Source organism: Proteus sp. G4415 (assembly GCF_963896075.1).
In the GTDB taxonomy this organism is placed as follows: Bacteria; Pseudomonadota; Gammaproteobacteria; order Enterobacterales; family Enterobacteriaceae; genus Proteus; species Proteus mirabilis.
Genome location: NZ_CAWQOK010000021.1, coordinates 1 through 54,675, shown reverse-complemented (window position 1 = coordinate 54,675; position 54,675 = coordinate 1). Strand labels below are relative to the sequence as shown.

Below are 54,675 nucleotides of genomic sequence, written 5' to 3'. Positions count from 1 at the left end.
TTTTTTATTATAACGTGGTATATCCATCATTCTAAATGAAATTAATAAAATAATACCTATGGTAATTCTTTGATAGCAGGATACAGTAAAGAAAGTCAGCCTGTGTTAGGTCATTCTTTATTAACCGCTTACCAATAAAAAAGGAAAAAACGCCATGCAGGTCACAAGGAAACAAGAGCGTGTTATTCGTCAAGCACTTGATCATTGGCAACAATCTGGCGAGCTATCAGCACAACAGCATCAACAACTAGAAAGTACATTACAACGCCTTCCCTTTGATTGGAAAAGATTGAGTCGCTATGCTTTTTGGATAGCTATTGCCTGCTTAATTATTGCTGCCGTTAACCTTTTTAGTGATACTGCGTTAATTCATTATCTTATCGAATTATTTAGTGTCTCTGAGATTATGCGTGTGGTATTTCCTGCGCTTATTGCTGGTATGTTTTATTTTTGGGGATTTAAACGCCAACGCAAAGAAATACTATGGCATTACAGTACTGAGTTTATTCTCTTTTTAGGGATATTATTTACGGCGGTTTTTCTTTGGCAACTCGGTGAGTTGTTAGATGATGGTAGTGGTAATATTGCGCCACTTCTTTTAATGGGTTGCATTATTTATGCTGTGATTGGCTTTATCAGTCGCTCTTCATTAGTGTGGTTATTTTTCTTATTAATGTTGGGCAATTGGTTTGGTGCTAAAACGGGTTATATGTCCGGTTGGGGCGCTTATTGGCTAGGCATGAATTATCCTATTCGTTTTGTGTTATTTGGCTCTGCATTATTAGCGGGATGCTATTTTTTGCAAAATATTTTAATGCGCCGTCGCTTATTTTTTATGACAAAGATAATGGGATTGTCTTATCTCTTTATTGCGTTGTGGATCATGTCTATTTTTGGTAATTATGATCCGGATACGTGGTATTACATTTCAAGTGTGCAGTTATTACCTTGGGCTTTATTATTTGCTGTTGTTGCTGTCATTTGTATTTATATCAGTTTAAAAACCGATGATGGTATGTTGAGAGGCTTTGGACTAACATTCCTTGGTATCAATCTTTATACCCGCTTTTTTGAATATTTCTGGAATAGCTTACATAGTGCAATTTTCTTTTTTATTTTGGCTATTTCACTGATTTTTATTGGACGTAAAGCAGAAAAAATTTGGCATGCCATTGAAAATAGCCGCATGGTAAATAAGCAATAATGTCGTGAATAACAAGGTAACTCGCGAAAGTTAGCTATGGCTATGACTCTGGCTGATATTCTGAAATTGTGACATCAACATTTATTTCATTACCATCACGTAATAAGGTTACCGGTAAAACGGTACCAGGACGTGTTTCTGCAATATAGTCCATCATCTCCATAGCTGATTTGGCCGGAGCATGGTCGATACTTAAAATGATATCGCCAATTTTCATTCCCGCTTTATCAGCAGGACTATTGGGCGTAATGCGGAAGATACGTAATCCTTGGATCTGTTTAATATCGGTATTTGAAGAGCGAATTTTAGGTAGTTCTTTCGCGGTAATACCAATAAAACCACGAATAACTCGCCCATCACGGATAAGCTTATTCATAATTTTTACGGCTAATTGTGTTGGAATAGCAAAGCCAAGTCCTTCCGCACTGGGGCGATAGCCATTGTAGGTGCCTGAATCAAAGGTCATGGTATTAATACCCACTAACTCACCTTCAGTATTAATCAGTGCCCCCCCTGAATTTCCTTCATTAATTGACGCATCGGTTTGAAGGAAGTTTTGGTAACGTGTTGGGCTTAAGCCGACACGTCCTGTGGCACTAATAATACCTTGTGTGATCGTTTGCCCAATATTAAATGGGTTACCAATGGCTAAAACGACGTCCCCCACATGAGAAATGCGCTTACTATTGATGGGGATGGTAGGTAATTTTTCTGCATCAACTTTTAACACTGCAAGATCGGTTAAGGGATCTGAGCCAATCAATAACCCTTCATAGAGATCACCATTTTGCAAAGCCACAATAATTTGATCTGCATTATTAATAACGTGCTGATTGGTAAGAATATAGCCCCGCGGATCCATAATCACCCCCGCACCTAGCGAGGTCAGCTCGCGCCCTTCTTGAGAAAAGCTTCCCATTGTGCTGCTGTAGACATTAACTACCGCAGGTGCCGCACGGCGCACGGCTTTGTTATAGCTAAATGGGGCATTAAGAAAATCACCATTAATCAGGTGTTCAATAAAGATAGGGCGGATAGAAGGTACCGCAACCAAAAGAATGGCAGCTGTTAAAACACCAATCAAGGTAGATCGCAGTAGCTTGCTTAACATAAAAATCCTGTATTTATGTTTGAATAAGAGGATAGCGTCGTAAGTGTCATGAGAATAGCACAGTTTCGCTTTTGAAAGGATATGTCAGCGTAGAAAATCGTTTTTTAGTGATATGAAAGCAAGAAAAAAACCCTATTACCGAAGTAATAGGGCTGAAAGGAACAAATAAATTAGATACAAGTAAGTGGGGTTTAACGCGAGCTGTTACGTAACAGAAGATAAATTTCTTCGTTGCCACGTTTAATGTTTAATGCAAGAACCGGTGGTTTAGCATCGATGGTTTTACGTAAGTCACCTAAGGAGCCAATTGGCATATTGTTGATACCAATAATAAGGTCGCCTTTTTGTAACCCCGATGCTGCTGCCGCTGAGCCTTTCTCCACAGAATCTACAGCAACCGCTTTAACTTGTTTGTTAACATAGTTACTGAGCGTTGCCCCTTGAAGTGCGGGAGAGAAGTTATCCGCTCGCGTTGCATCTGCTGATTGTTTCTCTAGTGTAACTTTGACATCCATTGGTTTTCCTTGGCGGATCAAACCAATCAGGATCTCTTTACCTGGTGGTGTTGTACCAACTTTTGCTCTTAATTCAGCAAAGCTATTAATGCGTTTACCATCAATAGAAATAAGGACATCACCTGGTTTTATACCGGCTTTAGCTGCGGAAGAGTCCGCCAATACTTCACTGACAAAAGCACCGCGTTGGGCATCAATTTTAAAGGATTTCGCTAAATCAGCATTCATTTCAGTGCCGCGAATACCTAAAATACCGCGTTTTACTTCACCATGTGTAATCAGTTGTTGGCTGAGATCACGCGCCATATTACTTGGGATCGCGAAACCAATACCAATATTGCCACCACCTGGTGCTAAAATTGCGGTATTAATACCGATAAGTTCACCATTGAGATTAACTAAAGCACCACCAGAGTTACCACGGTTAATTGATGCATCAGTTTGAATAAAGTTTTCTAACCCTTCCAGATTTAAACCACTACGACCTAAGGCTGAAATAATACCGGAAGTCGCGGTTTGGCCTAAACCAAATGGATTACCCACAGCAACCGCAAAGTCACCAACACGTAATTTATCCGAGTCAGTCATTTTAATGGCGGTTAAGTTATTGGGTTTCTCAATTTGTAGTAGGGCGATATCTGTTTGTGGATCGCTACCAATTAATTTGGCGTCAAATTCACGGCCATCATTAATTTGGAGTTGAATTTTATCGGCTCCATCAACAACGTGATTATTGGTTAATACATAACCTTTTTCAGCATCAATAATCACCCCTGAACCTAAGCCTTCAAAAGGGCGGATGCTTTGTTGTTGTGAAGGAAAATTTGGACCAAAGAAAAATTTAAACTCTTTTGGAACCTGCTGGCTTTGCACTCGAGTTCCAGAAACATGCACACTGACCACAGCGGGCAAGACTTTTTCTAGCATCGGAGCCAAGCTAGGTAGTTGTTCTCCAGATGGCATTACCGAAGGCAGGGCGGCCATACTGGTTGCCGGGAGAGTAGAGAGTGATAAACCAACACTCATCGCTAATGCGCTAAGTAGTAATTTTCTTTTTTTAGTCAACATGAATATGAGTCTCTTGATCTTGATATTGTTATCAAAAATATTTATTGCTCAATATGAGCTCGATGTTACTAAGACATATAGAAATAAAGGAAAGTTCATTGGTAAGCTATCAGTAGGGCTTTCTTTTACATGGATTTACAAGACAATAGCTATCTTTAAACCGTCCCATTGAATCATTAACTTTTTACAAAATAATATAAAATAAACGCCACAATAGTTGTGGCGTTTGTGTGTTAATCATCTTTTTTATCGGTAGGTCTAAATAATCCAGATGCCCCTTCGGAATAATCACGTGGCGGCATTTTGATCGGGGATTGATCATTGGCTGCCTCTGATTCACTTAACCGATAATTAAATGGGTTATCTTGAACAGGCATGTCTGGCATTAACTCATTGGAGCTTTTTGCCATGTGTTGATAAAGTTGGCGGTAGTCTTTCGCCATATTGTCCAGTAGTTCAGCACTTCGAGCAAAGTGGCTGACAAGCTCGTTGCGATATGTATCAAGTTCTTCTTTTTTAGTATCTAATTCTGCTTTTATAGCATCTTGTTGGCGCATGGTTTTATTACCATAACGCATTGCCAGTGCGCCGATAATAAGACCAACAACTAATCCAATCAGTGCATAAACCCAAACCATGGCAACTCCTTTTCATCTAATAGTGAGGACGATGGATTCTTATAACATCATAACCGCTAAAAGGCATGGGTGGAATAATATCCTTAAGCTTAATATGAAAATTCCTGTGTTACATCGATGTTAAAACAATTCTTACTGCTTATAATAGAGGCATTCGCAAGGTATTTACTTATGTCAAAATTTTAAGGATAAGAGAGCATCCATGACCGTTAGCACGCCATTATCACTTTATGAAACCGCGTTACAGCAGGGGGATTATCAACCTGATGAGGTTCAGCGACAAACCGTTCTCCATCTGCAACAGTTATACCATGCATTATTAAACCGGACATCACCAGAAAAAAGTTCTATTACTCAGCGGTTGTTAGGAAAGTTTCGTGCGAAAAAAAGCACAATTGTCCCTGAGCGTGGTGTTTATATGTGGGGAGGGGTTGGGCGAGGTAAAACCTGGTTGATGGATATGTTCTATCAAAGCTTACCCACAGAACGAAAACTGCGTCTGCACTTTCACCGCTTTATGTTACGGGTGCAAGATGAATTAAAAGGCTTACAAGGGCAAGAAAATCCACTGGATATCATTGCTGACGGCTTTAAAGCGCAAACCGATGTACTCTGTTTTGATGAGTTCTTTGTTTCAGATATTACTGATGCGATGATTTTAGGAACATTACTTGAAGCGTTATTTGCCAGAGGTATTACTTTAGTGGCGACATCTAATATTCCCCCTGATGATCTCTATCGCAATGGACTACAACGCGCACGTTTTTTACCTGCTATAGAACAAATAAAAAACCATTGTGAAATTTTGAATGTTGATGCGGGGATTGATTATCGCTTAAGAACATTAACTCAAGCCCATCTATTTTTATCTCCATTAACAGAGCATAACCGCCAGCAGATGGATAAAATTTTTACTCAGCTTGCCAGCAGTAGTGAAGTTGTGTTCGCGCCGACATTAACCATTAATCATCGTCCAATGGTAATGAGAAAAGTGGCTAATGGTGTACTGGCGGTTAATTTTGATACGTTATGTGTACAAGCGCGGAGTCAACTTGATTATATTGAATTATCAAAGCACTATCATACAGTATTGCTTTATGAAATGGTGCAGATGGGGAGTAGAAATGAAGATGTTGCCCGTCGTTTCTTAGCATTGGTTGATGAGTTCTATGAGCGTAAGGTGAAACTAATTATTAATGCTGACGTTGAGATGAGCGAGATTTATCAAGGGCAATTTTTACGTTTTGAATACCAACGTTGTTTATCGCGTTTGCAAGAAATGCAAAGTGAAGAGTATCTTTCACAGCCTCATCTCGCTTAATTGTTAAAGAAACTCTGTTTTGATTATGGTAGGATGGCGCTCATTGTAACGCTTGATGCTATTGATTGTTATAAAAATGGCAAAACGGTACTTATTAAGTGATTACAATCGCTTTGGCAAGGGAGAATGCTTCTCTTCAGGTGGTAATAGTTGATGACAGAGATGGCGAGTAGGCTAACAAAAATAGCGCCATAAGGTATTTTTTGCTGAAATATTGAAAAAGAATCCAATTGTTTTTCAATTATGACTCGATTTTTTTTTCTGACTTCTCTATAATCTTGCGACCCCACGTTGCAGCAAGTTTTTTATTTCCCAAAAAACTCGCATTTTAGAGTCAGCAGTGCTACTCGAAGGGGTAGGTTTGCTGGACACAAGAGTCGTGTGAACCTCAATAGCATTTGAACCGAGTGTTCACCAACGTGTAACTAAACATTGGGTAATTTTCAATAATGAAAACTTTTACAGCTAAACCAGAAACCGTAAAACGCGACTGGTATGTTGTTGATGCAGACGGCAAAACTTTAGGTCGTTTAGCAACTGAAATCGCACGCCGTTTACGCGGTAAACATAAAGCGGAATACACTCCGCACGTTGATACTGGTGACTACATCATCGTTTTAAACGCTGAGAAAGTAGCGGTAACTGGTCATAAACGTACTGACAAAGTTTACTACCGTCATACTGGTCACGTAGGTGGTATCAAGCAAGCGACTTTCGAAGAGATGATCGCCCGTAGTCCTGAGCGTGTAATCGAAATCGCGGTAAAAGGCATGCTGCCAAAAGGGCCTCTGGGTCGTGCTATGTACCGTAAACTGAAAGTTTACGCAGGCGCTGAGCACAACCACGCGGCACAACAACCGCAAGTTCTGGACATTTAATCGGGATAATAGGCAATGGCTGATAATCAATACTACGGCACAGGTCGCCGCAAAAGTTCTTCCGCACGTGTCTTCATTAAGCCAGGTAGCGGTAATATCGTAATCAACAAACGTAGCCTTGAAGTTTACTTCGGCCGCGAAACAGCACGTATGGTTGTTCGTCAACCGCTGGAATTAGTTGATATGCTTGGTAAACTGGATTTATATATCACTGTTAAAGGTGGTGGTATCTCTGGTCAAGCAGGTGCGATTCGTCACGGTATCACTCGTGCACTGATGGAGTACGATGAGACTCTACGTTCTGATCTGCGTAAAGCTGGTTTCGTTACCCGTGATGCGCGTTCTGTTGAACGTAAAAAAGTGGGTCTGCGCAAAGCACGTCGTCGTCCACAGTTCTCAAAACGTTAATTTGTTATCTTTTAGATATCAATTTGATGTTGAAAAACCCGTCTTTACAGGCGGGTTTTTTTATTTTTAAAATTGTTTTGAAAATGTGGGGTTGTGGCCGAAAAAAGCATGGATTAAAAGCAGATCAAAAATACGTTTTTTTAGAGTTTAATCCTTAATATCTTTTTTTTATGATATTATAAACTTAGTTTTTGTGTATATTAGCAGAATGAATTGAATTATTCGCATTGTTCACCCTAAGTGACATGAAATCTGATAGAATAGCCTGCTTTAGTGTCTTTCTTTCGACGATTTCTTAATGCTGCATGCTGCCTATGGTCATTTTACTGTGGTTAATGTCCATAAAGAATTTGACAGTCATACCAAAACTATTATGACAAATTGATATTGTGATTGTTTTGGTATTGCTTGATTATGATATGTGCCGCAAAGACAAACGGTTTTTTGAACCTGTAAAATACAATTATCTTAGGATAAGACTATTATGCAGGTGGTACTCAATGTCGTACTCAATGAAGTTAAGTTATTTATAACTTTTTAAGTTAACGGCATGAGTGCGTTTGTCTTGTAGGAATGGGGGAATGGAAGATGCATAAGCATGTTTGTTCCTTTAATTGATTAACTTGGAGGTTTTCATGGCTGTCGCTGCCAACAAACGTTCGGTAATGACTTTGTTTTCCGGTCCGACTGATATTTTCAGCCATCAGGTCAGAATTGTCCTTGCGGAGAAAGGTGTCAGTGTTGAAATTGAACAGGTTGAAGCTGGTAATCTTCCACAAGATCTTATCGATCTTAACCCGTACCAGAGTGTGCCGACTTTGGTCGATCGTGAACTGACTTTATATGATTCACGTATTATTATGGAATATCTTGATGAACGCTTCCCTCATCCTCCTTTGATGCCAGTGTATCCTGTTGCTCGTGGTAGTAGCCGTTTAATGATGCATCGCATTGAACAAGATTGGTACTCTTTAATGAATGTTATTGAAAAGGGTAACGATCAACAAGCTAATGCAGCACGTAAACAACTCGCCGAAGAGCTATTGGCGGTATCTCCGGTATTTAAAGAATACCCTTATTTTATGAGTGAAGAGTTTAGCTTAGTGGATTGCTACCTAGCTCCTCTCTTATGGCGTTTACCTGTATTAGGCGTGGATTTAAGCGGTGCAGGTGCGAAAGATGTACAAATTTATATGCAACGTGTTTTTGAGCGGGATTCTTTCCTTGCGTCATTAACCGAAGCAGAGCGCGAAATGCGTTTACCTTCAAGAGGATAATAGAGCATGGAGATTAAGGATATGTCTCCGCGCCGTCCGCATTTATTGCGTGCGCATTATGATTGGATCCTTGAAAACGAGTTAACCCCCCACTTAGTGGTAGATGTTAATGTCGTGGGTGTTCAAGTCCCTATGGAATATGCGCACGATGGTCAAATCGTACTAAATATTTCTCCTTTTGCGGTAAGTCATCTTGAATTGATGCCGCATCAGGTACTATTTAGTGCAAGCTTTGGTGGTGTACCTCGTAAAGTGCGCGTACCTATGGCGGCTGTAATAGCAATATATGCGCGAGAAAATGGTGCGGGTATGATGTTTGAGCCAGAGCCAGCCTATGAGGAAGGTTATACACCATCATTGGTGGATGATGAGCAGCAAGACGGCAGTTCAGCTTCGGCCACTGAAGGACTGTCTTTAGTGAAAGATGAGACACAGGCTGAAAACCCATCTTCTCCAGATGATGATCCTGAGCCTCCTCGCCCAACAGGTCGCCCATCATTGCGTGTAGTGAAATAAATAACGTTTTTATTTTCATTGCATAAAGCCCAGTTAAATGCTGGGCTTTTTTATATCTATTTGATTTTTCAATTAACGCTATTTTTGCACTAGCAAACTAATAGCCGTAAATAAATATTGACCAATCTCAGGTGTCATCCATGTACCTTTAGCGATTTCATGATCAGTTTGATAAATGGTACGGATCTTGGCCTGAATATCACTATCACCCTGTGTAAACTGATTGAACATATTTAGCCACATCTTAGCGAGGTTTTGCACCTGCTCTGAATCTGCTTTTTCTCCGCAAGTGAGTGCATTATATAATCCAGAAATAAGCTCAGGCCAGACACTGCCAGCATCAAAATAGTGCTGATGTACTACGGCAAATTGTTCCGGAGTCAGATGAGGTTTAAAAACAGATAATTGATATTCGCTAAAGCCTTTAGCAACAAAATCTATCATCTGTTTAGTAATACCGGTAGCCGTCGCAAACTTATCATCAGAAATATGCATTTTATTTAAACGGACAAAAAAGTCGGGATTTCCCCCTGTATCTTGCTCTAAAGCTATCATCCACTCTCTTGAAACTTGCATCGCTTCATTTGAATCGGCAGATTTACCTTGTTTAATCAAATTATTGACGGTTGAAATACGCTGTTGCCATGCTTGGCTTTTTAGTGTGTGCGCAGTATAGAGGGGTAACTGCGCTAATTCAGAATAAGTAAAATATTTATCGTACATAGACATCATCTCCAATAAAGAAAACCAGTCATGTTGCGTAAATGGAGTGCCTGTTTGTATTTGTTGTTGAACATGCTCTAGCTGATAACGCAATTTGGCAATTTGTTGCATTTGCGTGGTTAATTGGCTAATGCGCTCTTCAATTAAACAAGCTATCTCTGCACTATGACCATTAAGAATATGACCGATGTCTTTCAGTTTGACGCCAATTTGACGTAGCATTTGAATTTGCGTTAATCGCTCTATGCTTTTCATATCATAGAGTCGATAACCTGCATCGGTTCTTGCAGTCGGTTGCAATAAACCTATCTCTTCATAATGATGGAGAGTACGGACTGTTAATCCCGTCTTTTTAGCGATCTCTCCTACTTGAAATAGCATATCTTCACCTCCTGTATGTCATGCAGGTTAAAACCTCACGTAACGTAAGGGTCAATAGGTTAATTTAAATTTTTTTGTACGATAAAACAGCATAAAAAAACGCCCTATAGTGATATAGAGCGTTTTAATGAGTCAATTAAATAAAAGAGATTATTTCAGTAATTCTTCTAAACAACCCGTGTAAAGATTTACCGCAGTCATCAGTTGTTGTTCATCAAAATCAAAGCCTGCTTGGTGATGTCCGGCTGTTCTATCGGCACCAACAATAAAGTAAAGAGATTTACCACCACAGCGTTGTACTCGTTTTGCTAACACCGTTGCATCTTCACTTCCGCCGAATGGACGGGTTGGGATCGCAGTGAGTTCTGGGTGTTTACCCACCACTTTGGCCATCACATCAATCAGTTCTTGGTCATTGGTTAAATCAACCGCTTCCCCCATCACTTCGCTTTCCATTTCTAATTGGAAGCTATGTGCGGCACCTTCTGCCATACGTACAGCATTGGCAGCCATAAAGCTATTGATCTCTTCATTCTCACCACGCACTTCGATTTGCATTTCGGCATTGGCAGGAGTGACGTTACGACCTTCACCAGCTTTTAATACCCCAATATTAATACGAGACATCCCCTTACCATGGCGAGAGATCCCCAGCATTTGTGTTGCAGCATGGCAAGCACCTGCTAATGCGTTACGACCTAGCTCTGGCTCTGCCCCCGCATGAGAAGGCGTACCTTTAAAACGGAAATCATATTTAGTGGTACATAAAAAATGTGTTGGATTAAGAACGATTTCACCACTATTGGCGATAAAGCCTAAGTGTGAGCCTAAGAAGTAATTTGCATCATCAGCAATGCCACTTTCTGCCATTGCTCTTGCACCACGAACGCCTTCTTCAGCGGGTTGGAATAAAATTTTTACTTTACCGCTCACTTTATCTTTATTGTCGACTAACCAGTGAGCAACCCCTAAACCAATAGTAATATGACCATCATGACCACAAGCATGCATTTCGCCTGGATGACAAGAGGCGAAATTTTCTACCTGTGGACGATGTTGAGTCTCTGTTGTTTCTGTTACCCCAACACAGTCAATATCAAAACGTAGTGCAACAGTAGGCCCTGGTTTGCCACTATCGAAAATAGCGACACAACCCGTAAGCTCTTGCATTTCATCAAGTAGTGCTTCGTCAACATGGTGTTTTCTTGCTACCGCCAATCCTTTTTCAACCACTTGACGACGGCGTCCAAAAGCAAAGTCTTGGTTAATAACTTCAGGGCCGACTTTAACTTCTAATCCTAAGCCACGTAGCACTTTGACGATTTTGGCAGTGGTTAAAAATTCAGACCAGCCAATTTCAGGGTATTGGTGAAATTCGCGACGCCATTTAATTAATTGTTCTAGTGAAACTGACATAATCATTTCTCCACTTATAACATGAATAACGCAACAGCGATGACGCCGATAATCATACCCGGTGCAGTACGTTTTGCGATTTCCATAGGGTTGATATTGGCAAGACCAGCACAAACAATGGCTGCCCCTGCTAATGGTGACATTGTACGACCTAATGCGCCTGATAATGCTGCTGCCATACCCATGTCAGGAATTTCATAACCAAATTGTGCAGCGTGTGGTGTGACGGTTTCGTTGAAAGCAAATGCTGCAGCATCACCAGAGCCAGTAATAATCCCCATTAAGAATGGCCCTAATGTACCACCCCAACGGGCAAATTCAGGTGAGTGAGTTAAGAAGTTGATAAAGGCATCAATCAGACCTGATGCTTTTAGACCGGCTGCAAATACGGCTGCTGCGATAATGATCCCCAGTACATCCCCATAAGCATTACCCATCCCTTTAAAGAACTCTTTAGTAATTTGAGCCGGATTGGTTAATGTGATGATCAGTGCATAAATGGCACCAATTAACATTGCTGCTGGCACAGATAGTTTAAAAGTACTAAATGTTTCGAAGAAAGGCAGTATTAATAGAATTAATGGGATAAAAGGCGCAGTTGCATATAAATAATTAGGGCGTACTGCTTCTGGTGTTGCTTGAGAAGATGAGTTGGCGACATCTGTGGCTACAGAAGAAACTTTAAACTCTTTTTTCACTAAAGCGACAACAGCGAGTGAAACTGCTGCTATTGCTCCTGCCATTAAACTATATGGGCTATGGCGAGCAATTAAATCGACGACTTCCATATTGGCCATATTCGCCACAAAAGCGTTATGTGACATACCAGGGCTTAACATGGAACCGATAGTACCACATAACACCGCACCACCTGCGATTGCGGGGTGAATACGTGCCGCGATTAATAACGGAATAAGTGTTGCACCAACGGCCGCTGCACATCCGGCTGCTGATGGGATCGCAATATTAATAAAATAAGTGACGATCACTGTTGCTGGAATAAGAAAGAAACCAAGACGAGTCAGGACTTTTGATAAAACATGGACTAAGTGCATATCGCACTTGGTGTATTTCATCACGTAGGCAAAACCCATACTTGAACAGATAGCTTGAATTAATGATGATGAAACCATGCGATCACTAAATGCAGTGAAAGCATCAAGCGGTGTCAGACTTAAAATACATAACAATAAGCCGGCACCGATCAATACCATACGGGTTTCATATTTTTTTATTAGCAAATAGACCGTTACGATAATAACGGCTACGGCTATAAGTTGCATCACCATGGTGATCCCCTAGTTAATTATGACAATGTGCTTAATGAATAAAATAACCCAATATCAATAAGTTATATTTTTCGGTAAAGTTATCAGGTAATTCCATTATGAAGTTGCTAGGCTGACAATATTTGATTGTTATCAAGTTTGCGCACTGAAATAAAATCTATTTTTTTAGACTGTGATGTTATTAACAATTGCAGTCAAATAATGATGGACAAAAATTAGCGTAAAAGTTAAATAAAAACAGATAAAGTAAAAATTAGGAAAATAAATTAAATTAACTATAGAGCATAGATGTTATTTTTATACAAAATAAAACAGCTATTTTTTGTAGAAAGGTGTTGGAGGAAATTATTATTAAACAATAATGAGAATAATTATTAAAATAGTTGTTTTTAGGAGGGGATAATTAATATTTATAATAGTTAAAAATAAATTACCCCATTTTAATAAAACAGGGTAATTTATAAATAAAATTGTATTGTTACTATTTTAGTATTAAAGATAAGTAATATTGAATATTGCTAACTTTAACAAGATAAATAACGCAAGATCCCTTCCGCTGCTTCTCTTCCTTGTGCTATCGCGGTGACCACCAGATCGGAGCCTCTTACAATATCACCTCCAGCAAACACCTTAGGATTGGTCGTTTGCAAAGGTAATAGTGGATCATCATTAATAATAATTCTACCCGATGATGCGTATTGAATATTATTTTCATCTAACCACGGATAGTGTGCAGGTTTAAAACCAAATGCAAGAATAACCGCATCTGCGGATAATATATGTTCGCTGCCTTCTATATATTTTAATTCCCCGTTGGTTTGTGTTTTTATTACACGAACACCGATGACGTTATTATTAGCATCTACTTCAATATCAAGGGGTTGGCGATTAAATAAAAATTCGCCACCTTCTTCTTTGGCATTTTTTACTTCACGTTTAGAGCCGGGCATATTATTTTCATCGCGACGATAAACACAAGTTACTTTAGTGGCACCTTGGCGGATCGCGGTTCGTACACAATCCATCGCCGTATCCCCACCCCCTAGCACCACCACGTGCTTTTTATTGAGGTCGATATAAGGTGATTGGGGATCTTCTGCATAACCCATTAAATGGCGAGTATTACCAATTAAATAAGGTAAGGCATTATAAACCCCCATTGCGTTCTCATGGGCAAAATGACCACTCAAACTTTGATAAGTACCCAAGCCAAGGAAAACAGCATCATATTGCTCCGTCAGTGTTTTTAGTGAGATATCTTTGCCTATTTCTGTATTAAGACAAAAGGTTATTCCCATTTCGCTAAATAACTCGCGTCGTCTTACCATAAGCGATTTTTCAAGTTTAAAAGAGGGAATACCGAAAGTGAGTAATCCACCGATTTCAGGGTGTTTATCATAGACTACGGGTTTTACTCCTTGGCGGATCAGCACATCAGCACAAGCCAATCCCGCAGGGCCTGCACCAATAATGGCGACTTTTTTATCTGTCATGGTGACTTGAGACAGGGAAGGGCGCCAGCCCAGCGCAAAGGCGGTATCATTGATATAGCGTTCTATATTACCAATAGTGACCGCACCAAATTCATCATTTAACGTACAAGCGCCTTCGCATAATCGGTCTTGTGGACAAACACGACCACAGATTTCCGGTAAGCTATTGGTTTGATGAGAAAGCTCTGCTGCTTCTATTATTCGTCCTTCATTGGCTAATTTTAGCCAATTAGGGATATAGTTATGCACCGGGCATTTCCATTCACAATAAGGATTACCACAGTCTAAACAGCGATCGGCTTGTGCAGAGGCTTGCTCAGCAGAAAATGCCTCATAAATCTCGACAAACTCAATTTTACGCACAGCTAACGGTTTTTTAGTCGGTTCAACGCGATTTAAGTCGATAAATTGATACACATTCTGACCCATCATTTTTCTCCTATTGTGCCTGAACGCGTAATTCAGCGACTGAACGGCGAGGATGACCTAATAAGGCATGAACATCACTCGATTTAGGTTTGACTAATTTAAAGTGTTGTGACCAATATTCCCATTGAGAAAGTAGTCTTTCTCCTTGTTGGGAGCCAGTTAGCCGTACATGCTCTGCGATCATACCGCGAAGATGCTCTGCCAAAATCGCATAATTAGCCACGGGAAGAAGCTCAATAGAGGCGTTATTGATCCGTTGTGATAGTGTGGTATCTTCATCTAACAGATAGGCAAAGCCCCCCGTCATCCCTGCACCAAAGTTAATCCCTGTTTTACCAAGAATACAGACAATACCGCCGGTCATATATTCGCAGCCATTATCCCCAACCCCTTCAATAACCGCAATGGCGCCAGAGTTTCTGACTGCAAAACGTTCACCCGCTAATCCAGATGCATAGAGTTTTCCACCTGTTGCGCCATATAAACAGGTATTTCCCATAATCGTGGTCTGATGGGCTTTAAAGGCAGAACCGACTGGCGGTGAAATAACAATGCGTCCACCCGCCATGCCTTTCCCGACATAATCATTGGCATCACCCACTAAGGTTAATTCCACCCCTTGCGCATTCCAAACGCCAAAACTTTGACCAGCAGTACCCGTAAAGTGAAGTTTTATTGGTGTAGCAGATAAACCACTTTCACCATAGGTTTTGGCAATGAGCCCGGATAACGTGGCTCCCACTGAACGGTCTGTGTTACGAATGGAAAAATAGTGGGTTTGGCTTATCTTTTGTTCGACGCCTGTGATGGTTTGCGCAACAATACGTTGATTTAATTCTCCTTTATCATAAGTATCATTGTGCTCCTGACAATAGAGCGCTTTACCTGTAGGAGAGGACGCGGTTTCTAATAATCCCGTGAGTGATAATTTTTGCTGCTTACTGGTTATCCCCTCTAAGCAAGAAAGCAAATCCGTTCTGCCGATTAAATCGGTTATTTTCCTTACGCCAAGTTGTGCCATAAGTTCACGGGTTTCTTGGGCAATAAAACGGAAATAGTTGATAACGCGCTCAGGTAAACCATGAAAATGTTGGCGGCGTAGGGTTTCATCTTGGGTCGCAACCCCCATAGCGCAATTATTTAAATGGCAAATTCGCAGATATTTACAGCCTAACGCCACCATTGGCCCGGTACCGAAACCAAAACTTTCAGCCCCTAAAATGGCCGCTTTGATAATATCAACCCCCGTTTTTAATCCACCATCAACTTGTAAGCGCACTTTATGACGCAGATTGTTGGCAACTAATGCTTGTTGCGCTTCTACTAGCCCTAATTCCCAAGGGCTACCTGCATATTTAACTGACGTTAATGGGCTGGCACCAGTACCGCCGTCATAACCTGCAATAGTAATTAAGTCTGCATAAGCTTTAGCGACTCCGGTGGCGATTGTACCAACGCCCGGCTCAGAGACCAGTTTGACAGAAATAAGCGCACGGGGATTAATCTGTTTTAAATCGAAAATCAGTTGTGCTAAATCTTCAATAGAGTAGATATCATGATGGGGAGGCGGGGAAATCAGTGTGACTCCCGGTACGGCATAACGCAGTTGCGCAATATAAGGCGTGACTTTATCACCGGGTAACTGGCCACCTTCACCGGGTTTTGCCCCTTGTGCCACTTTGATTTGTAATACATCGGCACTCATTAGATAAGATGGCGTGACACCGAAACGACCTGAAGCTATCTGTTTGATACGTGAAACTTTGTTGGTGTTGTAGCGTGCCGGATCTTCACCACCTTCTCCAGAGTTTGAAAATCCGCCTAAGGTATTCATTGCTTGCGCAAGGGCTTCATGGGCTTCTTTACTTAATGCACCAATTGACATCGCCGCAGTATCAAAGCGTTTAAACAGTTCACTTTCTGCTTCGACATCTTCAATTGCAATAGGGGTTGTGTCATTGAGAGCTAATAGATCACGTAAGGTGGTAATAGGGCGTTGTTGCACTAATTGGGAATAATGTTGGTAATCAGCGTAGTCACCACTATTTACCGCTTTTTGCAACGCTTGAACCACATCAGGATTATAGGCGTGATATTCACCTTGATGGGTATATTTTAATAACCCACCAGCGTCTAGAGGATAGCGAGTTAGCCAAGCACGTTTGGATAGATTAAATAAGTCTTGTTCAAAATCGCTAAAATCTGCACCGTTAATACGATTATCAACCCCATCGAAGCAACGTTTAACGACATTATCATGCAACCCTACGGCTTCAAATAGCTGTGAGCAACGGTAAGAGGCAACGGTGGAGATCCCCATTTTGGACATTATCTTATACAGACCTTTGTTGATCCCATTGCGATAATTGAGCATGACTTGCGCATAAGTACCCGACAATATTTTTTTATCGACTCGTTGCGCTAAGGATTCATAAGCCAGGTAAGGGTAAATAGCGGTTGCGCCAAAACCTAATAGTACAGCAAAGTGGTGGGGATCACGGGCGCTTGCGGTTTCAACAATAATATTGGCATCACAGCGTAAATTATTATCTACCAAGGCTTTTTGTACCGCGCCTACTGCCATAGGCGCAGGAATAGGTAATCGCGCTTGAGTGATATTTCTGTCGGATAAAACCAGTAATACTGCACCACGATTAACCGCTTGTTGCGCCGTTTCACATAAGATGTGTAGTGCGGTTTCTAAATTATTTTCAGTCGGTTGATAGGTGATATCTAGCGTGATGGATGAATAATAAGGGCTTTCTTGATTGAGTAATTGTTGAAAATCACTATAAAGCAAAATGGGTGATTTAAAACTGAGGCGATGGGCTTGTCCTTCCGCTTCACTAAAGACATTCATTTCGCGACCAATACAGGTTGCTAAAGACATCACATGCGCTTCTCTTAATGGATCAATCGGCGGATTGGTCACTTGCGCAAATTTTTGTCTAAAATAGTCATAAATTAAGCGTGGGCGCTGAGAAAGTACGGCAAAAGGCGTGTCATCTCCCATCGAGCCGGTGGCTTCCTGCCCATTTTCAGCCAGTACATGCAAAATCGTTTCCAGCTCTTCTTGGCTATAAGCGAACTGTTTTTGGTATGTCGCCAGTAAGCTATCATCAAAAGCGCGCTCACCTGTCGCTTGTGGCTCAGGCAATTGCTCAAAAGGGATCAGACGTTTAACGTTACGTTCTAACCAAAGTTTATACGGGTGTCGCCTTTTTAAATCTTCGTCAGTTTCAGCAGAATGTAAAATGCGACCTTGATAAGTATCTATTACCATTAGTTCGCCAGGGCCGACACGCCCTTTTTCTAGAACTTCATCAGGTTGATAATCCCAAATGCCAATTTCAGAAGCACAGGTAATAATATTATCGGTCGTGATAACATAGCGAGCTGGACGTAGCCCATTTCTATCTAGTGTACAGGCTGCATAGCGACCGTCAGATAACACGATCCCCGCAGGTCCATCCCAAGGCTCCATATGCATAGAGTTAAAATCAAAAAAAGCACGTAGATCATCATCCATTTGTGGATTATTTTGCCATGCGGGCGGCACTAATAGGCGCATAGCGCGGACAATATCCATCCCCCCATTAAGAAAGAGTTCGAGCATATTATCCAGTGAGCTTGAGTCTGAGCCACTCTCATTTACAAAAGGCGCCGCAGTTTGTAAATCGGGGATCAGCGGCGTATGAAATTTATAGGCTCTTGCTCTTGCCCATTGACGATTTCCGGTAATGGTATTGATTTCACCATTATGGGCAAGATAGCGAAAAGGTTGCGCAAGCGGCCATTTTGGGGTGGTATTGGTGGAAAAACGTTGATGAAAAAGACAGATGGACGATTCCATCCGTAAATCCGCTAAGTCAGTAAAAAAGCGAGGCAAATCAATTGCCATGCACAGCCCTTTATAGACAGTCACTAAATTAGAGAGGCTACAAATATAAAAATCATTATCGGTAATACGTTTTTCAATTCGGCGACGAGCGACAAATAAGCGGCGCTCAATATCATTAATACGCCATCCGGCAGGTGCATTGACAAAAATTTGTTCTATTGACGGTAAAGAAGAGAGGGCGATACTGCCTAAAATATCTGTGTTAGTTGGTACTTTACGCCAGCCAACGATAGAGAGTGTTTCTCGTTGCAATTCTTCTTCAACAATTTGACGGCACTGTGCAGCGATAGCATTATCTTGGCTTAGAAACAGCATGCCTACTGCGTAATTGTTCGCTAAATGCCAGCCATTTTCCTCGGCAATTAACTGAAAAAAACGCGTTGGTTTTTGTAATAATAACCCACAACCATCGCCGGTTTTTCCATCAGAAAGGATCGCGCCACGATGTTGCATACGGGCAAGGCCATGGATCGCATTTCTGACAATTTTATGGCTGGCTTTCCCCTCAATATGGGCTATTAACCCAAAACCACAATTCTCTTTTTCCGCTGTTTTTTGATAGAGCATAGTTTGCTTCCTACTCAGTTTATGGGCACCTCAAGAACGAGCGCAAAAGGAACGATTTTGTCTCAAGGGTGTAGGTAAATTTATGGGTGCTCATCGGGTGATGGTGTCTTTAGCTTTGCTATCTCGGTTTTTTATTTTGCTAAGCTACTAGTCAAATTATCGATAAATAAAAAACAGGTCAATCAGCAAGGATATTTGACTATAGCCAGCGTGATGCGTGTTTTTTTTCTTTAATTATTTGATAAATAAAAATATTATTTGAAAATTATTTCATTGGTTATGGGATAGTGAGTGTGAGCTATCTCACTTTTTTTACGGGGTTCTGCTTTATTGCATTCTTTGATGTTAGATAATGCCAGTGAATTTATCTTAATTATTAATCTATTTTAGTATTTTATTGTTTTTATACTTTTTATCTAAAAAAAGACAAATTGCATTTTTTAATTTCTCTCTTTGGTAAAGAATATAACTATTATTTATGTAATACCTCTATAAATTGTTTTTATAAATGCTCGCGGGGAAAAAGGAGGATCACTGATACAAAATAATGCAAAGGCAAGATACAAGGTGAAAAATCGTGTTTTGGCTACAATTTTCTGAATGTTCACCACTTCGTCAATGTATTTTTAAGGTATCATTCTCTAGATTCAATCTATTGGAGTTTTCAATGAAATTGCTCAAAGGGCTTGCCCAATATTATGTAGATTTAATGATGAGGCTAGGGTTAATCCGCTTCTCATTACTGTTAGCATCCGCATTGGTTGTATTAGCGATGGTCGTACAGATGGCCGTGACATTCCTACTTGCCGGTGATGTCACTAGTATCGATCTGGTACGCTCTATCTTCTTTGGTTTGATTATTACCCCTTGGGCTGTCTATTTTCTTTCCGTGGTGGTAGAGCAACTTGAAGAATCACGACGTCGTTTATCGCGGATGGTCGATAAATTAGGCGTAATGCGACAGCGAGACTTAGAGCTGAATTCACAATTAAAAGAGAATATTGAGCAATTAAATTTAGAGATCCAAGAGCGTGAAAAAGTAGAAAAAGCCCATCTTGAACTATTGGAAAAACTCAAAAGTGAAATGAAGCGTCGTGAATTGACGCAAATTGAACTAGAGCAACAATCTTCCTTGTTACGCTCCTTCTTAGATGCCTCGCCAGATCTGGTTTACTATCGCAACGAAGATAATGAGTTTTCTGGTTGTAACCGTGCTACAGAGCTATTGACCGGTAAAAGTGAAAAGCAATTAATTGGCTTAACACCACTGGATGTGTATGACGAAGATATCGCCGTCAAAGTGATGGAAACCGATGAGAAAGTCTTTCGCCATAATGTGTCACTCACTTATGAGCAGTGGTTGGTGTATCCGGATGGGCGTAAAGCGTGTTTTGAGTTACGCAAAGTACCCTTTTATGACCGAATTGGTAAGCGTCACGGCTTAATGGGCTTTGGACGTGACATTACAGAGCGTAAGCGCTATCAAGACGCGTTAGAAAATGCTAGCCGTGATAAGACCACCTTTATTTCTACAATCAGCCATGAGCTACGTACGCCGCTTAATGGGATTGTCGGGTTAAGTCGTATTTTATTGGATACCGAATTATCACCAGAACAGCTCAACTACTTAAAAACTATCCATGTCAGTGCCATAACGTTAGGTAATATTTTTAACGATGTGATTGAAATGGATAAAATTGAGCGCAGAAAGATCCAGCTTGATAACCAACCTATCGACTTTACTGAATTTATCTCTGATTTAGAAAACCTATCGGGATTATTAGTCCAGCCTAAAGGGTTAAAATTCACCTTAGAAGCGCAAGAAACGTTACCGCATAAAATTACCACCGATGGGACTCGTTTGCGTCAAATCTTATGGAACTTAATTGGTAATGCGGTGAAATTTACCCAAGAAGGGGAAATTAAAGTACGCATTTGGCAAGAAGCGCCTGATAAGTTGTTCTTTGAGGTGAAAGATAGTGGTATTGGTATCCCTCAAGGTGAACTTGAGAAAATCTTTGCCATGTACTATCAGGTCAACGACAGTCAAGGTGGACGTTCTGCAACGGGAACAGGTATTGGTCTTGCTGTCTCAAAACGCTTAGCACAGCATATGGGAGGCGATATTCATGTGGAGAGTGAGTTAGGGCATGGTTCTATCTTTACGCTTTCCATTGTCGCTCCTGCGATTAAAGAGCAAAGTGATTTTGAAGAGGATGATGAATTATTGCTTCCTGCCCTTAATATCTTACTGGTTGAGGATATTGAGCTAAATGTTATCGTAGCATGTTCAGTATTAGAAAAATTAGGCAACACGGTAGATGTGGCGATGACTGGGCAAGAGGCTTTGCAAATGTTTAAGCCGGGTGAATATGACTTAGTATTGTTAGACATTCAATTACCTGATATGACCGGATTTGATATTTCAAGAAAATTACGTCAAGAGTTTGATAGCAGTGAATTGCCGCCATTGATTGCCTTAACCGCCAATGTCTTAAAAGACAAAAAAGAGTATTTAGACGCTGGAATGAATGATGTGCTCAGTAAACCGCTTTCTGTGGATGCGTTGACAGCCATTATTAATAAATTCTGGGGAGATGAAGCGGTTTCCGTGACATCGAGTGAGTCACCTCAATTGTTGAGTAAAAATGAAGAGTTACTCGATATCGACATGCTGAATCAATACATCGAACTTGTCGGACCTCAATTAATCACGGATGGTTTAGATGTTTTTGAAAAGATGATGCCAAGTTACCTGTCTGTCCTTGAATCTAATCTGACGGCACGAGATCAAAAGGGCATCACTGAGGAAGGACATAAAATCAAAGGCGCGGCAGGCTCTATAGGTTTAAAACATTTACAGCAACTGGCAAAACAGATCCAATCTCCAGAATTACCTGCATGGTGGGATAATGTTCAGGAATGGGTAGATGAGTTAGAAAGAGATTGGAGAAAGGATGTAGAAAGTTTAAGAAACTGGTTGGCAGACGCTAGAAAAAAATAACCCCAACCGAAGGTTGGGGTGCGCGAATACTGCGCCAACACCAGGGAAACTTTTCTACTCGCTTTTTTGATTATCATTACATAGGCGAATAGGATGAAGCTATTCCATACATCATACAAGCAACAAAATAGCAAATATAAGTTTTTTTGTTACAAGAAACATTTAAATATGTGATGGCGATTGGTGTTTACACCTATAAATGGGTAACTAGTAATCTACTACAAATGGAGAAAGATATGAAATCAATTGCGGTAATTTTAAGTGGTTGTGGTGTCTTTGATGGCAGTGAAATTCACGAATCAGTGCTCACAATGCTTGCTTTAAGCCAAAATAAAGCTGAGGTTCATTATTTTTCACCTAATGATTTTCAACCTACTGTAATTAATCATATTACTGGAGAAGAAAAAGCAGAAAAAAGGAATATGATGGAGGAGGCTTCACGTATTTCTCGTGGGAAAATATCGCCTTTATCAGATGCTAAGGCTGAAAACTTTGATGCGGTAATTATCCCCGGAGGTTTTGGTGCAGCAAAGAACTTATGTAATTTCGCCACGAAAGGTGTTCAGTGTGAAATTAACCAACAGCTCTTAACTTTTGTTCAAAAGATGCATCAACAGAAAAAACCATTAGGTTTAATGTGTATCGCCCCCGTTATGTTACCAAAGATGTTAAATGCCCCAGTAAAATTAACCATTGGTAATGATGAAAAAACGGCAGAAATGATCACCGAAATGGGAGGGATACATATTAATTGTCCTGTCGACGAAATAGTGGTTGATGATGAGTATCGGGTTGTGACCACCCCCGCATATATGCTGGCAGAGTCGATAGCACAAGCTCAGGTGGGAATTGAGAAGCTGGTTAAAAAAGTACTAGAAATGGCATAACAATAGAGTGAATACAGCAGATGGTACTAGTGAGAAAGTTAAAGAAACTATTAATTATTCTAATTGCTTTATGGTTAGGGATAGTTGTCCTGTTTTCTTTTTTACCGGTGCCTTTTTCTGCTGTAATGCTACAAAGACAAATTTCTTCGTGGAGTAAGTTTGATTTTTCTTATGTATCCCATTCTACATGGGTTAATGAAAATGAAATATCTCCGCAGATCTATTTAGCGGTAATAGCCTCTGAAGATCAAAATTTTCCAAAACATTGGGGATTTGATTTCGATGCGATTGAAAAAGTTTTCCAAAACAGCCTGCAAAGCTCAAAAACGATACGAGGTGCCTCTACTATTTCACAACAAACGGTCAAAAACTTATTTTTGTGGGATGGGCGCAGTTGGATAAGAAAAGGACTTGAAGCCGGAATGACGCCAGTGGTGGAGCTGATTTGGTCTAAAAAACGTATTTTAACCGTTTATCTGAATATCGTAGAGTTTGGCGACGGTATTTTTGGGGTTGAGCAGGCTTCTCAGCACTATTTTCGCAAGCCTGCTAAACAACTCACCGCCCATGAGGCGGCTTTATTAGCCGCTGTTTTACCTAATCCACATATTCTTCATGTTAATAAGCCTTCCGCGTATTTGCTAAAACGACAGCAGTGGATCTTAAATCAAATGCGATTAATGGGAGGAACTTCGTTTTTAAGCAACAATGCGTTGTTATAACCATTAAAATACTTTTTTTATTGACTCGTCATTTTGTGACGCCATTGTTGCTATTGCATTCGGATCGTTTGCTTGGCGAGATTGGGTGCGAAATTGCGATGGTGTCATACCATATTTACGTTTAAATGCGTCACAAAAATAAGCATTACTACCAAAACCACAGCGATGACTAATTTGAAACACAGAATAGTTAGAAAAGGTGAGGTAATTTAATGCGATCCCCATTCTGACATCCAACAGTAATTGACAAAACGAAACGCCCTCTTTACTTAAATGACGACGTAATGTTGATGGCGTAGTATAGAGCGTTTTTGCTACATCCTCTAAATGCCATTTACGTTGCGGATCTTGTGTTATTAGATGAGTAATCGCCTGATTTTTTGGCTCATCATAATTAAAACGAAAAATATTAAGAATATCGACCCCTTCGTGATAAACCGCCAGCAAAATAAAAAAGAGGCTCTGTTGCATAAACAGGGTCTCTTGAGAGGGGGTGCCATGTTCAAGCGGTAGACATTGCTGAAGTAACGTAAAATTAGTTTTAACCACCTCAGGTGTTGATAGATGATAATCAGGAAGATGACGAGTAATCGGCGCCCCTGATTTTATTAATGGTTTAAGTAAAGAGAACACAGATTGTAATTCAGTTTCAGACAGTACTAAGGTATGTAATTCAATCGGTTTGGTCGGGAAAAAATTTGTCACATCACAAGAAACTTGACTATATTTAGGAATAATCAACGTGAGATTAGTGGTGACTGTGATAGTTTGCCCATTAATACAAATCTCACCTTTTGCACCATATACCATCGCGATCATCGGGTTTTCGATGTAAAACGTTTTTAAGGATATTTGGTTAGAAGAAAGTATGTGTTTGTATTCCATTGTCTTAGATATACCACAGGCAAGTTCAAAATGAACATGGGTTAAAATAAACAAAGCTTAAAGTTAACCACTTAATTTGTGAACTTATAAGCAGTAAGCATGGGTTTTATTATCACAATATTCCTATTGCGAAACCGCGTCGTTATACCGAATAGTATAAGAGTGGCTCAGAATATAATCTTGTTGCTGAGCAATAACAATATCGATATCTGTTCATTTTTTACTTTTATTTTTACCATTGTTATTTTTTCTAAACAAATTGCTGTTTATTTAAAACGCATTTTTTGAAACTCGGTGTAAAATCGCGCGGCATTGATGGAGCGCTTTATCCTGTTTGAGGAAAATGCAATTTATCTTTATTCACACCCTACCCAACATTCATTTCATTATTTTCTCGGTGATTTTGAATGACATAATCTGATGGGTAGTGCGGTATATATTCGTCTATTTCCTGATTTATTTGATCAATTTTGCCAAGTTGGCAGGAGTGGGTATGCCTGACTTTTCTGAGAAGGGTTGGCTTGCTGACATCGCTTTACGATATGAGTTAAAGCGAGGAAAGACATGTCTTACTGAAAAACGTCATCTCGGCCCCTTAATGGTTCAGCGACCTTTTTATCCAGAACAAGGTGTTGCACATACCTATTTGTTGCATCCTCCTGGTGGGGTGGTCGGTGGTGATACGTTATCCATTAATATTAATGTGCAACCTTACGCACATGCCCTATTAACAACGCCGGGGGCGACAAAATTTTATCGTAGTGCAGGAGGCACTGCATCGCAAACGCAGACATTGACGGTTGCACAAGAGGGCTTTTTAGAGTGGTTACCCCAAGAGAATATCTTTTTTCCTGATGCTCAAGTGTGTTTAACCACACATATTCATTTAGCCTCATCAGCGAAATTTATCGGCTGGGAAATGCAGTGTTTTGGACGCCCAGTTTTAAATGAGTGGTTTGAAACTGGCAAGGTAAAAGGGCGCTTAAATTTTTATGTTGATGAGAGATTAATTTTAACAGAGTCAATGCGGGTTGAAGGCTTACAAAAACAAGCTGCCGCAATGCGTGAATTTCCTATGTTTGGCTCGCTTTATATTTATCCTGCAACCGATGCATTAAAAGAGATTATTCAACACCATTTAGAGAAGGTAAATCCCCTAGTTGAATATGGTTTAACGGATGTTGATGGCATTTTAGTTTTACGTGTATTAGGGACGCAAACCGAGCCGATGATGGCGTGTTTTGCGCAAGTATGGCAAATCGTCAGACAGCACTGGCTAGGTTATTGCCCTGAGCCACCGCGGATCTGGGCGACATAATCGTTTATTTTAGGAGCAGAAATGGAATTAACACCAAGAGAAAAAGATAAATTACTGCTTTTTACTGCAGGCCTTGTTGCAGAAAGACGTTTAGCTAAGGGATTAAAACTTAATTACCCTGAAGCTGTCGCCTTGATTAGTTGCGCCATTATGGAAGGCGCACGAGAGGGGAAAACAGTTGCTCAATTAATGAGTGAAGGACGTACTGTTTTAACCGCAGAGCAAGTAATGGAAGGGGTGCCAGAGATGATAAAAGATGTTCAAGTAGAGTGCACTTTCCCCGATGGCACCAAATTGGTTTCAATTCACTCACCTATTGTGTAGGTAATAACATGATCCCCGGTGAAATTAGAGTTAATGCAGCATTAGGCGATATTGAACTGAATGCTGGTCGCGAGACAAAAACCATACAGGTGGCTAATCATGGCGATAGACCTGTACAAGTCGGCTCTCATTACCACTTTTATGAAGTGAATGAGGCACTCAGGTTTGCACGAGAAGAGACATTAGGTTTTCGTTTAAATATTCCTGCTGGTATGGCTGTGCGCTTCGAGCCCGGTCAAAGTCGCACTGTTGAGTTAGTGGCTTTTGCAGGAAAACGTGAAATTTATGGTTTTCATGGCAAAGTGATGGGTAAATTGGAGAGTGAGAAAAAATGAAAACTATCTCACGTCAAGCTTATGCGGATATGTTTGGCCCAACAACAGGCGATCGTTTGCGATTAGCAGATACCGAGCTGTTTCTTGAAATTGAAAAAGATTTCACCACTTATGGCGAAGAGGTCAAATTTGGTGGTGGTAAAGTTATTCGTGATGGTATGGGGCAAAGCCAAGTTGTTAGTGCTGAGTGTGTCGATGTTCTGATCACCAATGCCATTATTTTAGATTATTGGGGCATTGTAAAAGCAGATATTGGTATTAAAGATGGCCGTATTGTCGGTATTGGCAAGGCAGGTAATCCAGATGTTCAGCCCAATGTGGATATTGTCATTGGCCCCGGAACAGAAGTTGTCGCGGGAGAAGGTAAAATTGTCACTGCTGGTGGTATTGATACCCATATCCACTTTATTTGTCCGCAACAAGCCCAAGAAGGTCTCGTTTCTGGCGTAACCACCTTTATTGGTGGAGGAACAGGCCCTGTGGCAGGTACTAATGCAACCACAGTTACCCCCGGTATTTGGAATATGTACCGCATGTTAGAGGCGGTGGATGAATTACCTATTAATGTGGGGTTATTTGGTAAAGGTTGTGTCAGTCAGCCCGAAGCAATCCGCGAACAAATAACAGCGGGTGCTATAGGTCTTAAAATACATGAAGACTGGGGGGCAACGCCAATGGCAATTCACAATTGCCTTAATGTCGCCGATGAAATGGATGTACAGGTGGCTATTCACTCTGACACCTTAAATGAAGGTGGTTTTTATGAAGAGACAGTAAAAGCCATTGCCGGTCGAGTGATCCATGTATTCCATACCGAAGGCGCAGGTGGTGGTCATGCCCCTGATGTGATCAAGTCGGTAGGAGAGCCCAATATTTTACCTGCATCAACCAACCCAACGATGCCTTATACCATTAATACCGTGGACGAGCATCTTGATATGTTGATGGTCTGTCATCATCTCGATCCCTCTATTCCTGAAGATGTGGCATTTGCTGAATCTCGTATTCGTCGCGAAACCATTGCTGCAGAAGATATCTTACATGATATGGGGGCAATTTCGGTGATGTCGTCAGACTCACAAGCCATGGGACGAGTCGGAGAAGTTATCTTACGCACTTGGCAGTGTGCACATAAAATGAAATTGCAACGAGGCACATTAGCGGGTGATAGCGCAGATAATGATAATAATCGTATTAAACGTTATATCGCTAAATACACGATTAACCCGGCACTGGCACATGGCATTGCTCATACGGTGGGATCAATAGAAAAAGGTAAACTTGCGGATATCGTGCTATGGGATCCCGCTTTCTTTGGCGTCAAACCGGCACTTATCATAAAAGGTGGTATGGTCGCTTATGCGCCAATGGGGGATATTAATGCGGCTATTCCAACACCGCAACCGGTTCATTATCGTCCAATGTATGCCTGTTTAGGAAAAGCCAAATATCAAACGTCGATGATCTTTATGTCAAAAGCGGGTATTGAGGCGGGAGTGCCAGAAAAATTAGGCTTAAAAAGCTTAATTGGTCGTGTGGAGGGCTGTCGTCATATCACAAAAGCTTCGATGATCCACAATAACTATGTTCCTCATATCGAATTAGATCCACAAACTTACATTGTTAAAGCGGATGGTGTACCACTGGTTTGTGAGCCAGCGACTGAATTACCGATGGCTCAACGCTATTTCTTATTTTAACCAGCGTTTTTATTGAGAATTTATTGAATGAAAAAATTTACTCAGATTATTGATCAACAAAAAGCGCTTGAACTAACCTCTACAGAAAAGCCAAAGTTAACCCTTTGTCTTACCATGGATGAGCGCACCAAAAGTCGCTTAAAAGTGGCTTTAAGTGACGGGCAAGAAGCCGGGCTATTTTTGCCTCGAGGCACCGTACTTAAAGAGGGGGATATTCTGCTGTCAGAAGAGGGCGATGTTGTCACCATTGAAGCGGCTAAAGAGCAAGTATCAACGGTTTATAGTGACGATCCATTATTGCTTGCTCGTGTTTGTTATCACTTAGGTAACCGACATGTACCATTGCAAATAGAAGCGGGTTGGTGTCGTTATTTTCACGATCATGTATTAGATGATATGGCTCGCGGCTTAGGGGCTACGGTGGTGGTTGGCTTAGAAAAATACCAACCTGAGCCGGGGGCTTATGGTGGATCATCCGGTGGTCATCACCACCACCATGATCACCACCATTAATGGCACAGCGATCATCAAAGGAGGTGCATGATGCTAGCTGATCTGCGCTTATATCAATTAGTTAGCCCCTCTCTTCCGGTAGGTGCTTTTACTTATTCTCAAGGGTTAGAGTGGGCCATTGAAAAAGGTTGGGTATGCTCAGCAGAAACCTTGTCAGATTGGTTAAGCGCACAAATGACCGGAACATTAGCCACACTCGAGCTTCCTATATTGCGGCAATTACAAACGAGTTTGGCAAAGGGTGATAGCGATACAGTGAAATATTGGTGTGACTTTATGGTCGCAAGTCGCGAAACCAAAGAGTTAAGGCAGGAAGAGCGTCAACGGGGGATCGCTTTTGCCCGTTTACTTCCTCAATTAGGCATTGAATTAGACGATACGTTACAACAGCGGGTTAAACAGACGCAATTAATGGCGTTTGCGTTAGCTGCCGTGCATTGGCATATCGATAGTGAAAAGCTCTGTTGTGCCTATGTTTGGGGCTGGTTAGAAAATACGGTGATGTCTGGGGTAAAACTGGTGCCATTAGGGCAAAGCGCAGGGCAAAAAATGTTGTTTGCTCTAGCTGAGCAGATCCCCGCTATTGTTGAGTTATCGGCACATTGGCCACAAGAGGATATTGGCAGTTTTACGCCAGCTCAAGTGATCGCCAGTAGTCGCCATGAAACTCAATATACTCGACTTTTTCGTTCATGAGATAAAGAGATGCAAGAATATAATCAACCACTGCGTATTGGTGTTGGTGGCCCTGTTGGTTCAGGAAAAACAGCACTATTAGAAGTTCTTTGTAAAGCTATGCGCGATAGTTACCAAATCGCCGTTGTTACCAATGATATATATACACAAGAAGATGCAAAAATTTTAACTCGTGCGCAGGCTCTTGATGCGGATCGGATCATTGGTGTTGAAACAGGAGGATGTCCTCATACGGCTATTCGTGAAGATGCTTCAATGAATTTGGCTGCCGTAGAAGAGTTGGCGATGCGCCATAAAAACTTAGATATTGTTTTTGTCGAAAGTGGCGGAGATAACTTAAGTGCGACCTTTAGCCCTGAATTGGCTGATCTTACTATTTATGTTATTGATGTTGCAGAAGGTGAGAAGATCCCTCGCAAGGGGGGGCCGGGGATCACACATTCTGATCTGCTGGTGATCAACAAGATCGATCTTGCGCCTTATGTGGGAGCGTCATTAGAAGTGATGGAAGCGGATACAGCAAAAATGCGTCCTGTGAAACCTTATGTTTTTACTAACTTAAAAGAGAAAGTAGGTTTAGAGACGATTATCGATTTTATTATTGATAAGGGTATGTTGAGACGTTAATCACTATGAGTACCAGTATCGGTTATCGCTGTTACAATGACCGATACTGGTAAAATAATACGCTACTACCACGTGATACCTATCAGCGATATATTTAGTTTAGATAGGTAAATGCCGTTGTTACTTTAACAACACCTTTGGTTTCACTGGCAATTTTAGCGGCTGCAGCCCCTTCTTGACGGGTTAATATCCCTAATAAAAATACTTCGCCATTTTCGGTGATCACTTTTACGGAAGATGATTTGACGGCATCGCTAGCTAAAATTTGTGAACGTACTTTAGTGGTTAACCATGTATCTGAAGAAGCAGTGCCTAATGTCACAGGCTCACCTTGGCGAACTTCATTATAAACATTGTTTACTCCTTCCACTTTGCTAGCAACTTGTTTAGCTGTCTCTGCAACCGACATATCTGGACTTTGTCCAGTTAACAACACATTTCCTTGATAAGCGGTAGCGACAATGCGCGCATTACTGTTCTTGATCTGTTGGTTTTTATTTAGAGCACCAGAAACTCGGGCTTCCAATGTGCCATCATCAACTTGTTGTCCTAATGAACGAGGATCGGTTGCGGTTTTGCCAGCAACGGCAGCAGTACCCACCACAGCGGCACCAATACAGCCTTGTAGCAATAGCGCGGAACAAAGTACTGCGGTAATCGGAAGCAATTTCATAGTAACTCCTTAGTCATCCTGATGTGGGAATAATGTATTATCAATTAAGTCGCAGAGACAATTGACCGTTAACATCTGCACTTCCTGTATTCTGACTGTACGCTGAGAGGGGATCCTGATCTCCACATCTTGAGGGCCTAATAATCCAGCAAGCTCACCGCCATCATAGCCAGTCAGTGCAACAATGGTCATATCTCGAGTAACAGCGGCTTCAACAGCTTTAATAATGCTTCTGCTATTACCATGAGTGGAAATAGCTAACAGTACATCACCTGCTTGCCCTAATGCCCGTACTTGTTTGGCATAAATTTCATCATGTTGCTGATTTCCCATAATGGCGGTCATCACAACACTGTCGGTATTTAAAGATAATGCCGGTAAACTTGGGCGCTCTGTTTCAAAACGATGGATCATACTAGCAGCAAAGCGTTGAGCCGTTGCTGCTGAGCTACCGTTGCCACAGCTTAATATTTTATGTCCGTTTAACAAAGATTGAACCATCATCATGGCAGCTCTGGAAATGGCATCGGGTAACGCTTCTGCTGCTGCAATTTGAGTTTGAATACTCTCTGTAAAGCAGACTTTTATTCTATCAAGCACGTTAAGACCTATATAATCTAATTTAACGAATAAATTCCGTATGATCGAGAATGTTTTTTAGCCATATTAACTGGCGTTGATCAAATGCACAAATATCAAAGCGACAGTTAACCGTCTCGATACTTTGTTGGCGTTGAGCTAACCAACAATTGGCGGCGTACCATAAGCGGCGCCGTTTACTGTAGGTCACTGAGCTGATTGCATCACCAAATTGTGCACTACGCCGAAAGCGGACTTCAACAAATATCCATGTTCTATTACCCTGCATAATAAGATCAATTTCTCCACAGGGATATCGGACATTACGCTCAATTAACTTTAACCCTTGTTGGCGCAAGTAATTTAACGCTTTTCTCTCATAATATTGTCCGACTAGATAAGTACTTTTAGGAATAATCATCCATGATTTCCTGATGTTATCTCTTATAAATAAACCGCCTCAAGATAAAGTCAGCTCCTTATCTGGAGACTTCAAAGAGGCGGTTTATGGGGGAAATTGCTTACTTATTGTCCCACAGGTTCAATTTTACCTTGTTTAAATTGCATCCATGGGAGTTGTCGATAAATAGTGCAATTATCTTCCACACGTAAAGAGCCAGAAACACCATTGAACTGTAAGGTTCCTTTGGTGAGTTCATTGTAATTGTTTGCTAATGACCATGCATCAATACCCATAGCGTAAAGGCGCATTAATGAGTAATCGTTCGCAAATTTACTGGATGCTTTTTGCATTAACGGTAAATTTGCTCCCGTCATAAGAGGAATATCACTAAATTGGATACCGTCCATTTCCATACGAAAATCTGGCCCCATTCCCCCTTGATTACTGCGTGAACTGACATAAATCGGTGGGCGTTTTTTGGTACTGATTGCCATATCAATCATTGGTTTAATCAATGTTAACTCATCGCTAGTGGCAATGATATACACAGAATCAATAGCACCGTTTGTTGTTGGCATTGAAGCGGTATCTAATGGCAGTGGTGCATTGTCTGTTGGCAATACCGGGGTTCCTGTCATTCGAATACCCACGCCACGATTAATTGAACTTTTTAGACTATCAAGAGAGCCGAAAGTTTGTTGTAAGACGGTTCCACCCCCGCTACGCTGCCACTCATCCGCAAAAGTTTGTGCCATTCTTTGACCGAATTTATTGTCAGGAACGATAATAAGTGGATTAGATTTTTGTTGCTGGCGTAAGTGTTGAGCCGCATTACGAGTTTCATCTTCTGGGGAAAGTGAAAAGAAACACACTGTAGTAGCAAGAGGAATATTATCAACTTCATTTAGTGCTAAAACAGGTAAACCACTTTTTAACTCAATAGTTTTGATCACTTCGGGTTTTAATAGTGGCCCCACAATTAAATCAGCACCCTCTTGTTGCACTTGTTTCAGTAACAGATCAATGGGTTGGCTATTGGTATCATACATAATCACTTGGCGATTATTTTGGACAATAGGATCTAATTGCACGCGGCTATTACCCGCAAAGGCTTCGGTTTCTTTTGCTGAAGTAGCATCACTATTTTCAGCGCCTTCCGCTGTATTATCATCCGTTGAATTATCGTTTTCCGTTGTTGCTGTGTCTGCATTCGGAGATGAAATACCTAATTCTGCTAAAATGGAAGCTAAACTATCTTGTTGGGGGGCTTCTGGCGCTGCGTTAGCTTGAGGTTGAGGTAAACCTTCTTTAGCATCGGTAAAGCCTTGCATAATAGCATTACCAAATACTTTAGCTTGTCCTGTTAACGGTAATAATAATGCGATTTTTCCGCTATTACTGACGGCAGATTGTGATTGGCGCAATAACAGCGTCGGTAATGTTAGCGCTCCTGGATTGCGTGGATAGCGTGTTTGCCATTCGCGTATTGCTTGGGATAATTTATCCGCATCATCTTGGTTATATTCATAAGTGTTGAGTAAATCTAACCAGCCTTGTAATGTATTTTCATCAGCTTTGATTACCACACTACGACGTTGTTCAGGTGTAAGCTTCGTGAGTGTTAACCAAGTATCATCAATATTTTGCTGATGTAATACAGGATCAGTGATAAGGGGTTCTAGGCCAATATAGGCACGGATCACATCTAAAGAGGCTTGTCCGTTCGCATCATCAATGACTTTCTGAAATTGTTTCATTTCCACTTGCGCTTTTTCAGCAGGTGTCAGTGGCTGTTGTTGTTGCCCCGTCAGGGTACAACCTGACATAATCAAGGCAGAAAGTATTGCAGTATAGGATAAACCTGTTTTAAAACGCACAAAAATTGAGGAAAGCATACTGTACCCAGTGATGTTTTATAATTATGCTCAATTTTAAATCGGTCATTCGGAATAAACAATGAATCAACCTAATCGAGCAGCGGTAACGACATCCACACTGTACATAGTACCCACACCCATTGGTAATCTGGGCGATATCACCCAGCGGGCACTTGATGTGCTGTCTCATGTCGATTTAATAGCTGCAGAAGATACCCGTCATACAGGGCTTCTATTACAGCATTTTGCCATTAACGCACGTTTGTTTGCGTTACATGATCATAATGAACAGCAAAAAGCAGATCAATTAATTAGCAAATTACAACAAGGGCTAAGTATCGCATTAGTCTCTGATGCAGGTACACCATTAATTAATGATCCCGGCTATCATTTAGTCAATCAGTGTCGCAAAAACGGTATAAAAGTGGTGCCATTACCTGGGGCATGTGCGGCAATTACCGCGCTATCAGCCGCCGGATTACCTTCTGACCGTTTTTGTTATGAAGGTTTTTTACCAGCAAAAACAAAAAGTCGTCAAGATTGTTTGCGTGATTTAGCACAAGAGCCACGTACTTTAATCTTTTATGAGTCCACCCACCGTTTATTAGATAGTTTAGCGGATATGGTGACGGTTTGGGGGGAAGCGCGCTATGTTGTATTGGCAAGAGAATTAACCAAAACGTGGGAAACCATTCAAGGAATGCCTGTTGGGGAATTACTTAACTGGGTTCGTGAAGATGAAAATCGCCGTAAAGGAGAAATGGTATTAATTGTGGAAGGGTATCAAAAGCCACAAGAAGACCATTTTGCCCCAGAAGTATTACGCACATTGGCGATTTTACAAAAAGAGTTACCTTTGAAAAAGGCGGCAGCAGTTACCGCTGAGATTTATGGCGTGAAGAAAAATGCGTTGTACAAACACGTCATTGCGCAAAATGAAGCGGAACAAGATCAGTAAAACGATTTTTTGTTTCTTTCGCTATACATTAACGCGGAAAATCCTTATAATCCGCCCCCTGAGTTGACTAGACAACCGCTGCTTTATCGTTGTCCCTTCGGGGAGACGGATAGAGGGGAGGAAAGTCCGGGCTCCACAGGGCAGGGTGCCAGATAACGTCTGGGAGGCGCGAGCCTACGACAAGTGCAGCAGAGAGTAAACCGCCGATGGCCTGTTTACAGGATCAGGTAAGGGTGAAAGGGTGCGGTAAGAGCGCACCGCGCAACTGGTAACAGTTTGTGGCATGGTAAACTCCACCCGGAGCAAGACCAAATAGGGGTTCTTATGGTGCGGCCCGCATTGAACCCGGGTAGGTTGCTGGAGCCAGCGCGCAAGTTCTGGCCTAGATGAATGGTTGTCCACGACAGAACCCGGCTTAACGGTCAACTCACCTTATATAAAACCCTCGATTCACTCTGTGGCTCGAGGGTTTTCTGCTTTATTGCTATTGCTAGTGTGATGATAAATGATTGCTCGCTGATATCGCTAGCTGATTAAGAAACGATATCAATAAAAAGACCACGAAAAGCCTTTTGACATCTTAGCGCTAGCATATTGCTATCTTGAATAAAAGCACCATCACCACAACGGATTTCCCCAAGCTCTTGCTCTGAGGTTTGGAAATGGACACCGCCTTTGATAGATTGCAAATAGCCTTTCTGACCTTGTATCGGCAAGGTTATTTCATCCCCTTGCGCTAAATTAATATGATAGAGCCAGATATTTTGCCTTAGCATCAAACTGCCATTATCCCCTGACGGGGAAGCCAATAATTGATATTTTAAATCTTCATTTAAAGCTAATTTTTGTGAAGCGATGCTCTCTTGTTGTGGACACGCGTTTAGCCATAATTGAATACGAGTTAATGGGGTATCTGGACTACTATTTCTTTCAATGTAAGTTTCTGTATTATGAGGCGAAATTAATAAACACTCGTTTTGTTTGGCGGTAAGTGTTCGCCCCATATTATCAAGATAAGTCGCTTCACCTCTTAAGATCAGGTTGACGACATCCACATGAGGATAGGTTTTTGCTTTAAACTCAGAATTTGGTGCGAGCACTTCTTGGTTCAGTACTCTTAATGTGCCATAGTCTAAAAAATGAGGATCGAAATAGTGGCCAAAGGAGAATGTGTAGCGAGCTTGTAGCCAGCCATAGTCCGCTTTGCCACACTGTTGTGCTGTTCTGTATTTTATCATCGCGGTACTTTTCGAGTCGATTAATCAATATATTCATCTTAGAGATATGGACTGTAGATTGTTAGCAAGTTAATCTGGTGCCAATAATCAAATTATTTGATAGAGATAAGTATAATGAGTAAAGATAAAGCCATTACATTGGAATCTCTACGAGTGATGGATGCCATTGATCGTAGAGGAAGTTTTGCTGCCGCCGCTGATGAGCTAAATCGCGTCCCATCAGCACTCAGTTATACCATGCAGAAATTAGAAGAAGATTTGGATGTTGTGCTATTTGACCGTTCAGGACATCGAACTAAATTTACTAATGTGGGAAGAATGTTACTTGAAAGAGGGCGTATTCTTCTTGAAGCTGCAGATAAATTAACTTCTGATGCTGAAGCGCTAGCTCGCGGTTGGGAGCCACATATTACGATTGTGTGTGAAGCATTAACACCCGCATCTCGCTTATTCCCGTTAGTTGAAAAATTAGCTGAAAAATCCAATACACAACTCTCTTTAGTCACCGAAGTGCTTGCTGGAGCATGGGAAAGCTTAGAAAGTGGTAAATGTGATATTGTTATTTCACCGGATATGCATTTTCGTTCTTCATCAGAAATCAATTTCCGCCCTTTATATAATACCACTAGTGTCTATGTTGCCAGCCCTGATCACCCTATCCATAATGAACCTGAACCACTTGCAGAAGAAACTCGCTTAAAATATCGCGGTATTGCTATCGCCGATACCGCAAGAGAACGACCTGTTTTAACTGTACTGTTATTAGATAAACAGCGTCGTTTAACGGTGAGTTCGATTGAAGATAAACGTCGAGCATTAATTGCCGGTTTAGGGGTTGCTACTATGCCTATTGATTTAATTGAAGATGATTTAAAAGAGGGGCGTTTACGTGTGGTTGGCCCTGAATATCATCATGAAAATAATATTATTATGGCGTGGCGCAGAGACAGTATGGGAGAAGCTAAATCCTGGTGTTTACGCGAAATTCCTAAACTTTTTGCCGCAGATAAAAAATAGTTTGTTCGCTAGAGTTTGAGAATACAATTAAAAAAGATCCCCTAGAGGATCTTTTTATTATTAAATCTATTATTACCAATTTTTCTTAAGTAGGCGATCTAAGCTCCATTTACCCGGACCTGTGATAACCAGTAATAAATAGCCACCCGCAATAGTCATATTTTTCATAAACATTAACTGATTTGCACCTTCTGCAAAGTTAGTGTGGAACAGTAGTGCGGTTAACAGCGTAAATACACTGGTGAAGATAGCTGTTGTGCGAGTTAAGAAACCGAATAATATGGCTAATCCACCCCCTAACTCTAATAAAATGGTTAAAGGTAATAAGGCTCCCGGCACACCCATTGATTGCATATACTGTTGGGTTCCTTCATAGGCTTCAATTTTTCCATACCCTGCGCTGATAAATAAAATTGGCATGAGAATACGTGCGATTAATAAGGCAATGTTTTCAAAATTCTTCATGATGTTTATTCCTGATAAAATTTTATATTATTTAATATATCTGTATTTTATTTGTTTAATTGCCAGTTTTTAGTGTAAATAACCACTGTTTGGCTTGAGATATACAATAAAGAAAAAATAATATGGAGGATATTAAGAAGAATTAACATTCTTACACAAAAAAATTGATGTTTAGTCAGCGGTTTTTTTGACAGACTTCTGTAATGTGCGTATTAAACCAACAGCGCCTATCGCCCGTCGTCCCCAACGAACCAGTTTTTTAGGGTGCTTAATGCTATAAAGAGATACCACGCTTGCCCCTATTAACAAGATAGGTTTTAACGAGGTTAAGATATTCCATGCTTTATCATAAGGTGCTGTGACCTCTAACCATGTTTGCCCCTCTTGCGCTAATTGAGTGCGCTGTTGTTGAATTTCATCCAACAACAGCTTTTTGCGTCTTGCTAATGCTAAGGTGCGTCTATTTTGTTTGCTCATCGCGGTATTGCTCCAAAAGACGCTTATCTAATTCTAGTTGTTGGCGAGTATCACCTAACAGCGTTGAATTGCGGGCTTTTCTCAATGTCATGATAGCACCTATTAAGGCACCAACTAGCAAAATAGCCGTTGTAATCGCTAAAGCATGAATACGATATTCAGGTGGGATCACCCAAAAGAGGAGAATAAGTAGACTCATTAAGCCAAAGGCGGTGAGTAATAAGGTGATCCCCGCCATTAAAATAAGCTGAATAAGTGTAATTTTTTCTTCTTCTAGTTCGATGGCGATTAATTTTAGGCGGGTTTCAACCATGCCAACGATAACAGCGCCAATACGACTAAGAGAATTCAGAACCCCGGATGCGGGGCCCTGTGGTCTTTGAGTATCACTCATTATGGATTAACGTTTCGAAAGTAGAACACCGAGTACGACACCTACTGCCGCGCCAATACCAACACCTGTCCATGGGTTTTCACGCACATAGTTGTCCGCTTTACCCGCCATTTCTTTAGTGTTATCGACGATTTCTCTACCTGCATCACTGAGTTTTGCACGAGAGCCACGTAGCGCATATTCAGCTTTTTCTCGTAAACTTTGTAATTCCTCTTTTGATTTATCTGCCGAGGAGTTCAGAACTTCTTCTAGAGTATCAGCCAGAGATTTTAATTCACTACGCAGATCTTCATTTGAACGTTGGTGTGACATGAGTAACTCCTTTAATCAAGATATGAGGTTATACCTATAACAATAGACTAGATTTACCATATAATAAAATTAAATAATGACTTAATTCCCTAAAAAAGAGAAAAGTCTTATTCTTGCCAAGGGTGATATTAAAAAAATAATCAGTAATAGCTTGAAATAAAAAACAAAAGCCTGTTTTAATCATAAAACAGGCTTTAAGATGCTAAATATTAACGCTATAGAAAATAATAGAAATAGCGATAGATTACGGTTGATTACTCTGTTTACTTTTCTTCTTAATGACGACCCATACACTCCCGATTAAGCCAATCACTAATAAACAAACAGGCAGTAGCATCAGAAAATTCATTAAATGATGCTCATATTGGCGGAATAACGGACTATTTCCTAATAAATAGCCTAAGGTGGTTAAAATACCAACCCATAACAGACCACTTAGCCAATTAAAAACTTGAAAACGACCGTTTTGTAAGCCAGCAAGGCCGGCAATAGTCGGCAATAATGTTCTAACAAAAGCGAGAAAACGACCAATAAGTAACGCCGCCAAGCCATGTCGATGGAAAAGTCCATGGGCTCGTTGGTGGTAGTGTTCTGGTAAATGTGATAACCAACTTCGCACAAGTCGGGTGTTACCAAGCCACTTCCCTTGCAGATAACCCAGCCAACAACCTAAGCTAGCACCTGCCGTTAGAATAAGTAAGGTTAATGGAAAATCCATGGTTCCTTTAGCAATTAACACACCCACTAAAATTAATAAGCTGTCTCCTGGTAAGAAAGCTGCGGGTAGTACTCCGTTTTCTAGGAATAGTATGCTGAATAATAAAATGTAAATAATCCAAAGCAGTGAGGGATTCGCTAAGGTTTCGTAATCTTGATGCCAAAGCGCCAAGAACAGCTCTCTTACGATTTCCATATAAAAGGCTTCCTAAAACTGAGTCATTCGGGGGTAAATACAAAAACATTCTCTCTTGTTATCTATTTACCCGTAATACATATCATAGGGTTTATTTTTCATTGTTTAAAACAGCAACACTCTAACAAAATCAATAAAAACTAGACAGAAAATTTTTTCACTTAAATACCCTACAAGCGCTTCATTGAGCAAGAATATTTGAAAAAAGACATTCACTTTTGTTTTCCAGTTTAGGATACGTTGTTTTAAAGAAAAAACCTTAAGAAAACGTAATAATAGAATTACTATGATGATGTTTTACTGAGATAAAAAAGCATTATTTTTCCTTGCTGATTGAAACTAATGTCATGGTTATTTATTCATCAAAAAAAGTGTTTTAAAGTTGCCAATTGGCTAGTTAAACTGATTGAAATGTTATTAAAAAGTTAAAATTAAACTCATCAAGTGATTAAGAAAAATCAAGGTAAATAGTATAAGAGTTAGTTTTTTATTTAACGATTAAATCTAACCTTATGATAATAATAATTTCTTTCATTTGTGGACTGTACGTTAAAAAGAACAAAATCCTATTATGATCACAATTGTGTTATTTTGTTGTTAACAAAAATAGCTAATGATGTATATTTTGCAAAATAAGCTTTTCAGCAAGATTCATTTCCTTATACTGGCAAAAGCAAGCACACAATTGCTTTTTTAAATATTATTTTAAGTAATGGAATAACTATGGATAAACAACAATCCAGAGTACTTAACCTGCTTTTTCAGGGAAGTCTCGTTAAACAAATACTTGCTGGTTTAATTGCGGGTATTTTACTGGCTTGGTTAGCACCAGAAGTGGCTAAAATGATGAGCTTATTAGGTAACTTATTTATTAGTGCCTTAAAAGCCGTTGCGCCTGTTTTAGTCTGGGTATTAGTTATGGCTTCGATTGCCAACCACCGTCAAGGACAAAAAACCAGTATACGTCCCATATTAGTGCTTTATCTGCTCGCGACTTTCTTTGCTGCACTAACAGCAGTAGTGGCAAGCTTTGTGTTTCCCTCAGTATTAACGCTAGTTGTCAATAATTCACAACTATCGCCACCTGAAAATATTGCTGAAGTCTTAAAAGGTGTATTAATTAATGTGGTGGCTAACCCTGTAGATGCACTGATTAACGGCAATTATATGGGGATTTTAGCTTGGGCTATTGGCTTAGGTTTAGCGTTACGCCATGCAAGTGATACGACTAAAGCATTAACACAAGATTTTGCAGATGCGGTAACTAACCTTGTGCGTGTGGTGATCCGTTTAGCGCCAATCGGGATTTTTGGCTTGGTATCATCAACCATTGCTACGACTGGCTTTAAAGCTTTAGCTGGCTACTTGCATGTCTTACTTGTTTTAATTGGTTGTATGCTGTTTGTTGCGCTCGTTGTCAACCCATTGATTGTATTTTGGAAAATTCGCCGTAATCCTTATCCATTAGTATGGGCTTGCTTACGTGAAAGTGGTGTTACTGCCTTCTTTACGCGTAGTTCAGCGGCTAATATTCCGGTGAATATGGCAATGTGTCGTCGTATGAATTTAAATGAAGATACCTATTCTGTCTCGATCCCATTAGGTGCGACCATTAATATGGGGGGAGCGGCAATCACTATTACTATTTTAACACTTGCTGCGGTAAATACCTTGGGTATGCCTGTGGATATTCCAACAGCCTTATTGCTAAGCCTTGTTGCTGCTATTTGTGCTTGTGGTGCATCAGGGGTTGCTGGTGGCTCGCTACTGTTAATTCCGCTTGCTTGTAGCATGTTCGGTATTAGTAATGATTTGGCGATGCAAGTGGTTGCGGTAGGTGTGATGATTGGTGTCTTACAAGATTCAGCAGAGACTGCATTAAACTCATCAACTGATGTGCTATTTACCGCAACGGTCTGCATAGCCGAAGATGAGCGTTTAGTTGCCAATCCATTAACTGAAAAAAATAATGGCTAAAGAGTATAAGTAGTAAATAGATATAAAGAGTAGTAAGACAGGAAGGGTAGTAAGTAACAACAAAAATTAATAATAAAAACAGAACCCCATATAGGAAACTATATGGGGTTTCTGGTTATTGATATGATAAATCGAATGTTAAATAGTAAGTGCTAATTCTGTTCCCTGCTTAATGGCTCGTTTGGCATCTAATGCTTTAGCCTCTTTTGCCCCGCCAATAAGATGGACGGTTTTATTTTCTTGTTGTAACGCTTGCAGTAGCGGACGATAAGATTGTTGTCCGGTACATAAAATCACGCTATCAGCCGCGAGCAGTTGCTGTTGTTCATTATGTTCAATTATTACTCCTTGCTCGGTAATTTTTTGATAATGGCAGCCCGTTAGCCATTTGACCCCTTTTTTCTGCAATGTTAAGCGATGTATCCAGCCTGTTGTTTTACCTAAACTTAAGCCAAATTTCCCACTTTTACGTTGCGTCATAACAATCTGTTTGTCTTTTTTAATAAAAGGATCGGCTGAGGTGATCCCTCCGCGATGCGTAAGTGTTGGGTCAATTCCCCACTCTTTATTAAATGCACAAGGGCTTAAACTACTGCATTGGCCTGTTTGGGTAAGATAAAGGCCAGTGTCAAAACCAATACCACCACTGCCAATAATCACCACTTTTTCGCCGGTTGGTTGATGGTATTTAAGGACATCAAGATAGGTTTTTACTATCGGATTATCATGGCCATCAATCTCTGGAATATGAGGGATAACACCACTGGCTAAAATAATTTCATCAAAATGTTGCAGATGGGAAAGTGTCGCTTCCGTATTATTTTTTACGATCACCCCTGTGATTTGCAATTGCCGCTTAAAGTAGCGCAATGTCTCTTTAAATTCTTCTTTACCCGGAATTTGACTGGCAATATTGAGTTGTCCACCAATACGGTCTTCTTTTTCAAATAAAGTAATATGATGACCACGTTTAGCTGCTGTAATGGCAAATGCTAATCCTGCGGGGCCTGCGCCAACGACAGCAATTTTTTTAGGGGCTTGAGTCGGGGTTAAAATAAGCTCTGTTTCTCGACAGGCAAAAGGGTTTACAAGACAAGATGCTGGGTGACCACTGAATATCTCATCTAAGCAAGCTTGGTTGCAAGCAATACAGGTGTTTATCTCATCCTCGCGACCAAGTTGCGCTTTCAATACGAATTGCGGATCGGCAAGAAAAGGACGCGCCATAGACACCATATCTGCACAGCCTTCCGCTAAAATAGCTTCAGCCACTTGAGGTGTATTGATACGATTAGAAGTGATAAGAGGAATGTTGATTTTCCCCATCAATTGGCGAGTGACATAAGCAAATTGCCCTCTTGGCACCATAGTGGCAATAGTGGGGATACGGGCTTCATGCCAACCAATACCACTGTTGATTAGGGTTGCTCCGGCTTTTTCTACTGCTTGAGCAAGATAAAATACCTCTGAGGCATTAGCTCCCTCGGTAATTAAATCTAACATTGATAAACGATAGATAATGATAAAGTGTTCACCTACAGCTTCTCTTATGCCAGCTAAAATACGTAATGCAAAACGACAACGATTTTCAATAGAGCCACCCCATTGATCATCGCGTTGATTCGTATGACTTACTAAAAACTGGTTAATTAAATAGCCTTCAGATCCCATGATCTCAACACCATCATAGCCTGCTTTCTGAGCTAACTTAGCGCAATGAATATAATCTTCAATAGTCTGTTCTATCTGCTCATGACTCATTGCTTGGGGTATAAAAGGGGTGATAGGTGATTGGATCGCTGAAGGGGCGACTAAATTAGGCTGATAACTATAACGACCAGTATGTAAAATCTGTAAAGCGATTTTGCCATCCTGTTTATGTACCGCATCAGTGACTAATTGATGAGAAGCGAGTTGATCTTCTGACATTAGCGTTGCTGCATGTGGCAACAATACACCTTGCTTATTAGGGGAGATCCCACCGGTGACAATAAGTGCCACCCCTGCTGCAGCTCTTTGAGCATAAAATTCAGCAAGCTTAGGTGCATCATGTGGATCTTCTTCTAGTCCGGTATGCATCGAGCCCATCAAAATACGATTTTTAAGCGTAGTAAACCCTAAATCAAGGGGAGTAAATAAATAAGAATAGTGTGCCATCAGATACCTTTTTTATACTGGTCAGATGAGATATCTATAGCATAACGAGAAGTTGCTGATTAAGAGTTGATTATGTTAATAAGTTGTGATCTTAATCATGGAAAAGGTGAATAGCTCCTAATTAAACGATAATAATCTAAATGCCTCGTCAACCATAACAAATAATGATAATAAAAATTGCACTCATTCATATTTTTTAATCATATAATAATAAATACCCATTAATACGTATTAAAAATGCTCATCACATTGTTGATTTTGGAGACGTTATGATTAATAAATTTAATCAGCTTACAAACCACCCCGATTTAGGTAAGTTTGTTTTACGTGTTTCGCTAGGTGTCTTAATGTTATTACACGGATTACACAAAATGGAGCCAGGAGGACTTGCCGGTATACAGGGAATGTTGGCAAATATTAATTTACCTGCATTTATTGCTTATGGCACATTACTGGGTGAAGTTCTATGTCCTATCTTGCTGATTATCGGTTTATTTACTCGATTTTCAGCATTTGTTGTGGCGGCAACCATGGGGGTTGCGGTGCTGATGGTACATTCCGGTGATCTTTTAGCCTTAGATCCCAAAACGGGGGGATGGGCACCTGAAAGTGCTGGCTTCTATATGTTTGCTGCGATTGCGGTGATGTTTTTAGGTAGTGGTCGTTGGGCGCTCAAAAAAGATTAATAAATTTAATAGACAATAATATTGAATGAAACATTGCTAAGTTATTCAGGTTAGATGAATAAACGCCCAGAATAAAGATATGCTGGGCGTTTATTATTAAAGTGATAAATAGAAATTTATTGCTTTGTTGGCGGTGTTAGTTTGAAGATTTTTTCATTTTCACCCAACCACTGACGAGCAACTTGATTAACATCACTGACACTTATTCCGTTGACAATCGCAGTCTCAGTTAATAGTCGTTGATATTGTTGGTCATCTGTTGCCACTTGGGCAAGTGCATCAGTCCAATAGCTAGCACTCTCTTTGGCTTGCCCATATTCAGTTAACCAAATATTTTTTGCCTCTTGTAATTCTTTATCGGTAATACCTGCTTGTTTTACGTCATTGACCACTTTACGCGCAAGTGCAATTAATTCATCTGCCCGCTGTGGTGATGCGGTAAAGTTTAAACGTCCGGTATAAAAACTACTTGGCAGCTTGGTTAGTGACTCAGAAAAGCCTAGCGAGTAGATCCCGCCCGCTCGTTCACGAAGATTAAGTCTTAAACGTTGGCTGACAACGGTATCAAGCAAGTTAAGTGCTAACAGTTGCTGTTGTGACCATTGGGCTTTGGCTGCGTATTGAATACTGATCATACTCTTATCGCTACTGGCAATAGGGTAGGTTTTATTAAATGAGCTTAATTTGGGATTAATCGCCGGATCAGCCCAAAATAGACGTTGCGATGAACGTGTCGGCAGCGTTGCTATCCAACGTTCGATCATCGGTTTGGCCTGATTTAGGTTAATAGGCCCACTAATCACCAATACCATATCGGCAGGCTGTCCTAGAAGTGATTGATTCGTTTGTTGTAATTGTTGTGCGGTAAACTGTTGCCAAGGGCCTTGTGGCGAAATCACTAAGCGCTCACCGTTTTGATAGCTCTCTTTATTAATATGATCTAAGAAAATACGTTCAACTGGTGTTTTGGCGATCCCTAATGCCGTTGCTTGTTTTTGTTGCTCTAATTTTTGCCCATTAAATTGTGGTGCTGTCACTTTTAAATGCAATAAGGCCAACAAGGTGTCTAACTCATCAATAGGCGCTTCGCCACGCAAGCCGTGGAATAACAACTCACTGTATGGACGCAAACTGATTTGATGCTGTTTACTAAATAACGCTAACTCTCTTGCGTTGTAATGCCCATATCCACTCACTTCTGGTAAGTTTAATGCCCACTGTACCAAGCCTAAACTTTGTCCTGTTTCCAGAGAAACACCTCCGGGAATACGCAGTGATACTTGGATATTATCTTTTAGCCACTGGTCATTTTTAATAATAACTTTTACGTTATTGCTCAGTGTCCACAGCTGTGTTTTTTCAATCGGAAGTGTTTGTGTGGTGACAACAGTACCGGTTTGCTCAGGTTTAATATCTAATACCACCGCATGGGTTTTCAATGTAAACGCACCGGGATCAGATTGTCTAATCTCTTGCCAGCGTTGCGAGGCTTTAGTGGCACTAAATACCTGACTATCACTATCTGGGCCGATAATTGCCACTCGTGGTGAAGCTTGTGTTAGGTATTGGGCAAAATAGTGTTTTAAGGTATCAGGTGTAACGTTATTTATTAGTTGATAACTTAAGTTTAACGCCTGCTTTTTGCTTTGGATTGGCATTTCTAATTCAAGTGCCGTAGTAATTTGGTTAGCTAAATAACCATGCTCATAGCGCTCTTCACCAGCAGCTTGTTGGCTAAGACGTTTTAACAGCGCATTGCGAGCATTATCTAACTCTTGCTGAGATACTGGCTGTGAGGCTAAACGCTGTACCTCAGTAAATAGAATATCTAATGTACCTTGATAATCATCCCCTTTAGGATGGGCAATCATCAATTGTTGTGAGCGACGGGCATCTAACATCGCACCTTGTGTATTGGCACTGACGGAAGGCACTAACCCATTATCAACAATGGTTGAAAAGCGCTGGTTTAAGATGGAGAGCCACAAGGAGTCCATTAAATCATCATATTGACCTTGGCGACTATTTAATGGTGCAGGCAGTGTACGCTGTAGAGTGAATTGCACAATGCGTGAGCCTTGCTCTTTATCAAAAATCGTCTTTACTAATAAATCTTTATTGTCGATAAAGCGGTGCCATGATGGAGAGTCAACGCCTTTGTTTTCACTATTTTTTGCATTGAACATCTGGGTAATATCAGCAATCGCATCACCTTGATTAAAATTACCCACTAACACCAATGCCATTCTTTCAGGCTGATACCAAGTATCGTAATAACGTTTTGCTTCTTTGACATCACCATGCTTAACGATATCTAAGTCCCCAATGGGATCACGATCTAGATAACGACTGCCATAATAACGTAACTCTTCAAGTTGGCGATTAATACGAAAACCAATACCTTGGCGTAATCGCCACTCCTCGACGATCACCGGACGCTCTTTATCAAACTCAACGGGATCAAATGTCATGCCAAAGGCCCAATCGGACAAGATCCTCAACCCTGTTTTTATTTGGGTCGGATTGGCATTAGGCAGGGATAATTTATAGGTTGTTGAGTTTAAGCTCGTTGCCGCATTAACATGACTCCCCAACTTCATTCCTAGGCTTTCAAGTTGTTTAAACCCAGTTGTTCCCGGAAAATGAGTCGTGCCTTTAAAAGCCATATGCTCGGTAAAGTGGGCAAAGCCAAGTTGTTTTTCATCTTCTTGTACCGAGCCACTTTTCACCAGTAAACGCATTTCAACCCCCGTTTGTGGGCGTTGTAGCAAATAGACATTTAAGCCATTATCAAGCGTAAAATGGCGAATATCGGGGCGCAGTGAAAGGGCATTATTGGTATGCTCAGACGAGTTGCCTGTTGCACAACCCAGAAGTGATAAACTGACTGAGATAATCAGTAACTTACGATACATATTCAGTAACTCCAGCTGATTGAGAGGAGGACGCAGTCGGCGCTTGTAATGAAATTACTTGCTCGGCAATAGCGTGAGTGAAACGCTGATGACTGACTAAGACAATGCCCGAGGTTGGTAGATGCTGTTTAAGTAATAACAACATATGTAGGGCATTTTGTTCATCAAGAGCGGATGTGGTTTCATCTAATAAAATAAGATCGGGTTTATTGAGTAATAAACGGGCAAAGATAAGACGTTGTTGTTCACCACCGGATAAGCGTGTTGTCCAATCTGTTTCCAGTGAAAGCTGATTTTTTATTTTATCTAGCCCCACCCAATGAAGCACTTCTTGGTACTCTTGTTGTGAGAACTGAGATGCTTGGCAAGGATAAGCCAATAAGCTATCTAAGCGGGCAACAGGCAGATACATACGTTGTGGGAGCCAACTGATATTGGTTACCCGTTGAATATCTCCTTTAAAATAAGGCCAGTGGCCGCTTAACGCACGTAACAGCGTTGATTTCCCGATACCTGAGCTACCTTCAATTACCGCCAATTCACCCGCTTTGAGAGCAAAGTGAATATTGTTAATTAATAATCTATCGTCTTGCATAAATAGCGATAAATTGGCTGTCAGCTTAGTTTGTTTATCATCTAACTCGGTGATCTCAGGCTGGTGATCATGCTCTAACAACACCACAAAATGATAAAGACGGGTAACCGTTGCCTGCCATGCAGCAATCTCTTTATAGGAGAAAATAAACCAACTTAATGCCCCAGCAACACTGGAGAAGGCTTGTCGTAACTGCATTAACCCCCCTAGCATTAATTCGCCGGCGAGGAATTTTGGCAAAGCAAAAATAATTGGCGCCATTGCCGTGGCTTGCTGATAACCCACAGTAAAGAAAGCAAGGTTTCTCTCATAACGGATAAGGTTATTCCAGTTGCGGATCACCCCTAAAAAGCGTCCCATCAGTTCATGACGATCGCTCATTTCACCCCGTTGACCAGCAATAGCATCACCATGTTGTTTACGTGTGATAAGCGCAGTACGGTAATCCGCCTCTTTACGCTGTTTATCCATATTGATTTTACGTAATGGAGAACCAATGAGCTGGGTGATGGTGATCCCGATAAGAGTATAAATAATACAGGCCCAGAACATATAACCTGGTATATTCCACTCTTTGCCTGCTAAAGAGAAAGAGAGTGCACCAGAGAGTGACCATAAAATAGTGGCAAAAGAGATAAGTGTTAACAGTGAATGTAAAAAGGTCACTGTTAAGCGCATTGTCGATTCAATTAGTAAACGAATATCTTCGGCAATTCGTTGGTCGGGGTTGTCTGGCTCTTGCGAGGTTAACCGCAACATATAGTGTTTACTATTTTTTGATAGCCAGCGCTCAAGCACTTGCTCTGTCATACCTTCACGCCAGCGAATGATCATTTTTTGGCGTAAGAAATCACCCATCACGACTACGGTAATTAATCCGGCAATAATAATCACAAACTGTTGAAGCAGTTTATATAAGGCTTGCCCATCGAGTTGTTGTAGGGCGTTATAGAAGCTGCCATTCCATTCATTCATTTTGACGTTAAACCAAACGGATGAGAGGGTTAACGTTAAAGAGAGAATTAATAGGAACCAGCAGTAAAGGGCGGTACGCCGCCCCCAAAAAGGTGAAACCAAATAGAAAAATTGTTTTATTGTTTTCATTGCTTATTTGTCATGTTTTTATTGTTTATTGACTCGGTTGCTCACATTAACTTCATCAATTTTTAATAGTCATAGCTGACTTGTAGCCAGAACTGTCGACCTGGCTCGTAAGATTTGTACTCTTTATCTTGATAGGTAATGTAATCATTGACATTTTTGGTATTGAGTACGTTATTCACTTCAACGGAAATGCCTACACCGTAAGCAAATTCAGGCTGCCAACTGAGCTTGGTATCCCAAGTAAAACGACTACTGTAATGACGTTTTTTATATTCAAATAGCGGGCCGTACTCACTTGGTTTTGGCGCACCATTATTGGCTTTCTCTGCTTGTGAACGAGCTCCATTCCATTGCAAACGGTTAAACCAAGTCACTCCTACATCATCCCAAACACTGGTTAGCTCAGCGGTCACTTTTAACGGCGAGTTAAAGTTGTCAGAGGGTAAGTCTTTGGCATTGATAATTTTTCCGCCATACCACACCTTGTCATAGTTCATCCCTTGAACGCTGGGATCAAAATTGGCATAACCTGAGTCTTTTGGCGTATTGGTTTTGCTTTTTTGCCAGCTAATCGAAGCATTAAAGACGTGATCGGCTTTAGCAAGCTCCCATGGTTGGCTATTTCTCACGGAGAGCGTTAAGGTATCGTGTGTACTACGACCATTATTATTGAAGTGGCGAATAGCACGTTTTTCATCAATGGTTGAGTCTGGATATTTAGTATCACTACGCACCTCATCACGACCATTGCGATGCACATACTGTAAACGCCAAGTGGTTGAGGCTATCTCTTGTTGTAGACCTAGAGTGAATTCATCGTTATAAGGGGTTTTTAGTGAATCAACACCATCAAAGTCGGTACGATTAGTCCACTTTTCCTCCGATGTTTGACAGTCAAAATAGCAGTGTTGTAAACCGGCATTTTGCGCACCATAAAGGGCGTAAGTGAGCATTGAACGTCCATAGTAACGGTTTACCCCACCAATAATTAAAGTATTACCTGTGCCCCAAATATCGTAAGTAGCACTTAAACGAGGTGAGAGGTTGTTTTTTGTACAAAATCATCACGATCTAAACGTACACCGGGACGTAAGGTGAGGCGTTTATATTGAATATTATCGTCAATAAAAAATGAATAATTGATATAAGACGCATTATGGGTACCCGCTAGAAAACGCGTCGTTTGTGATAAGCTTCCCATCCATTCATCATTGACCGTCATGCCGCGATAGGTATAGTTGTAATAGGTTTTATCACGAATATAAGCGCCTTTGGTGCGGCTAATTTCAAATCCGGTGGTGGGGCGATGAGTGACGGTACCCCACACGATGGGATCAAAACGCATAATACTCTTGGCGCTATAGGTTTCTTGTTTACTAGGCAGATCACCTTGACCACCACTGGAGACTTGATTAGGGTGTTGCCAATCAGTGTAATCTTCTACTTTGATAAAGTAGTCTTGATCATTGGTGCGTTTATCTTCCAGATTTTGATAACCTGCGGTTAACTCTAAGGTTCCTAGCGCAAGTTGATGCTTATAAAGGGCGGTAAAACTGAGTCCATTATGTTCATTATCATAACCGGAGTTATACACAGAGCTGGAGAACAGATAGCTCTTATAACGGGCAATATTACTTGATAGATCAAAAGATTGTTTATCAGAGATATTCCAAGAATATTTGATAAAGTAGTTATCTGAAGTACGCGTTTGATCACGATAATGTGGGCTTTGTAATACATGCTCTAATTCGCCTTCAGGGGTGTGAACAATTCCCCCTTCAGCACTTATCATCATCGGAATGGTTGATTCCCGACGAGAAGCTGAGAAAATTAATCCTGTATTTTCCGTTAAACCTGTTTCAAACTAACCGCCATAGTTTTGTTTATCATATTTTTTCTGGAAACGGGCTGGATTACTAAAATCATTATTTGCAGTATCAAATTTTAATTTGGGATCGGTGAAAATATTATTCCAGCTTGAACGGGTAGTACGGTAATAGGCATTGGCATGGGTTTCACCAGACCAACGACGACTTTGTACTTCAACTGTGCCTCCAGTAAATCCGCCAAATTCAACGGGAATATTGTTATCGTAAACGGTGACACTATCAATAAGTCGACTATCAAGATACATCCCTTGCTCATCACTGGTAATACGGGTATTGGTTTCACCATTGCCCGAATTGGCCGGATCAAAGTCATTATTAAAACTGACGCCATCAAGTTTATAGGCATTTTGATAGCTACTGGAGCCATGAATAGAAATACGTGAGGGCTTAATTTCACCTTGGTTCATCGAGTTGCTATCGTTATTTGCAAATTGAACCGCAGGGTTACTTTTAAGTAAGTCGGTGACATTGCCATCGCCAGTATTACGTTGCTTTATCTCTTCAGAGGTGATGTATTGTGGTGCTGAAACAACATCTGTAGCAGGATGATAACTGCTTCCCACCCCTGTGACTTTAACTTCAGGGATCACAATCGTACTGCTTGTTGCTAATGGACGAATAACAAAGCCATTTCCCTGTGAAATAATTTCCATACCACTACCGATTAACACCTTTTGTAATGCGGTATGGGTTTCATATTGACCAGAGAGTGCAGGAGCCCGTAAGTTTTTTATTGCGTTGGCATCAAACAGAATTTGTACCTGACCTTGTTTAGCAATAGTGTTTAAAGAATCAGCTAAAGATTGCTCTGGTAAAGAGACTGATAGCGTTGCCGCATAACTATAAGGGGCTGCCACGGTAGCCGTTATTAATAATGTGAGTAGCGACCTTTTTAGGGGCCTTTTTTTATTATGTATTCTCATTTCACCAATCCCATTCATAGACTTAATAATTTTTGTTACTAAGTAAGAGGGTGAAATGAGAATTATCCTCACCTGTAAAAAAGAATATTTTTCATGTTTGTTTTTACTTATTGATAATTAACACATTATTTTTATCAGTAAAAATAACATTAACCGGTAAAAGTAGCGGAAGTGCAGTAATAAAGCTTTTCGCGTCATTAATATTTGCTACACCTGATACCTTTATTTTTGCTACATCGGCTGATGAGATATGAACGTTGATATCCAGATAAGGTTTTAATTTAGTGATCACGTCACCAAGTGGTTGTTCAAAGAAATGGAGTTGCCCAAAACGCCAGCTTGCTACAGAATCAGCATTGACTGAGGAAATGACAAATTGATTATCAGTTGATTGGCTAATTGCTTGAGAGCCAGCATATAGGTAAGTCGCAGGGGATTTTTCTGTGGCTTTAACTTCAACAATGCCTTCATGTACGGCGACACTAATTTGATTATTTTGATAACGACTCACTTCAAATTCAGTACCGACAACTTTAATTAATCGCTCATCAGCATGGACATAAAATGGCCGATAAGGATTGGGTTTTACTTTAAAATAAGCCTCACCTTTATCTAACCAAAGGCGTCTTTGGGTTTGGACATACGAGACGCGTACCTGTGTATTTCTATTTAAAAAAACTTTAGAGCCATCAGCGAGGGTCATCTCTTTAGGAAAATTGCTGGTGGCTAAGGTCATATTATCCATTAACAGGGCAGGTAAATGACTATAAGGAAGATATAACACAGCAACTAAACAGAGTGCGGCTGTAGTGTGAATAAAGGGGCGCCAGAGTGAAGATTTCCTTTTTTCTATAGGCACAATAGTAGGGCGTGGTAAGGCTTCACAACTATGCCAAATTTCCGCGATAGCTTGATAAGCTTGTTGATTATCTTTATCTGCTACCCACTGTTTAAAGGCTTGTCGTTGCTGTGAACTCATTTGCTGACTATGTTGACGGGTGAACCAAAGCGCAGCTTGTTCATCAATAGATTGCTGGCTTAATTGATCATGGGTATCTGCCAAAAGCGTTGCAGGCGCCTCATCTGTGTGAGGTTGATTTCCCGACTTACTCGTCATTGGTGCATTTCTCCTGTCCTGCATCGACATATCTTTTACAATGTAATAGTGCTGCGGCAATATGTTTCTCTACCATGCTTATCGAAATTTCCATTTGTTCTGCAATTTCGCTTTGTGATAATCCATCAAAGCGATAAAGAATAAAAGCTTCTCGACGGCGGGGAGGAAGAGTATCAATAGCTTGTGTCAGTAAATCTAAACGCTGTTGATGCTCAAGGACGTGCCCGGGATCAAGCTCTGTCGTATAGGTCTGTACCGCATCTTCTAATTGATAATCTTCTTGATAGATATTTTTTTGTTTTTGGTTTTTCCTCCAATGATCGATCAAAACGTGGTTCGCTATTTTAAATAAAAAAGCACGCTGCTCTTGGACAGGAGTTTGTTCTTTTCGATTTAGCCATAGTGTAAACACATCTTGAGACAAATCATCCGCATCATGGTGATTACCCGTGCGTTTTTGGAAAAAACGTACAAGCTGACCATAGGTTGATTGGTAGGCACAACTGATTTTTTGTGCTAATGATTTATCGCTAGTCATAGTCTCTGGTGTCTAAAAAAGAGTGAAATAATAAGCTCTTACTGCTTCTAATAAGGAATTTTTATAATCAATATTTAGCTGATTTTTTATTGTATTATTAATAATAAGCAATATCATTTGTGTTTGTATTATGCCTATAATTCATTAGAAAGAAAATCAGAGGCAAGAATTATGAGTAGTATGTCGGCGACTTTTCCACGCCGTTGGTCCTTTTCTATTGGTGGGTTAACTGCCAGTATTGTGTTTCATGTCACCTTGGTTGTTGTTGCTATAGGTTGGATAACGACGAAAGATGAGCAATATGCGGTTTTACCTCCAGCAATGACGATGCAAGTGGGGCTTTATCAATTGGCAAAAGCAGAACCTAAAGAGGTTCCTGTTGGGCCTGAACAGGTGATGTCAGTTCCAGAAGCTGCCGAGCCAGAGCCGATGAAAGAGCAACTTGATGTGCCTAAAATGCCTGTAGTCGAACAGGGAACTTATGAGCGAGTTGCGGAAAAGCCAAAGGTGAAACCCGTGGTTAAGCCTAAGCCTGTCGTGGTAAAAGTGCCTGATGATCTTCCCGTTTCAGAAGCGCCAGCAGATACCACAACCGCCCCTTTATCAGGTGAAAACGCGACCAGTAGTGCCGATTTTACCAGTACCGCTTCATCATCTCGCAGTGGTCAAATGGGGTGGGAAAGTTTAGTCCATAGCCATATTGATATGTATAAACGTTACCCTCGTGCAGCATTACGTTTTAAAGCGACGGGAGTGACACAAGTTGAAATTTCGCTCAATGCAAAAGGTGAGTTATTAGATGTGAGTATACAAACCTCGTCTGGTAATCGTATCCTTGATAAAGAAGCGATTAACACTATTAAACGGGCATCGCCATTTCCGGCACCTGAAAGCCACCGTTTAGTTAACGGCTCTTTCTCATTTATTGCACCCTTGAGCTTTGACTATCGGCAAAGTAGTTAATATCGTCATTGAATAGTGTGAGCCATTGACATCCTCCACGCCCTAAAGGACGTGGATCCCTACTGCGTTCAGACTGATGTCTGAATCACCTCGGCGGGTTCCTGCTTCAACGGGCGGTCTGACTGCACCCTCCCTCCACAGGCAAGCACGGCATGTCCTGCCGCTAAAATGTTACGTGCCCCGTTGATATCAGCATTCGCTGTATATCCACATTCAAGGCACTCGAATTGACTTTGTGACGGGCGGTTTTCCTTTGCTGTATGACCACAGCAAGCGCACTTCTGACTGGTGTAGGCTGGTGGTATTGCCACTACCTGACCACCTCGCCAGAGCTGCTTGTACTCAAGCTGACGGCGCAT

46 protein-coding genes, 1 other RNA gene and 1 pseudogene are annotated in these 54,675 nt (G+C 40.8%); 22 read left to right on the top strand and 26 right to left on the bottom strand.

The window, feature by feature from the left end; genetic code table 11:
- Window positions 1-154 precede the first annotated feature (154 nt).
- A complete protein-coding gene (locus AACU95_RS02115; RefSeq protein WP_004248923.1) occupies window positions 155-1,204 on the top strand; it encodes a hypothetical protein in 1,050 nt (349 codons plus the stop codon).
- A gap of 40 nt (window positions 1,205-1,244) precedes the next feature.
- Here the strand turns inward: AACU95_RS02115 and degS are convergent, their stop codons facing one another.
- The 3 genes from degS to zapG all read right to left on the bottom strand — a co-directional run bounded on the left by degS (window position 1,245) and on the right by zapG (window position 4,536).
- A complete protein-coding gene (gene degS, locus AACU95_RS02110; RefSeq protein ID WP_004245290.1) occupies window positions 1,245-2,315 on the bottom strand; it encodes an outer membrane-stress sensor serine endopeptidase DegS in 1,071 nt (356 codons plus the stop codon).
- A 191-nt stretch (window positions 2,316-2,506) separates the two neighbouring features.
- Window positions 2,507-3,898 carry a serine endoprotease DegQ gene (gene degQ / locus AACU95_RS02105; RefSeq protein WP_071425941.1) on the bottom strand — a complete coding sequence of 464 codons (1,392 nt, stop codon included), beginning with the start codon at window positions 3,896-3,898 and terminating at the stop codon, window positions 2,507-2,509.
- Between the two features lie 233 nt (window positions 3,899-4,131).
- On the bottom strand, window positions 4,132-4,536 hold the full coding sequence (zapG, locus tag AACU95_RS02100) for a Z-ring associated protein ZapG (RefSeq protein ID WP_004245287.1): 405 nt from the start codon (window positions 4,534-4,536) through the stop codon (window positions 4,132-4,134).
- 202 nt (window positions 4,537-4,738) lie between these two features.
- Between zapG and zapE the strand changes: the two genes are divergently transcribed.
- The 5 genes from zapE (at window position 4,739) to sspB (ending at window position 8,936) form a co-directional block, all read left to right on the top strand.
- Complete coding sequence (gene zapE / locus AACU95_RS02095) at window positions 4,739-5,857, top strand: cell division protein ZapE (RefSeq protein WP_004245286.1); 1,119 nt, start codon at window positions 4,739-4,741, stop codon at window positions 5,855-5,857.
- A 449-nt stretch (window positions 5,858-6,306) separates the two neighbouring features.
- On the top strand, window positions 6,307-6,735 hold the full coding sequence (gene rplM, locus AACU95_RS02090) for a 50S ribosomal protein L13 (RefSeq protein WP_004245285.1): 429 nt from the start codon (window positions 6,307-6,309) through the stop codon (window positions 6,733-6,735).
- Between the two features lie 15 nt (window positions 6,736-6,750).
- On the top strand, window positions 6,751-7,143 hold the full coding sequence (rpsI, locus tag AACU95_RS02085) for a 30S ribosomal protein S9 (RefSeq protein ID WP_004245284.1): 393 nt from the start codon (window positions 6,751-6,753) through the stop codon (window positions 7,141-7,143).
- 635 nt (window positions 7,144-7,778) lie between these two features.
- Window positions 7,779-8,420: a stringent starvation protein SspA gene (sspA, locus tag AACU95_RS02080; protein ID WP_004245282.1), complete on the top strand. Its 642-nt coding sequence runs from the start codon at window positions 7,779-7,781 to the stop codon at window positions 8,418-8,420.
- A 6-nt stretch (window positions 8,421-8,426) separates the two neighbouring features.
- Window positions 8,427-8,936: a ClpXP protease specificity-enhancing factor gene (gene sspB, locus AACU95_RS02075; RefSeq protein WP_004245280.1), complete on the top strand. Its 510-nt coding sequence runs from the start codon at window positions 8,427-8,429 to the stop codon at window positions 8,934-8,936.
- A 78-nt stretch (window positions 8,937-9,014) separates the two neighbouring features.
- On the opposite strand, the gene AACU95_RS02070 is transcribed toward sspB, so the two are convergent.
- The 5 genes from AACU95_RS02070 to gltB form a co-directional block, all read right to left on the bottom strand.
- Window positions 9,015-10,040: a MerR family transcriptional regulator gene (locus AACU95_RS02070; protein WP_004248926.1), complete on the bottom strand. Its 1,026-nt coding sequence runs from the start codon at window positions 10,038-10,040 to the stop codon at window positions 9,015-9,017.
- Between the two features lie 150 nt (window positions 10,041-10,190).
- Window positions 10,191-11,456, bottom strand: a complete 1,266-nt coding sequence (locus tag AACU95_RS02065) for an amidohydrolase (RefSeq protein WP_004248927.1) — start codon at window positions 11,454-11,456, stop codon at window positions 10,191-10,193.
- 14 nt (window positions 11,457-11,470) lie between these two features.
- Window positions 11,471-12,745, bottom strand: a complete 1,275-nt coding sequence (dcuC, locus tag AACU95_RS02060) for a C4-dicarboxylate transporter DcuC (RefSeq protein ID WP_004245277.1) — start codon at window positions 12,743-12,745, stop codon at window positions 11,471-11,473.
- Between the two features lie 524 nt (window positions 12,746-13,269).
- On the bottom strand, window positions 13,270-14,667 hold the full coding sequence (locus AACU95_RS02055; RefSeq protein ID WP_026090455.1) for an FAD-dependent oxidoreductase: 1,398 nt from the start codon (window positions 14,665-14,667) through the stop codon (window positions 13,270-13,272).
- 10 nt (window positions 14,668-14,677) lie between these two features.
- Window positions 14,678-19,135: a glutamate synthase large subunit gene (gene gltB / locus AACU95_RS02050; protein WP_071233654.1), complete on the bottom strand. Its 4,458-nt coding sequence runs from the start codon at window positions 19,133-19,135 to the stop codon at window positions 14,678-14,680.
- 667 nt (window positions 19,136-19,802) lie between these two features.
- Here gltB and arcB point away from each other — a divergent pair.
- From arcB to mtgA, 3 genes are all read left to right on the top strand, one after another.
- Complete coding sequence (gene arcB / locus AACU95_RS02045; RefSeq protein WP_004245272.1) at window positions 19,803-22,139, top strand: aerobic respiration two-component sensor histidine kinase ArcB; 2,337 nt, start codon at window positions 19,803-19,805, stop codon at window positions 22,137-22,139.
- A 236-nt stretch (window positions 22,140-22,375) separates the two neighbouring features.
- Entirely contained in the window at window positions 22,376-23,026 is a 651-nt protein-coding gene (elbB, locus tag AACU95_RS02040; protein ID WP_036971322.1) for an isoprenoid biosynthesis glyoxalase ElbB, read from the top strand.
- 20 nt (window positions 23,027-23,046) lie between these two features.
- Window positions 23,047-23,748 (top strand): monofunctional biosynthetic peptidoglycan transglycosylase, encoded by a 702-nt coding sequence (gene mtgA, locus AACU95_RS02035; RefSeq protein WP_017827063.1) that lies wholly within the window; start codon window positions 23,047-23,049, stop codon window positions 23,746-23,748.
- Between the two features lie 3 nt (window positions 23,749-23,751).
- Here mtgA and AACU95_RS02030 read toward each other — a convergent pair whose 3' ends face one another.
- Window positions 23,752-24,633: a helix-turn-helix transcriptional regulator gene (locus AACU95_RS02030; protein WP_004245268.1), complete on the bottom strand. Its 882-nt coding sequence runs from the start codon at window positions 24,631-24,633 to the stop codon at window positions 23,752-23,754.
- A 493-nt stretch (window positions 24,634-25,126) separates the two neighbouring features.
- Between AACU95_RS02030 and AACU95_RS02025 the strand changes: the two genes are divergently transcribed.
- Genes AACU95_RS02025 through ureG form a run of 7 tightly spaced genes read left to right on the top strand, consistent with a single transcriptional unit; the run spans window position 25,127 to window position 30,146 of the window.
- Window positions 25,127-25,951, top strand: a complete 825-nt coding sequence (locus AACU95_RS02025) for an urease accessory protein UreD (protein WP_004248933.1) — start codon at window positions 25,127-25,129, stop codon at window positions 25,949-25,951.
- Window positions 25,952-25,972: 21 nt separating this feature from the next.
- Window positions 25,973-26,275, top strand: coding sequence for an urease subunit gamma (gene ureA / locus AACU95_RS02020; RefSeq protein ID WP_004245265.1), 303 nt, complete (start codon window positions 25,973-25,975; stop codon window positions 26,273-26,275).
- An 8-nt stretch (window positions 26,276-26,283) separates the two neighbouring features.
- The gene (locus AACU95_RS02015; RefSeq protein WP_004245263.1) at window positions 26,284-26,610 is read left to right on the top strand and encodes an urease subunit beta; all 327 of its coding nucleotides are present in this window, start codon (window positions 26,284-26,286) and stop codon (window positions 26,608-26,610) included.
- Entirely contained in the window at window positions 26,607-28,310 is a 1,704-nt protein-coding gene (ureC, locus tag AACU95_RS02010; protein WP_004245262.1) for an urease subunit alpha, read from the top strand. The genes AACU95_RS02015 and ureC overlap by 4 nt, the downstream gene beginning before the upstream one ends.
- A 27-nt stretch (window positions 28,311-28,337) precedes the next feature.
- A complete protein-coding gene (ureE, locus tag AACU95_RS02005; RefSeq protein WP_004245261.1) occupies window positions 28,338-28,823 on the top strand; it encodes an urease accessory protein UreE in 486 nt (161 codons plus the stop codon).
- Between the two features lie 27 nt (window positions 28,824-28,850).
- On the top strand, window positions 28,851-29,519 hold the full coding sequence (locus AACU95_RS02000; RefSeq protein ID WP_012368848.1) for an urease accessory protein UreF: 669 nt from the start codon (window positions 28,851-28,853) through the stop codon (window positions 29,517-29,519).
- Between the two features lie 9 nt (window positions 29,520-29,528).
- The gene (gene ureG, locus AACU95_RS01995; protein WP_004245259.1) at window positions 29,529-30,146 is read left to right on the top strand and encodes an urease accessory protein UreG; all 618 of its coding nucleotides are present in this window, start codon (window positions 29,529-29,531) and stop codon (window positions 30,144-30,146) included.
- A gap of 94 nt (window positions 30,147-30,240) precedes the next feature.
- Here ureG and dolP read toward each other — a convergent pair whose 3' ends face one another.
- The 4 genes from dolP to AACU95_RS01975 all read right to left on the bottom strand — a co-directional run bounded on the left by dolP (window position 30,241) and on the right by AACU95_RS01975 (window position 33,696).
- Window positions 30,241-30,819: a division/outer membrane stress-associated lipid-binding lipoprotein gene (dolP, locus tag AACU95_RS01990; RefSeq protein ID WP_004245258.1), complete on the bottom strand. Its 579-nt coding sequence runs from the start codon at window positions 30,817-30,819 to the stop codon at window positions 30,241-30,243.
- Between the two features lie 9 nt (window positions 30,820-30,828).
- Window positions 30,829-31,419: a DnaA initiator-associating protein DiaA gene (diaA, locus tag AACU95_RS01985; RefSeq protein ID WP_004245257.1), complete on the bottom strand. Its 591-nt coding sequence runs from the start codon at window positions 31,417-31,419 to the stop codon at window positions 30,829-30,831.
- Between the two features lie 22 nt (window positions 31,420-31,441).
- Window positions 31,442-31,819, bottom strand: a complete 378-nt coding sequence (locus tag AACU95_RS01980) for a YraN family protein (protein WP_004245256.1) — start codon at window positions 31,817-31,819, stop codon at window positions 31,442-31,444.
- Window positions 31,820-31,923: 104 nt separating this feature from the next.
- Window positions 31,924-33,696: a penicillin-binding protein activator gene (locus AACU95_RS01975; RefSeq protein WP_012368849.1), complete on the bottom strand. Its 1,773-nt coding sequence runs from the start codon at window positions 33,694-33,696 to the stop codon at window positions 31,924-31,926.
- Between the two features lie 61 nt (window positions 33,697-33,757).
- Here AACU95_RS01975 and rsmI point away from each other — a divergent pair, with 61 nt between their 5' ends.
- Window positions 33,758-34,636 (top strand): 16S rRNA (cytidine(1402)-2'-O)-methyltransferase, encoded by an 879-nt coding sequence (gene rsmI, locus AACU95_RS01970; RefSeq protein ID WP_004245252.1) that lies wholly within the window; start codon window positions 33,758-33,760, stop codon window positions 34,634-34,636.
- A 59-nt stretch (window positions 34,637-34,695) separates the two neighbouring features.
- An RNA gene (gene rnpB / locus AACU95_RS01965) (RNase P RNA component class A) lies at window positions 34,696-35,070 on the top strand.
- A 99-nt stretch (window positions 35,071-35,169) separates the two neighbouring features.
- Here the strand turns inward: rnpB and AACU95_RS01960 are convergent.
- Entirely contained in the window at window positions 35,170-35,874 is a 705-nt protein-coding gene (locus tag AACU95_RS01960; protein ID WP_004245251.1) for a pirin family protein, read from the bottom strand.
- A gap of 114 nt (window positions 35,875-35,988) precedes the next feature.
- Between AACU95_RS01960 and AACU95_RS01955 the strand changes: the two genes are divergently transcribed.
- Complete coding sequence (locus AACU95_RS01955; protein WP_004245250.1) at window positions 35,989-36,891, top strand: LysR family transcriptional regulator; 903 nt, start codon at window positions 35,989-35,991, stop codon at window positions 36,889-36,891.
- A 72-nt stretch (window positions 36,892-36,963) separates the two neighbouring features.
- On the opposite strand, the gene AACU95_RS01950 is transcribed toward AACU95_RS01955, so the two are convergent.
- The 5 genes from AACU95_RS01950 to AACU95_RS01930 all read right to left on the bottom strand — a co-directional run bounded on the left by AACU95_RS01950 (window position 36,964) and on the right by AACU95_RS01930 (window position 39,452).
- Window positions 36,964-37,356, bottom strand: a complete 393-nt coding sequence (locus AACU95_RS01950; RefSeq protein WP_012368850.1) for a DoxX family protein — start codon at window positions 37,354-37,356, stop codon at window positions 36,964-36,966.
- A 171-nt stretch (window positions 37,357-37,527) separates the two neighbouring features.
- On the bottom strand, window positions 37,528-37,833 hold the full coding sequence (locus AACU95_RS01945; RefSeq protein ID WP_004245248.1) for a YqjK-like family protein: 306 nt from the start codon (window positions 37,831-37,833) through the stop codon (window positions 37,528-37,530).
- Window positions 37,817-38,227 carry a phage holin family protein gene (locus AACU95_RS01940; RefSeq protein ID WP_004248939.1) on the bottom strand — a complete coding sequence of 137 codons (411 nt, stop codon included), beginning with the start codon at window positions 38,225-38,227 and terminating at the stop codon, window positions 37,817-37,819. The genes AACU95_RS01945 and AACU95_RS01940 overlap by 17 nt, the downstream gene beginning before the upstream one ends.
- A 6-nt stretch (window positions 38,228-38,233) precedes the next feature.
- The gene (locus AACU95_RS01935) at window positions 38,234-38,539 is read right to left on the bottom strand and encodes a DUF883 family protein (protein WP_004245246.1); all 306 of its coding nucleotides are present in this window, start codon (window positions 38,537-38,539) and stop codon (window positions 38,234-38,236) included.
- A 244-nt stretch (window positions 38,540-38,783) separates the two neighbouring features.
- Complete coding sequence (locus tag AACU95_RS01930; RefSeq protein ID WP_004245245.1) at window positions 38,784-39,452, bottom strand: DedA family protein; 669 nt, start codon at window positions 39,450-39,452, stop codon at window positions 38,784-38,786.
- Window positions 39,453-40,175: 723 nt separating this feature from the next.
- Here AACU95_RS01930 and sstT point away from each other — a divergent pair.
- Entirely contained in the window at window positions 40,176-41,429 is a 1,254-nt protein-coding gene (gene sstT, locus AACU95_RS01925) for a serine/threonine transporter SstT (RefSeq protein WP_004245243.1), read from the top strand.
- Between the two features lie 138 nt (window positions 41,430-41,567).
- Here the strand turns inward: sstT and AACU95_RS01920 are convergent, their stop codons facing one another.
- The gene (locus tag AACU95_RS01920) at window positions 41,568-43,586 is read right to left on the bottom strand and encodes an oxidoreductase (RefSeq protein WP_143475663.1); all 2,019 of its coding nucleotides are present in this window, start codon (window positions 43,584-43,586) and stop codon (window positions 41,568-41,570) included.
- A gap of 269 nt (window positions 43,587-43,855) precedes the next feature.
- Here AACU95_RS01920 and AACU95_RS01915 point away from each other — a divergent pair, with 269 nt between their 5' ends.
- Entirely contained in the window at window positions 43,856-44,272 is a 417-nt protein-coding gene (locus tag AACU95_RS01915) for a DoxX family protein (protein ID WP_004245241.1), read from the top strand.
- Between the two features lie 116 nt (window positions 44,273-44,388).
- Here AACU95_RS01915 and AACU95_RS01910 read toward each other — a convergent pair whose 3' ends face one another.
- From AACU95_RS01910 to AACU95_RS01890, 5 genes and pseudogenes are all read right to left on the bottom strand, one after another.
- Complete coding sequence (locus AACU95_RS01910; protein WP_012368853.1) at window positions 44,389-47,187, bottom strand: M16 family metallopeptidase; 2,799 nt, start codon at window positions 47,185-47,187, stop codon at window positions 44,389-44,391.
- Window positions 47,177-48,886 (bottom strand): ABC transporter ATP-binding protein/permease, encoded by a 1,710-nt coding sequence (locus AACU95_RS01905; protein WP_074561704.1) that lies wholly within the window; start codon window positions 48,884-48,886, stop codon window positions 47,177-47,179. Before AACU95_RS01905 ends, AACU95_RS01910 begins: the two co-directional genes overlap by 11 nt.
- A gap of 62 nt (window positions 48,887-48,948) precedes the next feature.
- Window positions 48,949-51,698: pseudogene (locus tag AACU95_RS01900) on the bottom strand (TonB-dependent receptor plug domain-containing protein).
- A gap of 103 nt (window positions 51,699-51,801) precedes the next feature.
- On the bottom strand, window positions 51,802-52,815 hold the full coding sequence (locus AACU95_RS01895) for a FecR family protein (protein ID WP_004245237.1): 1,014 nt from the start codon (window positions 52,813-52,815) through the stop codon (window positions 51,802-51,804).
- Window positions 52,805-53,353, bottom strand: a complete 549-nt coding sequence (locus AACU95_RS01890; protein ID WP_004248947.1) for an RNA polymerase sigma factor — start codon at window positions 53,351-53,353, stop codon at window positions 52,805-52,807. Before AACU95_RS01890 ends, AACU95_RS01895 begins: the two co-directional genes overlap by 11 nt.
- A 171-nt stretch (window positions 53,354-53,524) precedes the next feature.
- On the opposite strand from AACU95_RS01890, the gene AACU95_RS01885 reads away from it, so the two are divergent.
- Window positions 53,525-54,316, top strand: a complete 792-nt coding sequence (locus AACU95_RS01885) for an energy transducer TonB (RefSeq protein ID WP_004245235.1) — start codon at window positions 53,525-53,527, stop codon at window positions 54,314-54,316.
- Between the two features lie 68 nt (window positions 54,317-54,384).
- Here AACU95_RS01885 and AACU95_RS01880 read toward each other — a convergent pair.
- On the bottom strand, window positions 54,385-54,675 hold a 291-nt coding region (locus AACU95_RS01880), incomplete at its 5' end, for an RNA-guided endonuclease InsQ/TnpB family protein (protein ID WP_161737157.1).

Coding starts and splice junctions, on each gene's coding strand:
- AACU95_RS02115 (WP_004248923.1), top strand. CDS start 155: ATGCAGGTCACAAGGAAACAAGAGCGTGTTATTCGTCAAGCACTTGAT.
- rsmI (WP_004245252.1), top strand. CDS start 33,758: ATGAATCAACCTAATCGAGCAGCGGTAACGACATCCACACTGTACATA.
- AACU95_RS01935 (WP_004245246.1), bottom strand. CDS start 38,539: ATGTCACACCAACGTTCAAATGAAGATCTGCGTAGTGAATTAAAATCT.
- ureA (WP_004245265.1), top strand. CDS start 25,973: ATGGAATTAACACCAAGAGAAAAAGATAAATTACTGCTTTTTACTGCA.
- AACU95_RS01960 (WP_004245251.1), bottom strand. CDS start 35,874: ATGATAAAATACAGAACAGCACAACAGTGTGGCAAAGCGGACTATGGC.
- zapE (WP_004245286.1), top strand. CDS start 4,739: ATGACCGTTAGCACGCCATTATCACTTTATGAAACCGCGTTACAGCAG.
- AACU95_RS01915 (WP_004245241.1), top strand. CDS start 43,856: ATGATTAATAAATTTAATCAGCTTACAAACCACCCCGATTTAGGTAAG.
- AACU95_RS02055 (WP_026090455.1), bottom strand. CDS start 14,667: ATGGGTCAGAATGTGTATCAATTTATCGACTTAAATCGCGTTGAACCG.
- ureC (WP_004245262.1), top strand. CDS start 26,607: ATGAAAACTATCTCACGTCAAGCTTATGCGGATATGTTTGGCCCAACA.
- elbB (WP_036971322.1), top strand. CDS start 22,376: ATGAAATCAATTGCGGTAATTTTAAGTGGTTGTGGTGTCTTTGATGGC.
- dcuC (WP_004245277.1), bottom strand. CDS start 12,745: ATGGTGATGCAACTTATAGCCGTAGCCGTTATTATCGTAACGGTCTAT.
- AACU95_RS02025 (WP_004248933.1), top strand. CDS start 25,127: ATGCCTGACTTTTCTGAGAAGGGTTGGCTTGCTGACATCGCTTTACGA.
- AACU95_RS01950 (WP_012368850.1), bottom strand. CDS start 37,356: ATGAAGAATTTTGAAAACATTGCCTTATTAATCGCACGTATTCTCATG.
- AACU95_RS01975 (WP_012368849.1), bottom strand. CDS start 33,696: ATGCTTTCCTCAATTTTTGTGCGTTTTAAAACAGGTTTATCCTATACT.
- AACU95_RS01910 (WP_012368853.1), bottom strand. CDS start 47,187: ATGTATCGTAAGTTACTGATTATCTCAGTCAGTTTATCACTTCTGGGT.
- sspA (WP_004245282.1), top strand. CDS start 7,779: ATGGCTGTCGCTGCCAACAAACGTTCGGTAATGACTTTGTTTTCCGGT.
- AACU95_RS02070 (WP_004248926.1), bottom strand. CDS start 10,040: ATGCTATTTCAAGTAGGAGAGATCGCTAAAAAGACGGGATTAACAGTC.
- AACU95_RS02065 (WP_004248927.1), bottom strand. CDS start 11,456: ATGTCAGTTTCACTAGAACAATTAATTAAATGGCGTCGCGAATTTCAC.
- rplM (WP_004245285.1), top strand. CDS start 6,307: ATGAAAACTTTTACAGCTAAACCAGAAACCGTAAAACGCGACTGGTAT.
- gltB (WP_071233654.1), bottom strand. CDS start 19,135: ATGCTCTATCAAAAAACAGCGGAAAAAGAGAATTGTGGTTTTGGGTTA.
- ureE (WP_004245261.1), top strand. CDS start 28,338: ATGAAAAAATTTACTCAGATTATTGATCAACAAAAAGCGCTTGAACTA.
- sspB (WP_004245280.1), top strand. CDS start 8,427: ATGGAGATTAAGGATATGTCTCCGCGCCGTCCGCATTTATTGCGTGCG.
- sstT (WP_004245243.1), top strand. CDS start 40,176: ATGGATAAACAACAATCCAGAGTACTTAACCTGCTTTTTCAGGGAAGT.
- ureG (WP_004245259.1), top strand. CDS start 29,529: ATGCAAGAATATAATCAACCACTGCGTATTGGTGTTGGTGGCCCTGTT.
- AACU95_RS01930 (WP_004245245.1), bottom strand. CDS start 39,452: ATGGAAATCGTAAGAGAGCTGTTCTTGGCGCTTTGGCATCAAGATTAC.
- AACU95_RS01980 (WP_004245256.1), bottom strand. CDS start 31,819: ATGATTATTCCTAAAAGTACTTATCTAGTCGGACAATATTATGAGAGA.
- AACU95_RS01885 (WP_004245235.1), top strand. CDS start 53,525: ATGAGTAGTATGTCGGCGACTTTTCCACGCCGTTGGTCCTTTTCTATT.
- AACU95_RS02000 (WP_012368848.1), top strand. CDS start 28,851: ATGATGCTAGCTGATCTGCGCTTATATCAATTAGTTAGCCCCTCTCTT.
- zapG (WP_004245287.1), bottom strand. CDS start 4,536: ATGGTTTGGGTTTATGCACTGATTGGATTAGTTGTTGGTCTTATTATC.
- AACU95_RS01940 (WP_004248939.1), bottom strand. CDS start 38,227: ATGAGTGATACTCAAAGACCACAGGGCCCCGCATCCGGGGTTCTGAAT.
- arcB (WP_004245272.1), top strand. CDS start 19,803: ATGAAATTGCTCAAAGGGCTTGCCCAATATTATGTAGATTTAATGATG.
- AACU95_RS01905 (WP_074561704.1), bottom strand. CDS start 48,886: ATGAAAACAATAAAACAATTTTTCTATTTGGTTTCACCTTTTTGGGGG.
- rpsI (WP_004245284.1), top strand. CDS start 6,751: ATGGCTGATAATCAATACTACGGCACAGGTCGCCGCAAAAGTTCTTCC.
- AACU95_RS02015 (WP_004245263.1), top strand. CDS start 26,284: ATGATCCCCGGTGAAATTAGAGTTAATGCAGCATTAGGCGATATTGAA.
- mtgA (WP_017827063.1), top strand. CDS start 23,047: ATGGTACTAGTGAGAAAGTTAAAGAAACTATTAATTATTCTAATTGCT.
- AACU95_RS01945 (WP_004245248.1), bottom strand. CDS start 37,833: ATGAGCAAACAAAATAGACGCACCTTAGCATTAGCAAGACGCAAAAAG.
- degS (WP_004245290.1), bottom strand. CDS start 2,315: ATGTTAAGCAAGCTACTGCGATCTACCTTGATTGGTGTTTTAACAGCT.
- degQ (WP_071425941.1), bottom strand. CDS start 3,898: ATGTTGACTAAAAAAAGAAAATTACTACTTAGCGCATTAGCGATGAGT.
- dolP (WP_004245258.1), bottom strand. CDS start 30,819: ATGAAATTGCTTCCGATTACCGCAGTACTTTGTTCCGCGCTATTGCTA.
- AACU95_RS01895 (WP_004245237.1), bottom strand. CDS start 52,815: ATGACGAGTAAGTCGGGAAATCAACCTCACACAGATGAGGCGCCTGCA.
- AACU95_RS01890 (WP_004248947.1), bottom strand. CDS start 53,353: ATGACTAGCGATAAATCATTAGCACAAAAAATCAGTTGTGCCTACCAA.
- AACU95_RS01920 (WP_143475663.1), bottom strand. CDS start 43,586: ATGGCACACTATTCTTATTTATTTACTCCCCTTGATTTAGGGTTTACT.
- AACU95_RS01955 (WP_004245250.1), top strand. CDS start 35,989: ATGAGTAAAGATAAAGCCATTACATTGGAATCTCTACGAGTGATGGAT.
- AACU95_RS02030 (WP_004245268.1), bottom strand. CDS start 24,633: ATGGAATACAAACACATACTTTCTTCTAACCAAATATCCTTAAAAACG.